The sequence below is a fragment of the Pedobacter kyungheensis genome (assembly GCF_000812965.1).
In the GTDB taxonomy this organism is placed as follows: Bacteria; Bacteroidota; Bacteroidia; order Sphingobacteriales; family Sphingobacteriaceae; genus Pedobacter; species Pedobacter kyungheensis.
The window spans coordinates 1-57,671 of sequence record NZ_JSYN01000024.1 but is presented as its reverse complement, the minus strand read 5'-3'; the positions used below and the strand labels follow the sequence as shown (position 1 = coordinate 57,671).

Below are 57,671 nucleotides of genomic sequence, written 5' to 3'. Positions count from 1 at the left end.
GCCTAGGCCCAGTGCCAGGCGTGAGCTGCCATCATCATTCATCCGGATGCGGTAAGCGTAGTTGCCATAAATACTCAGGTTGGTTTGTGCACCTAACTTATCGCTGGCCACCTGAAGTGCCAAACCTACATTACCGCTGTTGGCAATGGCATCGACCGCAAGCGACATGCTCCTGGGTGCACCGGTAATACCCGTCCACTGGCTCCGGTAAAAGCTGTGCACATTCAGCACTTCTTTATAGCCCGCATAGGCCGGATTAATGTAGATACCGTTGATCATGTACTGGCTGTACTGGGCATCCTGCTGCGCAAATACAAGCTGCGAAAGCAAAAGCAACCAACCTCCTATAAGTACTCTTAATTTCTTCATCATCTTGATATCTTAAAGCCCTTATCTTACTTTTTAAATGCCCTGATCAATGTAATGTAGCCTTTGTATACTTCAAACGCATTACTGTTTGCTTTTTTAACGCGAAGTAAGTAATAGTAGGTACCCTCATTCAATCCCTCGCCTGTCCAATTATTCTGGTAGCCTTTGGCGCGGAACACTTCGTTACCCCAACGGTTTACAATGGTAAGTTCGTTAACCTGATACTGGTTAAGCCCAATGATCTCGAAGGTATCGTTATTACCATCGCCATTTGGCGTAAACAGATTAGGAATGGTAAGACCAGCGAAGTTAGCGGTTAAGCTTACGGCAGCTACGTTGGTATAATATCCGTAAGCATCTTTTACGCGGTAGCTAAAGGTGTCATCGCCAGTGTAGCCCGGATCAGGCGTGTAGGTTATGCTACCATCAGCATTTACTGTTACTTTACCATGTTTAGGCTGAAGCATAATTTCTACGGTTAACTGATCGAGGGTAGAATTCCCCGGATCATCGTTAGCCAGTACATTAATGGTTACCGGTTTATTGGCAACTGTTCCGCCTGCATCATCAACGGCCCTTGGCGATTTAGGCACCGTAATCACCGTTGCATCGTTATTGGCGTTAGATGTACCAGAAATATCTGAAACATTTGCACCACCAACCGTTTTGGCATTTACACTTGCCGTGTTGGTTACCGTACCTAAATCCTTATCAGCCTGTGTTAAGGTATAAATTTCAACATCGGTGATAGTTGCATCAGGAGCAAGTCCGCCGCTTACCGCAATTACCTTATTGTTTAAGCCTAGTTTAGCATCGGTTAAAGTAATGGTATTTAAGGTAACTGTACCGGTATTTTTAATGGTAAAGGTATAAGTAACCTTGTTACCACTAAAGGTTGCGGTTTTAACCAATGCGATTGTGCCGGCATTCTGAAGTGCGGTAATGGTTGGTGTATCATTATTTTCGGCTGTACCCGATATGTCACTTACCGGTAGGTTAGCAGGTGTTCTGGCGTTCACATTTGCAGAGTTGGTTACGTTACCTGCATCCTTATCGGCCTGGGTTAACCGATACACAAAGCTATCGGTTACAGTTGCACCCGGAGCCAATGTACCAGGAATCACCCGGTTTAATCCTAATTTGGCATCAGTTAAAGTGATGATATGCAAGGTTACATTTCCGGTGTTTTTTACACTGAAGTTATAGGCAATGCTATTACCATCGCTGCTTAAGGTGCCTGTTTTAACCAAAGTAACGGTTGATGCCGGTGCAATTACCGTTACTGTTGCATCATCAACAGCCGGCGTATTCGGATCATCAGATTTTGGTTTATTTAAAGTACCACCATTTGGCGTCTGTGAACTTGCCGATGCCTGATTAGTAAACGAACCAGCATTTACTTCAGTTAAAGTAACTGTATGTTTAGCGGTTACGGTTACGCTCGAGCCTGGTAATAAGGTTGCAATGCTGGCTGGCGTAATCGAACCTGCATCGGCACCCGCATCACTAACCACAACATTGCTTAGGCTTACATTGCCGGTATTGGTTACCACAATGTTGTAATTGATTACATCACCGGCTTTGTTTACGGTATTGGTGGCTACTTTGGTCAAACTCATGGCTGGTGCAGCCACCAGGGTTACGTTTACCGGAATGGTTACGGTAGTTGTACCACCTTTACCATCGCTAACGGTTAAAGTAAAGGTATCGGCACCGACATAACCTGCAGCTGGCGTATAAGTGTAGGTACCATCAGGATTAACCACTACTGTACCATGTGCCGGTGCTGTACTTACTGTAAAGGTAAGCGGATCGCCATCTACATCGCTCGTGGTAATGGTGCCGTTAACCGGCGTATTCTGTGGCGTAGTAATGGCAGGCGCTGTAGCAACCGGTGCATCATTAACCGGATTTACCGTTACTGAAATACTTACCTTAGTGGTGCCGCCTTTGCCATCACTTACGCTTACCGTAAAACTATCAGTTCCGTTATAATTTGGATCAGGTGTGTAAGTATAGGTACCATCTGCATTAAGCACTACCTTACCATGTACCGGTGCCGTGCCAACCGCAAAGGTAAGCGGATTGCCATCTGCATCGCCCGCGGTAATTGTGCCATTAACGGCAGTATCTTCATTAGTACTAATGACAGGCGAATTAACCTCTGGCGAGTGGTTATCGCTGATGTTAACCGTAGCAGGTGTTGCATTGGCTATGATTAAGGCATTGTTGGTTGCTGCATTCATCGTTAAGATTACCGTTTCATCCCCTTCGTTAAGGTTATCATCAAGTACAGGAACCGCGACTGTTACAGTAGTTTGTCCTGCAGGAATGGTTGCGGTGTTACCTATTGAGGTATAATCGGTTCCACTGGTTGCAGATCCGGACACGGTATAAGTAATTTTGGTATCTGTAATGGATACATGGCTTAACGTAAAGGTAAACTGGCCAGGTGTCGATGGTTCAGCACCATCGGCTGTTGCCACAACGGTTACAATAGCCTGTGTATTATCCGTAATATCCAGGATAGCCGGCGTATTGCTAATACTTACCAATGGATTTCCGGAAGTGATCAATGTAGCTTCAATGGTTTCTGCACCTTCGACAATGGCATCGGCCAATACCGGAATGGTAATGATTGCGGTAGTTTGACCTGCAGGAATGGTAATCGTTTTGCTTACAAGGGTACTGTAATCACTGCCTTCAGTTGCCGTTCCGGTTAAAGTATAAGTCAGTTGTGTATCTGTAGTAGCCGGCTTGCTTAAGGTTACCGTAAATGTTCCGTTTACCGGCCCATTTTCATTTCCGTTTGTTGCCATAGAAATGGTTGCTTCGGAAGCATCATTATCGGTTATGCTTACCGTTGCAGTACCGTTATGGATAGTTACCAACCCACCGGTTACATTACTGATGATCCCATTGAAAGTTTCGGCAGGTTCGGCAATGTCATCGTCGATAATCGGAACGTTAAAAGTTAAAGTGGCACCTGCTGCAGAGCCTGCCGGGAAGGTTAGTGTTCCGCTGGTAGCCACATAATCTGATCCTGCAATGGCTGTACCATTTGATGTATTGTAATCAAAACTGAAGGCATTTTGTACCGATCCGCTCAGCGTTACAGTAAAAGTGGCTGTTCCCGCAGCTTCATCTACATTGGTTTGGAATACCGAGATACTTGCAGATACAGCATTATTATCTAAAATATTAAGGCTTGCAGGTGCATTATTCACCGTTACCATTGGATTACTGGTGCCCGTTAAAGCAATCACCACAGTTTCAGTCCCTTCTACAACCGCATCAGCTACCACAGGAATATTGATGGTTCCGGTAGTCTGACCAGCAGGTATGGTAATGGTGCGGGTAATGGCATTGTAATCGCTTCCCTCAGTAGCAGTTCCCCCTACCGAGAAAGTAATCTGGGTATCGGTTGATGACGGATTACTTAAGGTTACTTCGAAAATCCCACTCACCGGACCATTTTCATTTCCATTTGTTGCCATCGAAATGCTTGCTTCGGAAGCATCGTTATCTGTAATTGATACCGTTGCCGAAGAAGTTCCCAGTGTAACTATCCCTCCTGTTACATTACTTAATGCAACGCTGAAGGTTTCTGTTGGTTCAACCAGGTTGTCATCGTTAACCGGAATTGTGAAAGTTAAACTTGTGCCAGCCGCAGCATTTGCAGGGAAAGTTAAGGTTCTGTTGGTTGCGGTAAAATCAGTACCCGAGGCTGCAGTACCATTTGCGGTAGCATAATCTACAGTAAAGCTGTTTTGTACTGCATGATCTAAAGTTACCGTAAAAGTGGCCGTGCCAGCGTTTTCATTAATTACCGGCAAGGTAGATATACTTACTTTGGCTACATTGGCATCGATAACGTTAATGGTAGCTGGTGTATGATCAACTGTTATCTCCGGATTGTTAGCTGCTGTTAAGGCAGCAACAACTGTTTCATTACCTTCTGCCACTTCATCTGCCAAAACCGGAATGGTAATGCTTGCTGTTGTTGTGCCTGCCGGAATTACAATGGTTTTATTTACAGTACTGTAATCGGCTTTTTCTGTTGCAGTACCACTTAGTGCAAAGATTAAAGCAGTTGATGTAGCGGATGGGTTAGTTAAAGTAATATTAAATGTTCCATTGATTAAACCATTTTCATTTGCATTGGTACCTGCAGTAATGCTCACCGCAGCATGATCATTATCAGCGATGTTCACTGTTGCCGGATTGGTACCAATAGCTACATCTGCCCCTGTTACATTACTCAAACCTACAGTAAATGATTCTGAATTTTCGATCAGGTGATCGTCGATAATCGGGATTATTACTTTAAGGGTAGTGCCAGCAGCCGAATTTGCCGGAAAGGTTAATGTTCCGCTGGTTGCAGTATAATCCAATCCGGATAAAGCTGTACCATTTGCTGTTGCATAATCGACAGTAAAGCTATTCTGAACCGCTATATTCAGTACTACCGATAAAGTAACTGTACCTACAGTTTCGCTAACGCTTGCTGCACTGATGGATATGCTTACGTTGGCTGTATTGGCATCTAATAAATTGATGCTGGCCGCAGTGCCGTTAACACTGATGGCCGGATTATCAGAAGTACCTAAGGTAGCAATAATCGTTTCAATGCTCTCGGCCACTGCATCAACAATAACCGGAATGGTAATCGTTCCTGTTGTTTGTCCGGCCGGAATGGTGATCGTTTTGGTTACGATGCTGTTATAATCTGTTCCTTCGGTGGCAGTACCTGCTAAAGTGTAGGTTAGCTGCGTATCGCTTGCCGATGGGTTACTCAGGGTTACCGTGAATGTTCCGTTAACCGGACCGCTTTCGTTACCGTTTACTCCAGGGGTAATACTTGCCACCGCACTATCGTTATCAGCGATACTTACCGTTGCAGCTGAGGTACCGATAGTCACCAGTCCACCAATTACATTACTTAAACTAGCGCTAAAGGTTTCGGTTGGTTCAACAGTATGATCATCAATAACCGGCACGGAGAATGTTAAAGTTGTACCTGCTGATGAATTGGCAGGAAATATTAATGTTCCTGATGTTTCAGTATAATCTACACCTGCGGTAGCCGTGCCGTTTGTGGTATTGTAATCAACACTAAACGAATTTTGCACTGCAGTATTTAAAGTAACGGTAAAGGTTGCCGCTCCGGCTGCTTCGTTTATAACCGGCGGAGCAGTGATACTTACTGATGCAGTATTGTTATCAAAAATATTAATGCTGGCAGACGTATTGTTTATACTCACCAACGGATTGTTTGAAGTCGCAAGAGTTAGTATAACGGTTTCTGTTCCCTCTACAATGGCATCGGTTAACACCGGAATGGCAATGGTTGCAGTGGTTGCACCTGCGGGGATGACCACGGTTTTAACCACCAGCGAATAGTCACTTCCTTCAACAGCTGTTCCACCTGCCGCATAAGTTAGCTGTGTATCGGTAGCGGATGCTTTACTTAAGGTAATGGTAAAGGTTCCATCCACAGGACCATTCTCGTTGCCCGATGCTCCAGGTGTTAAACTGGCAATGGCCGTATCATTATCGGTAATATTAACGATAGCTGGTGTTGTACTTGCTGTAATTGCTGCATTGTTTGTTGCAGCATTCATGGTTAAGATAACGGTTTCCATTCCTTCTACCAGTTCGTCGTTCAATACCGGCACGTTTACTGTTGCTGTGACTTGTCCGGCAGGAATGGTTACCGTTGTAGCCATTGCGGTATAATCTGCTCCACTGGTTGCAGTTCCGCTAACTGCATAGCTAATTTGCGTATCGGTGGTTGATACATTACTCAAGGTGAAGGTAAACTGACCGGAAGTAGCTGGCTCTGCCCCATTCCCTGCTGCAGATACGGTTACTATTGCTTTGGTATCATCAATAATATTAATGCTGGCTGGTGTATTACTTAAACTTACCAAAGGATTGGTCGTACCGGTTAAGGTAACCACAACGGTTTCTGTTCCTTCCACCAGATGATCGGCCAATGTTTGAATACTGATGGTAGCGTTAGACTGTCCGGCTGGAATGGTAATGGTTTTGCTTACCACTGTTGTATAATCACTTCCCTCCGTTGCCGTACCACCGATGGTATAACTAATGGTTGTTGCCTGTGATGAAGGATTGCTTAACGTTAGTACAAAAGTTCCGTTAACAGGACCATTTTCAGCTCCGTTTCTTCCTGCAGCTATGCTTGCTATTGCTGTATCATCGTCGGTAATATCTACTGTAGCTGGTGTTGCAACTGCTGTAATTGCAGCATTATTTGTTGTAGCCTGCATGGTTAAAATAACCGTTTCGGTTCCTTCTGCAATATTGTCATTTATTACCGGCACTATTACTGTTGCGGTGGTTTGGCCGGCAGGAATAATTACCGTTGTACCAATTGCAGTGTAATCGGTTCCGCTTGTTGCCGTTCCACCAACAGCATAAGTAATTTTGGTATCGGTAGTCGACACATCACTTAAGGTAAAGGTAAACAGGCCTGAGGTTGCTGGTTCGGTTCCGTTGTTTGTTGCTGCTACCCTTACTGTTGCTGTACTGTTATCAGCAATAGTAAGGCTGGCCGGAGTACTATTTATACTTACTAATGCATTTGTACTATTGATTAAGGTAGCTATAACAGTTTCCGTTTCTTCTACCACGTTATCAGCCATTACCGGAATATTAATACTGCCTGTAGTTTGTCCGGCAGGAATGGTGATCGTTTTCGTAGCTATAGTGGTGTAATCGCTACCTTCTGTTGCGGTACCTCCTAATGTATAGGTTATGGTAGTTGGCACCGACGACGGATTGCTTAGTGTAACGGTAAAAGTACCTGCTATAGGTCCGTTTTCATTTCCTGGTGTTGCAGCAGTGATTGTGGCTATGGCGGTATCATTATCGGTAATATTTACGGTTGCCGGTATGGTGCTGGCCGTAATAGCAGTGTTATTGGTTGCTGCTACCATCGTTAAAGTTACTGTTTCTGTTTCTTCGGCAATATTATCGTTTAATACAGGTACGGTTACTGTGGCCGTAGTTTGTCCTGCAGGAATGGTTACCGTAGTGCCAATTGTGGTAAAATCTAAACCGCTTACAGCCGTTCCGCTTAAATTATAGGTAATTTGTGTGTCGGTTGTAGCCGGATGATCCATCGTAAATGTGAATAAACCGGGCTTTGTGGGTTCAGCTCCATCGTTGGTTGCCACTACGTTTACTGTAGCTACGGTATTATCGGCAATATTAATCGTGGCCGGTGTATTGCTTACAGTTACCAACTGATTGCCGGAAGCAGTTAAAGTTGCTATGACCGTTTCGGTACCTTCTACCAGATTATCGGATAATACTGGAATAATAATGGTTCCTGTGGTTTCTCCTGCCGGAATGATTATTACTTTGGCTACAGTCGATGTATAATCACTGCCATCAACAGCCGTACCGGCCAAAGTATAGGAAAGCTGCGTATCAATTGATGATGGATGGCTTAAGGTTACCGTAAAGATTCCATTTGCAGGGCCATTTTCGCTTCCTGATGCGCCAGCTGTAATGGTTGCTACCGAAACATCATTATCGATAATGGTGGCTGTTGCAGTGGCATTACTGATTAATACCGCGTCGCCGGTAATATTGCTTAGCGCAGCACTGAAAGTTTCATCCTGCTCGGCAATATTATCGTCGTTAAGCGGAACGGTAAAGCTTAAAACAGTACCGGCTGGAGTATTTGCAGGAAAATTTAACGTTCCGGAGGTTGCGGTATAATCCAATCCGGATGTAGCAGTTCCGCTTGTCGTTGCAAAATCAACACTGAAAGCATTTTGAACAGCATTATTCAGGGTTACAAAGAATGTTGCAGTTCCATCTGCTTCATTTACCGATGATGCGGTAGAGATACTTACACTGCCGCTATTGGCATCCAGGATGTTAAGCCTGGCCGGTGTGGTACTGATGCTCACCGATGGATTGCTTGTTGAGGTTAAAGTAGCAATAACCGTTTCGACATTTTCGGTAATATCGTCGGTTAATACCGGAATGGTAATGGTTCCTTTCGTTTGACCTGCCGGAATGGCGATGGTTTTGGTTACGATGGCTGCGTAATCGATATCTTCTGTAGCAGTGCCCCCCAACGTATAGGTAAGCTGGGTATCTGTTGATGAAGGTTTACTCAAAGTAACCGTGAATGTTCCGTTTACCGGTCCGGTTTCATCACCATTTATACCCAAGCTTATAGTAGCCTCCGAAATATCATTATCGGTAATGGTTACCGTTGCCGAACTATCTGCAATGGTTACCAGTCCACCGGTTACATTAGCAATGGTACCATTAAAGGTTTCATCTGGCTCAACCAGGTTATCGTCGTTTATCGGAACCGAGAAGGTTAATGTTGTACCCGCAGCAGATCCGGCCGGGAAAGTCAATGTTCCGCTGGTAGCGGCATAATCCAAACCTGCAAGTGCCGTTCCATTTGCGGTTGTATAATCAACAGTAAAAGCATTTTGTATGGCATCGCTTAAGATTACGGTAAAAGTTGCTGTTCCGTCGGTCTCGTTTATACTGACCGGTGAAGCCGAAATGCTTACTGTTGCTGTATTATTATCAAGAATATTGATAGTAGCGGAAGTATTATTGATGTCTACCAATTGGTTATCTGATGTAGCCAGACTCGCAATTACGGTTTCTGTACCTTCAACCACAGCATCGGTTAATACAGGAATGGTAATGGTTCCACTGGTTTGACCGGCAGGAATAGTAATGGTTTTGGTTACGATAGTGGCGTAGTCACTTCCTTCAGTTGCCGAACCGCTTATGGTGTAAGTAATGGTGGTAGCTTGCGAAGACGGATTACTTAAAGCTACGGTAAAGCTACCATTTACCTGCCCATTTTCGTTGCCTGTGGTACCAGCTGTAATGGTGGCTACAGCGGTATCGTTATCGGTAATATTAACCGTTGCCGGTGTTGTACCGGCAGTAACCGCTGAATTACTTGTAGCAGCAGTCAGGGTTAAAATTACGGTTTCATTGCCTTCAGCTATATGATCATCCAGTACCGGTACAGTAACGGTTGCTGTTGTTTGTCCGGCTGGTATGATTACTGTTGTGCCAATGCTGGTGTAATCTGCTCCACTGGTTGCCGTTCCGGTAACTGAATAAGTAAGCTGAATATCTGTTGTAGCTACGTTGCTCAAGGTAAAAGTAAAGGTACCCGGAGTAACTGCCTCGGCCCCATTAGCTGTTGCAGCTACGGTTACTGTGGCGGTGGTATTATCGTCAATATTGAGGCTTGCCGGTGTGTTGCTTACCGTTATAGCAGGGTTGTTGGTACCCGTTAATGTGGCCATTACAGTTTCGGTACCTTCAACAATTGCATCGGTTAACACCGGAATAGTAATGGTTGCTGTAGTTTGACCCGCTGGTATGGTAATGGTTTTAGTTACGATTGTAGCGTAATCGCTTCCTTCAGTAGCCGTACCGCCTAAGGTAAAGCTCAGCTGCGTATCCGTTGCCGATGGATGGCTTAAGGTAACCGTGTATGTGCCGCTCACCGGACCATTTTCATTACCTGGTGTACCCGGAGTAATGGTGACGATCGCTGTATCATTATCGGTAATGGTTGCGGTTGCCGTGCTGGTTGCAATGGTTACCAAACCACCCGTTACATTGCTGATGGTGGCGATAAAAGTTTCGGCCGGTTCAACAAGATTATCGTTGATAACCGGAACGGTAAAGGTTAAAGCAGCCCCGGCTAAAGATCCCGCAGGAAAGTTTAATGTTCCATTGGTAACAGTATAATCGTTACCGGAGGTAGCCGTTCCATTGGCCGTTGCATAATCGACACTAAAGCCTGCCTGCACCGCATTGTTTAAGGTTACGGTAAAAGTTGCAGTACCTGCCGCTTCATCAACACTGGTTGGTGTGGCAGAAATACTCACTGCTGACGCATCATTATCATTAATGGTTCCTATTGCTTCGGTCTGGGTGATGGTAAGCGGAGCATCAGCATCACTTAATGTCACGCTGAAACTTTCGGCATTTTCGGTAACGTTATCGTCTGTGATCGGGATCAGAATCGTTTGTGTTGCGCCAGATACCGATCCGGCAGGGAAAGTAACCACACCCGTTTTCGCGGTATAATCGGTACCGGAAATAGCTGTAATATCTGCCGTATTGTAATTAATCGAAACAGCATCCTGAACATTACCGGTTAAGGTAACGGTGAAAACCATATTGCCGGCACTTTCGGTAGCAGAAGTATTGGCAATCGCCACGCTGGCCGCATCATCATCGGTTATGGTTGCGGTTCCGGTTGCACCGGCAGCAGGAATGGTTACAGTTGATCCTCCGCTTATGCTGTTCAACGTTAGCGTAAATGTTTCGGCAAGCTCGGCAATATTATCGTTAATTAACGGGATGTTGATGGTTTGCGTTGCACCACTAAGCGAACCTGCCGGGAATGTTACGCTACCAGTTGTGGTGGTGTAATCGGTACCGGCCAATGCCGATCCGTTTGCAGTAGCGTAATTTATGTTAAATGAATTTTGAACATTACCGGTTAAAGTTACTGTGAAAGTAGCATTGGTACCATTCTCCGTTACCGAAACGTTGCCTACCGCTACTGTTGCACTATCATTATCGCTGATATTTACTGTTGTAGCAGTGGTACTTGCCGTAATGGCGGGATTGCTGGTGGCAGCTACCATGGTTAGAATAACAGTTTCAGCTGGCTCGACAAAAGTATCATCGAGTACAAACACTGGTAGTGTTATACTGGTTTGTCCGGCAGGAATAGTCACCGTGGTACCCAACGCACTGTAATCCGTTCCGCTGGTTGCTGTTCCGGTTAGGGCGTAAGTAATCTGCGTATCGGTTGTAGCTACGTTACTCAAAGTAAAGGTAAATAAGCCTTGCGTACCTGGTTCAGCCCCATCATTTGTAGCCGTAACGGTTATGCTTGCAGTGGTATTATCGATTATAGTAATGGTTGCTGTTTCATCGGCCGGACTTGGTGCAACTGTTACCAGTGCACTGTTTGTGGCCACAATTGTAGCCACTACAGTTTCCGGTCCTTCAACTATTGCATCGGGTTTAACCGGAATGGTAATGCCTGCAGTGGTTTCTCCTGCCGGAATGGTAATGGTTTGAACTGCAATATTATCATAATCGGCACCTTCTGTTGCTGTTCCGCTTAAGGTGTAGGTAATTTGTGTATCTGTTGATGATGGATTACTTAATTTAACGGTAAACGTTCCGTTTACAGGTCCGCTTTCATTTCCGTTAGTACCTGCAATAACCGATACAGTTGCTGCGTCGTTATCGGTAATGGTTGCGGTTGCAGTCGCATTACTGATCACCACTACCCCGCCAGTAATGTCGCTTAATGTAGCTGTAAAATTTTCCGAAATCTCGGCAATGTTATCGTTATTGATCGGCACGGTAAAACTTAATATGGTTCCTGCAGCCGCATTGGCCGGGAAGTTTAATGTTCCGCTGGTTGCAGTATAATCAAGGCCTGCATTTGCAGTTCCATCAGCCGTGCTGTAATTTACGCTAAATTCATTTTGAACCGCATTATTTAAAGTTACGGTAAAGGTTGCTGTACCAGCCGATTCGTTAATGGCGGGTGTTGTGGCAATACTTATACTGGAGGTATTAGCATCAATAATATTGATGCTTGCCGGAGCCGTATTCACCGTTGCTGCACTGTTTGAGGTAAGCAAAGTTGCAATTACAGTTTCGGTACTTTCTGTAAGTGCATCGGACTTAACATTAATGGTAATAGTACCCGAAGTTTCTCCTGCAGGAATGGTAATGGTTTTAGTGGCAATTGTACTATAATCACTTCCCTCAGTTGCCGTACCACTTAAGGTATAGGTAATTTGGGTATCGGTTGACACAGGATTGCTTAAATTAACGGTAAAGGTTCCATTTATCGGCCCGGTTTCGTTACCATTAATACCAGCTGCAATGCTGGCGACAGCAGCATCATTATCTGCAATGGTAACCGTTGCACTTGCCGTTGCAATGGTTACCAGGCCACCGGTAATGCCGGTTAAAGTTCCGTTAAAGGTTTCGGATGGTTCAACAAGGTTATCGTTATTTATAGGCACATTAAAGGTTAAGGTAGTACCTGCAGCGGCATTGGCAGGAAAGTTTAACGTTCCGCTGGTAGCGGTAAAATCGAGGCTTGCCGTTGCTGTTCCGCTTGTGGTAGCATAGGTAACATCGAATGCATTTTGAACTGCATTGTTCAATGTTACTGCAAAAGTAGCTATTCCATCATCCTCATTTACACTGGTTGGTGTAGCCGAAATACTCACTGTAGCCGTATTATTATCTAGAATATTTATGCTGGCCGTTTTATCGGCAGGTACTGTAGTGATGCTAACCAAAGCACTATTGGTAGAGAGCAGGTTCATAACCACAGTTTCTGTTCCTTCAACCAGGGCATCAACATTAACTGGAATGGTAACGTTTGCTGAGGTTTGACCGGCCGGAATGGTAATGGTCTTTGTTGTAATGGCACTGTAATCGGCACCCTCTGTGGCGGTACCACTTAATGAATAGGTAACCTGAGTATCGGTAGCTGAGGGATTACTTAAATTAACCGTAAAGGTTCCATTTACCGGTCCATTTTCGTTGCCGTTATTTCCTGCTGTAATACTTGCAACCGAAACATCGTTATCGGTAATCGTTGCAGTAGCGGTATTGGCAGCAATGGTAACCAAACCACCGGTCGGATTACTTAATGCAACTGTAAAACTTTCAGTTGGTTCTACTATATTATCATTAACAATTGAAACGGTGAAAGTCTGGATAGAACCTGCTGCCGATCCGGCGGGAAAGGTTAAGGTACCGTTTTTGGCTATATAATCCAGCCCGGCTGTTGCTGTACCATTAGCAGTGGCATAATCTACCGTAAAGGCATTTTGAATAGCATTGCTTAAAGTAACCGTAAAAGTGGCTGTTCCCGCAGCTTCATCGTAACTACCTGGTGTGGCCGTAATACTTAAGGTTGCAGGATCGTTATCGGTAATGGTAGCGGTACCTGTTCCCGTAGCAATGGTGGCCAGTCCGGTTATCCCCGAAAGCGTGGCCGTAAATGTTTCGCTGGTTTCGGTTACATTATCATTAATAACCGGTACTGTAAAGGTTTGTGTTGCACCGCTCAGCGATCCCGCCGGAAATGTAACGGTTCCTGAAGTAGCGGTATAATCGCCGGGCTGAACTGCTGTGCCATTGGCTGTAGTATAGTTAACCGTAAAACTGTTTTGTACATTTCCATTTAGGGTTACCGTAAAAGTAGCCAAACCACCTGCTACGTTTTCGGCAACAGTAATATTGCCTATAGCAACCGAGGCATTATCGTTATCTGTAATGGCAGTAACAATACTTGCATTTGCTAAAGATGCAGGACCGGTAATGTTCCCAATAGAAACCGTGTAATCTTCCGTATTTTCGAGCAGATTATCATCCACAATGGTAACCGGAAAAGTAATGGTGCCACTTGGTGCACCAACTACCGATCCTGCCGGAAATGTAAGGGTAGTTGCTGTAAAACTATAATCAGCAGAATTGGTCGTGTTGGGTACAAGGCCTGTTGTTACCGTTACCGGCGCCCCCAGCGTTGTTCCGGGAGTACCACTGAGCGTAACGGTATAATTTACCGTTCCTGCACTTTCATTTACCACTGCCGGCCCCGAAAGCACCACAGTTGGATAGATGGTTAAATTAACGGTAACAGGATCGCTCACAACCCCATCAGCAGTAGTTAAGGTGTAGGTGTAACTATCTGTACCCGTATAATCAGCATTTGGTGTGTAGGTCACTTTTCCTGTAGCATCTACAGCGGTTGTACCATGTGCAGCCGTTCCGGCCAACACCGTTGTATTGGCCGCTGATGCCCCGTCGTTGGCCCTAACATCGGTGGTTACAGGGGTGTTGATGAAGGTATTCACATTATCAGGAAGTCCGGTGGGTTTAACCGTAATCACAAAAGTTTGTGCTGCGCTTTGGGCTATGCCTCCATTTGCAGTACCTCCATTGTCCTGTAACACCACAGTTATGGTAACCTTTCCGGCAAAGTTGGCAACTGGTGTATAATTTAAATCACCAGTAGCACTGATGGCAGGCTGTACGGTAAAGGAGGTATTGCTATTGTTTGTAACTACAAAATTTACACGCTGTGCAGCCATTTCGTCTGCGGGGCCGGCCGCGATAGCCGTAGCCCAGTTGTTAATTGTTTGCGCTCCGGCCCCGGCATTGATAACCTGGTCTGCTCCCTTTGTAAAAGAAGGAGCATCATTTACCGGAATGATGGTGATATTAACATTTTTACCGGAAATGGCATAATCTGTTCCATCATACCCATTCCAGTTAAAGCTTGATGAACCATTAAAATCGGCAACAGGTTCAAAAGTAATCATATCCAGATCAGTGCTGTTAATTTCCTGACCGGCAATAATATTGATACCATTTAATTTAAGCAAACCATTGGCCGGTAGGTTCAGGACCTTGATTTTACTTAATGTACTATTTTCTACATCGGTGAAATGGCTGGTAAAATCATCCTGGGTAAAAGTAATCGCCATATCCTCTATTCCGGATTTGGCGATATCGCTAATTACAGGCGGATCGTTAACCGGACTAACCGAAATATTGACTGTAGCCACTGCCGAATATGAAGTACCATCGCTTCCGGCCCAGTTAAAGTTTACATTTCCATTAAAGTTGGCTGCCGGTGCAAAAACCAGGTTCGGAATATCAGAAGCCAGTATTTCCTGACCTGCTGTAATGACCGAGCCATTGAGGAGTAAAGTTCCCTGTGTATTTGAAGGAAGGTTGGATAGCTGGATTTTTGTCAGTGCATCGCCTTCCAAATCGTTGTAATTGTTGCTAAAGTTAGCTAGTGTAAATGGCAGGTTAACATCTTCGGCAGTGGTTAAACTGATGTTATTAACCGTTGGAATATCGTTAACAGCGGCAATAACAATGTTTACATCATTAGGAGTGGCCGCATAAGCCGTGCCATCACTTCCATTCCATTTAAAGGTAACATTACCATTAAAGTTTGGCGCCGGCACAAAAGTAATGTTAGCCAGATTAGCCGTAGTTATTTCCTGACCTGCAACAATATTAACTCCGTTTAATTTCAATACACCTTGTGCGGCAGGTGGCAAGGTTATCACCTGAATTTTGGCCAATGCATCTCCATCAGCATCGGTAAACTGACTGGTGAAATCGCTGGCCGTAAAGGTTAAGGTTACATCTTCGGTGCCTGATTTGGATACGGAAGTAATAACCGGAATATCGTTAACGGCAGCAATATTGATGTTTACGTTGGCTGGTGAAGCTGCATAAGCTGCGCCATCGCTGCCATTGTAGCTAAACGATACATTGCCATTAAAATCAGGTGCAGGCACAAAAACCAGGTTAGCCAGATCAGCCGCGGCAATTTCCTGTCCAACGGTTACATTAACCCCATTTAATTTAAGCAGGCCCTGTGTTGCAGGTGGTAAACTCAACACCTGTATTTTAGCTAAGGTACCATCAACATCGGTAAACTGATTGCTAAAATCTGTTGTGGTGAAAGCAACATTGGTATCTTCGGTGCCATTCTTCGCCACATTGGCTACCACTGGAATATCGTTAACAGCCTGAATATTTAAAGTTACTGTTTTGGTATCGGTGAGTGCTGGTCCGCCGGTATTGCCCTGGTCGTTTATCGCTACTGTTAAAGTAACATTACCATTTGCATTGGCTGCAGGAGCATAGGTTACTTTACTGCCAGCAATAAAGGCATTAATAGCCGCAGTGCTTCCGGTAATGGTTACACTGTTGCTACCAGTACCTGTAATGACGATACCTGCTTCGCTGTTGGCAGTTAAAGTGCCTTGACCAGCCGGCACGCTTAAAGTAAGCACTACATTCAGGTTACCTGCATCTGCATCGGTTACGCTAATACCAGTTAATGCCTGTGGTGTATCCTCTGTTAAGGTAACGGAAGCGGGTACTGTTGCTACCGGAGCAATGTTATAATCTTCGCGCCAATCGCGCTCAGGAGTGCCTGGCGTATCCAGATTAGGAAATGAACCGGGGTTTTGTGCATTGGTTGGATTATTAGCCGCATCATTGTTATCAAAGGCATCATCCAAACCATCCTTATCGGCATCAGTACCCACCGCTATCACATTGGCCACCCCGTTATTATCTGTATCGTAAGCTTCTATTGTATCGCTATCGCCATCATTATCCGAATCTAAATCCAGGTAATCAGGCTTACCATCGCCATCAGTATCAACAGGCACCAAACCGGTTCCATAAGCATTATCTATACCATCCTGATTGGTATCACTGCCCGAAGGAGGGATATAAGCAATAGTAGTTTGTGCTTCGATGTTATCTGGAATGCCATCGCCATCCGAATCGAGATCGAGGAAATTCGGGATCCCATCGCCATCCGGATCACCTAGCCCTTCAACTGCATCTGTGATCCCGTCTCCATCCGAGTCAAGATCGAGATGGTTAAACAACCCATCGCCATCCTGATCCTTAACTACTATTGGCGTGCCCGATGGCAGTGGTAATGAACTGTCAAGATTATTGTAATTATCAACAATATCAGCAATACCATCACTATCAAAATCGTTCTGTACGCCTGAGCCTACTTTCCCATCGCCATCAGGATCTGGCCCACCATTTTCAATCACATCAGCAATACCGTCGTTATCGGAATCGAGATCCAGAAAATCAGGTATGCCATCGCCATCTTTATCGGGTGGTGTATAACCTCCGTTTGCTGCCAGCGGCACCCCATTTGCATCTACCTTTGTACCCACCTGCCCGGTACCCGGCCATCCGTTATTATCAGGATCGGCACCTCCGGCTTCAATCACGTCGGGAATACCATCATCATCCGAATCCAGATCGTGGTAGTTGGGTAAACCATCCCTACCACCATTATCCACCATTCCATCTACCGTATCTAAAATCCCATCATTATCGTCATCCAGATCTATCCCATCAGGCACCCCGTCTTTATCAAAATCAGAGGTTGCCCGCCAATCGCGTTCGCCACTTGTGGTTTGTGTAGCGGGCATATCCGTTGGTTTTTGCCCACCGTTGGTTGCATAACCTATCGGACTGGTGTTGCCATTATCATTATCATAAATATCGGCTAATCCATCTCCATCAGCATCTGGTAATAAATCCATAATGCCGTCTGAACCTGATGCACCAGTCTGGTTATTCTTCACATCTACTTCCAGCGAACTGTTTACCGCATTTTCCAACCAGTCTCTAAATCCATCGTTATCGGCATCAGTATCTACATAATCGGCTGCACTTCCCCCGTCGATATTCGAGTAGCCGGAAACTGCCCCGCCGTTATTTACATCGTATGCATCGTCTATTCCATCTCCGTCGGTATCTACGCCTTTGGGTGCTACATAAGCAGCGGTAGGCAAACCTTCTATGTTGTCGATAATCCCATCATTATCGTTATCAATATCCAGGTAATTGGAAAGGCCATCGAAATCCCTATCCTGGTTAAACAGTGTACTTATTGTTACAAAATCCGGATCGTTTAAATCTGAAAGCCCATCTTTATCTGCATCGACAATCGGACCAGTGCCAATAATACCATCATTTTCGCCATCTATGATGTAGAAAGCTGCTTCATAGGTATCTGGTATCCCATCGGCATCCGAATCAAGATCCAGGTAATTTGGTTTACCATCCCTGTCCTTATCGCCGATCACCAAAGCGGTACCACCTGCAGCAGGATCTACAGCATCATGTAAGCCGTTTCCATTTACATCTACAAAAGCACCGGTACCATACCTGCCATCTTTATCAGGGTCGTTGGCGGCCACACCGTTCGATTCTATGGCATCTACAATACCATCATTATCTGAATCCACATCCAGGTAATTCGGAATACCATCATGGTCAAAATCTGCTGTTCCTTCAACCGTATCTAAAATACCGTCGTTATCATCGTCAAGATCGGTACTGTCTGGTACACCATCCCGGTCAGAGTCTATGGTCAGGTTCACTACATTTGAAATTACACTGGCACAGGCATTATCGCTTTGGTTAATCAGTACCCTGTATTTGTAACCTTCCATAGTGCCATTAACCCCGGTAATGGTTAAGGTATTAGTTGTTGCTCCGCTATATATAGTGTTGTTGGTAATATTGCTAAAACTGGTTCCGTTGTTGGTGCTTAGCTGCCATTGGTATTGGCTGGTACCTGTACCGCCTGAGGTAGCCACATTTAAAGTAACATTGGATAAGGCCCTTACATTCTGATTAACGGGTTGAGTGATGATGGTACTGGCTGTGCCTACCGTAATGATTATTGGACTTGTAGCTGCCGACTGGCATACTGTTCCATTTAATGTTGATACCGTTGTTCTGCGGTATTGGGTGGTTTGGGTTAATATGCCCGGTGCATAAGTTGCTGTGGTTGCGCCGGATATGGTGTTCCAGGTACTTCCGTTGGTAGAGTTTTCCCAGATATAAGTCATTGTACCTGCGCCTGTTCCAGCAGTAGTGGAGGTAATTGGGGCCGGTGTTGTGTTGGTACAGATGGTTTGATTAGCTGCAATAGCTCCGGCAGTTACCGCACTCTGCATGGTCACATCAAAAGTAAATGCATTGCCAGTACAGTTATCCAATACCGGTGTTACCGTGTAGCGAACCGTTGCACCTGCAGCAGAGCTGTTAACCAGGGTTTGACTAATTGGGGCACTAACAGCTGTTGTAACATTGCTAAAGCCGGTTACATTGCTTCCGCTGATCAGACTTGCTATCCAGGTGTATTTTAAATTGGTAATATTAGTAGTTGGTGTTACAGAAAAAGTACCATTATTACACAAAGTAGCAGGATTTGCAGCAGAGGCTGAAATATTTGGACCAACAACTACGGTGATGGTAAAAGCAGTACCGGCACAACCTGCATTGGTTGGGGTAACGGTATAAACTGCCGTAGCTGTAGTAGATCCGGTGTTGGTTAAGGTTTGCGAAACCGAGCTGGCAGCCGAACCTGAAGTTCCGCCTGTAATTGTGCCTCCTGTAATGGTAGGTGCCGACCAGCTGTAGGTAGTACCTGCAGGTGCAGCTACCGGTGCAAAATTGAAAGAACCGGATACACACAGGTTATAGCTTTGGTTAGCAATAGCCGGCCTGGTTGTTACAGTAATGGTTACAGGCGTTGATGATGCTTCGGTACACCCTCCTCCTGTTACAATTGCCCTGAAAGAAGTTGTTACGTTAAGGTTCGTATAATTTAACGTTGTTGAAGTTGTGTTAGGCAGATAGGTACTCCAGGCTGTTCCGTTATCAGTAGAATATTCCCATCTTACCGGCGTAGCTGTAGTACTACCTAATGTTAGCGTTCCGTTACTGCCGCTGCAAACAGGCGAGGCTCCTGTAATGGTTCCGGTAGCAGTAATGGTTATGGTATGGGTCGCCGTTTTAGGCGTACAACCTGCTGCTGTTGCGGTAATAACTGCTGTACCTGAAAACACCGGCGAAAAGGTAACCTCGCCGGTTGTAGCATTAATAACCGCTTGGGAGTTGGTGGTATTGATGCTATAGGTGATGCTCGTAGCATTAGCTGCCGTTGCGCTATAGGTTTGCGTTCCTGCCCCCTGACATCTTGTAGATGTGCTTCCGGCAGCAAATACCGGTGTGCCTACCAGACCATTTACCTGAATGGTTCCCGATGCCGAAACATTAGGACTTCCACCCGTTGTGGTTACGGTGTAAGCCTGAGCTCCATTAGTTGTTGCGCTTGGCGTTCCTGAAATGGTTAGGACTTTAGTACCCGAATTATAGGTAGATGAAACACCTGCAGGCAAACCTGTTACATTAACCCCGGTTGCAGTACCACCGATAGAATAGGTAATATTGGTAATGGCCGAGCCGATGCAAATATTTTGGGCATCGGTAGAAGCTGCCGAAGTTAAAGAAATAGCTGTAATTGGTGTGGTACTGATAGTAACCGCATCATTAGCTGTGTTAGGGTCGGTTTGTGTTCCGGTAATTGTAGCTGTGTTGCTGTAATCGCCAGAGGCATTTACCTTAGCGGTAATTACCAGCGTAGCTGATGCGTTTGGACCTAAAGAACCTACATTCCACACTCCGGTAGTATTGCTGTAGGATGTGCCCGTAGATGCAGTATGACTTACATAAGTATAACCCGATTTTAGTAAATCGGTTACAGATACCCCTAGCGCTGTACCTATACCATTATTACTTGCAGTTAAAGTAAACTTTACTGATCCGTTTACTGCCGGATTTGCATTATCAACGGTTTTGGTAATTGCCCTGTCTACATTACATAAAGCTACAGTTACCGGTAAAGATTGTGCACTTATTCCACAATCTAATTTAGAAGTTATGGTATAAGTTCCAGACTCTGTCGGGGTATAGCTATTTCCTGTTGCCCCTGTAATTGCAATACCATTAAAGTACCATTGAAAAGGTGCTACCCCTGTAGAATCGGCGGTTAATGTTGCACTATTACAGACTGTTTGCGTGAGTATTGGCTTAAGTGCCTGCTCTGGCAAGGGGGTAACGAAGTTAGACATGGAATAGCCGGCACCTGTTTGTACCATTGCAATGTTCATCCTGGTAGCGCTTGTAAGCGTTATCGCTGCAGGTGTACCAATGTTGGTATTGGTAAAATCGATAATATAGTTTCCGGTACTACCCAACTGCCTTCTTACCCCAACCCCTGCAATAGATTCCAAATCGGTATTGTTATAATTGATGGTACCACCCGTGGTAGTTAAAAACACCTTATCGGTTGCGCTTTTGGTGGTAATATAGCTAAAATAGGGTAAATCTCCCTCGCTATTATTTCTGAATTTATATGTTTTGGCTACTATACTCCCTCCGCAGGTAGTTACAGGCGCCAGTGTAAGCATATCTACCTCACAGCTGGTTGCGGTTCCGGAATAACCTACAACATTTTTTGTTGCTACAATTCTTGATGTACTATACTGGCTGCCTGAAACGCCATTAGGAATAGTTACAAAACTCCCTGCGGCAACTAAACTATAGGTGTTTGTTGAAGCCAGTGAACCATTAGCATTATAATTAGTTACCGTTAAAGTAGTGTTAGCCTGTGTAGCTACAATAGTGGTTTGCTCTGCAGTGGAGTTACCAGCACTTCTGATTACTAAATACTCACTTCCTAAAGAAGTAACCGGAGGTACTGGATTGAAAACACCATCACCACAACCCGCAGGGGCATCTAAATTAGAACCCGAATTCATCACTACTGGTGCCGAACTCTCTACTAATCCGCCTATTGCGGTTTGAAAAATATAACTTTGTCCGCTATTTAAAGTGGTTATGGCAGTACCGTTTAGTTTAACGGTAGTATTGTTTTCAATAGCCATGACACTGTATACCACATTGCTTAAGCCATTCCTATAATAACCCACCCTGAAAGAAGTACCTATGCCTGCATCGCCAAAACTGAATAGTGCAGAGTTTCCTTTAATATTGGCATCGGTATAAGCATCAGAAGCCACATTTCGGATATTTACCGCTATTGGATTATTCCCTTCTACAATAATCCCCCGATCGTTTAATATCGTATTTAGCGCATTAGCGGCTATATTGTTCGGGTTCCCAACGAAACGGTAAACCGCCGGTGCAGTTGGTGTTGGTGTAAGCGTAGTAATCAGGGTTCCATCACTTTTTTTTACAGTAACAGATGTTGCAGTGGTATTGGTGGTAACTACCAGCTCATTGGCCTGGCTCCAGTATTGCCAGGGTGCAGGAGCAATATAATGCGTTTTGTAAGTTTGTGCATTTACCAAAATGGTATTTGAAAACATCAATAGCAATAAAAAAAATATAATACGTATCAGCAAATCCGCTTTTTTTTTCGCCAGATGATTATTGATACCTAAACAAAAACAGTAAAAAATGGGTAGATTTTTATTCATATATAATTGTTTAGCGTAGCAAATACCATTTGGTTAGCGCCCGATGGCTTTTTAAACTAATTCGGATGAATGAAATATCTTTTTACCACACCATATTGATGGGTTAAAGCACACCTCGTGACTATCTTCTTCAGGGGCAAGAACAATTAACTTTTAAACCGGTGCATCACGATTGATCCAGCAGGAAAAACCATTTAAAACCTGGGGAGCATTAAAAAACATTTGGCAGCTTTAATGCTATTACTTATACCGTGGACAGACACCATCAATTTGCAGTCAATTTGTAAATCTCCTATACTTGAGTTCAAAATTTCGGGCAAAAAAAAACAAAAAAAAATCCCGGAAGCCTTTGTAAACAAAGACTTGCGGGATAATTACCACAAAGTTAAAACAATAAAAAATAGGATCAAAATTTTAGCCTGCTTGATGCCATTTACTGGTTTAAGACATTTATATAGAAACTAGAGCTGAATGATTACAAAAAGTGGTTAGCAAGATAGATTATGAAACCAGAATAGCGTAAAAAAAAGAAGCCCCCGCTTTTGGCGGAGACTTCTACAAAATTCGAATATATTGTTAATCTTAAAAGCTTATTGCTTTACAATTTTAAACTCGGTTCTTCTGTTTAACTGATGTTCTTCTTCGGTACAGTTTACCCCGTTGGCACATTTATTTAACAGCTGTGTTTCGCCGTATCCTTTTGCGCTTATCCGGTTTTTGCTGATCCCTCTTGAGATGATGTACTGTACAGCCGATTCGGCACGTTTTTGCGATAAATCGAGGTTATATTTGTCTTTACCCCTGCTGTCGGTATGCGAGCCTAATTCGATCCAGATGGTTGGGTTATCAGTCATGATTTTCACCAGCTTATCCAGCTCTACTGCAGCATCGGCACGGATGTTCCATTTATCAAAATCATAGTAAATGTTTTCGATGCGGATGGCTTTGTCAATTACCACAGTTTCTAAATGCAAATCTTCTTTTAGCACGGCCGAAGTGGTTAAGCCAATGGTAGCTAAGTTTTCTACATCTGCCCGGTAACCGGTTTTTTCGGCCGACACATTGTATTCTGATTCTTTGGCGAGATCAAAACGGTAGGTTCCGTTTTCATCAGATTCTGTTTTTAAAATACCACCATTTACTTTGGCTAAAGTAACCAAAGCACCGGCAATTGGCTGGCCACTTTCTTTATCTAAAACCCGACCTTCGAGTTTGAAAGCCAAAATCATTTTCTGGTCGATGGTGTAAATATCATCACTACCTAAACCACCTTCGCGGTTAGATGAAAGGTAAACAATACCACCCTTTTCGTTTAAACTGAATCCAAAATCATCCTGAGGGGAGTTGAAAGGATAACCCAGGTTTTCTACTTTCCCAATACCAGAACTGGTTCTTAAAGCCTGGTACACGTCAAGTCCACCCATGCCGGTACGGCCATCGCTGGAGAAATAAAAATTATCTTTTTCGTCGAAAACCGGACTGCGTTCATTGCCTTCGGTATTAATTTCTTTCAGGTTAACCGGTTTTCCCCATGCGCCGGCGTCGGTTTTTAAGCAAACATAAATATCGGTTCCGCCCACACCACCTGGCATATTGGAAGCAAAATAAAGGCTGTTTCCATCAGTGGTAATAAAAGGATCGCCTACCGAATACTGGTTTACGTTATTATAGGCAAAAGAAACCGGTTCGCCCCAGGTGCCATCGGCAGCTTTGGTGCTGCTAAAAATCTCGACGTTAACCGTTGTGGGTTGTTTTTTCAGGCGCTCAAGCTCATTGGTAATGCGGGTTAGGGTAAAATACATGGTTTTACCATCGGCCGTAAAACTTGCTGAGCCTACGTGGTAGCGTGTTCCGGCTTTAATGGGGAACAACTGCAAACTATCGGCCGGCGAGGTTTTGATATACAGTTTTAAATATCCGTTGCCTGTCCAGCCATAAATCTTTTTATCTGGTTCTTTGCTTCCATCGAACCTTAAAAAAGGTTTACCTTCCTGTGTTTCAAAGCGGGCATCAGATCTATCGGAAGTAAATACCACACCACCCTGGTAGTTAACGGCACCCCAATCTGATTGCGCACTGTTGAGGGCTTTCTGATTAATTAGTTCAACCTTCTTAGGATTTTTGATCCATTTTAAAGCCGAATCGCAGGAAGAAATCCAAACGGCCTGCTGCTTTTCGGATACATCTTTCTTTTTTTCGATATAATTCAGGTATTGCACCTTGGCTTCGCTGTATTTGGAGTTTTGCTGTAAAGCTTTGGCGTAGCCCAGGATATTTTCTGCTTTGCTGCCAGGCATTTTAGCGGCAATGGCATACCAGCTTTCGGCCTGTTTATAATTAAACACAAGCGCATAGGCACTGGCCAAACGTTCTGCCGTGTGCAGGGTAGGTTTCTTTTTATAGGCCTGTTCGTATAAATCTATTGCTTTGCTGTAATTGAATAGTTCGTACTGTTTATCAGCATCTTTTAAAACATACTGTGCATTTGCTGAAAAGTTGAGGGCAAATAAACAATATGCAGAAAAACAGGTTCCTATTAAAATTTTCTTCATTATAATGTTTAGCTAATTTGATCAAAAATATTAAAATATTGTTTATTTAAAACACCCTCGGAGTAGACACCCTGATGTTCTGTCTGATAAATGAGTAGGCGATTGAAATCTCGTGCGTACCGCTGCTATAGCCCTGTAGCGGCCCAATGGAGAAATCGTAGCCATAACCAATCCTTATTTTCTCGGAAGGGAAAATCTGGATCGCAGCAACTGCCGAGTTGCGTGGCGTTAAATCTTTTTGCAAGTAGCTTTTATCATACAATTTTACCCCCGTACGATAAGATCCGCCGATCCAGATAAAATCTTTGATCATTAAAAAGGCATTTACATCCAGACTGGTCGGACCACCGCGATCGTCTTTCAGCAGGAAGGAAGGTTTAAGCTGAAAGTTTTCGGAAAGCGGAAACAAAGCGCCTGCAGTTAAATAGTAGTGCGGCTTGGGTTGCGGAATAAAGGCATAACGGTCGATATTGATATAAGTAGCAATGAGATTATCGACCGAGAAACCCGCATAGTATTTATCGTTGGCAAAATACACACCTGCCCTGGCATCGGGTACAATGGTACTCTGCACGCCTACCGGTTGATTGGGCTCTGGATTATTGGGGTTAAGCATCGAACCATCGATCCCCAGCTGTACCATCCCCACCCCCAAGCCCAGTGCCAGGCGTGAGCTGCCATCATCGTTCATCCTGATGCGGTAAGCGTAGTTGCCATAAATACTCAGGTTGGTTTGTGCGCCTAACTTATCGCTGGCCACCTGAAGTGCCAAACCTACATTACCGCTGTTGGCAATGGCATCGACCGCGAGCGACATACTTCTTGGTGCACCGGTAATACCCGTCCACTGGCTCCGGTAAAAGCTGTGCACATTCAGCACCTCTTTATAGCCCGCATAGGCCGGATTGATATAGATGCCGTTGAACATGTACTGGCTATACTGGGCATCCTGCTGCGCAAATACGCCCTGCGAAAGCAATATGAACGAACCTGCTATGAATCCTATTAATTTCTTCATCATCTTAATATCTTAAAGCCGGGACTGATTTAAAAACCATTCCCGGCTAAGCCTCTTATCTTATTTTTTAAACGCTCTGATTAATGTAATGTAACCTTTATATACTTCAACATCGTTACTGTTTGCTTTTTTAACACGCAATAAGTAGTAGTAAGTACCTTCGTTCAATCCCTCGCCTGTCCAGTTGTTCTGGTAACCTTTAGCGTGGAATACTTCATTACCCCATCTGTTCACGATCTGCAGTTCGCTGGTCTGGTATTGGTTAAGCCCAATGATCTCGAAGGTATCGTTAATACCATCGCCGTTTGGTGTAAACAGGTTCGGTATAGTAATGCCGGTGAAGTTAGCGGTTAAGTTTACAGCAGCCACGTTGGTATAATATCCGTAAGCATCTTTAACACGGTAGGTAAATACATCTTCGCCGGTATAGCCTGCATCTGGTGTATAGGTTACCGTACCATCGGCATTTACTTTTACAGTACCATGTTTAGGCTGACTTACAATTTCGACAGTTAATTTATCGAATGTAGAGTTACCCGGATCGTCGTTATCGAGAACGCTGATTACAACAGGTTTGTTGGCTACAGTACCACCTGCATCGTCAACCGCACGAGGTGATTTAGGGAAGCTGGTTACTGTTGCCGTATTGTTGCTCTCTGCCGTTCCTGAAATGTCGCTTACATTGGCTCCAGCAGTTGTTTTGGCATTTACTGTTGCTGTATTGGTTACTGTACCCAAATCTTTATCGACCTGGGTCAAAGTATATACTTCAACATCGGTAGTGCTTGCACCAGGGGCAAGTCCGCCTGTTACGGTAATTACCTTATTGTTTAAACCAAGTTTGGCATCGGTTAAGGTAATGGTATTTAAGGTCACCGATCCAGTATTTTTAATGGTAAAGGTGTAAGTAACCTTATTACCGTTAAACGATGCTGTTTTAACCAGCGCTATTGCTCCTGCATCTGGAATTGCCGTAACGGTTGGTGTATCGTTATTTTCGGCTGTACCCGATACATCACTTACCGGTAGGTTAGCAGGTGTTCTGGCGTTCACATTTGCAGAGTTGGTTACGCTGCCTGCATCTTTATCGGCCTGGGTTAACTGGTAAACATAAGTATCAGTAATAATACCACCCGGGGCAACATTTCCAGAATAGGTTTTGTTCAGTCCGAGTTTGGCATCTACCAGGTTCACCACATGCAGGGTTACATTTCCTGTATTCATAATGCTGAAGTTATAAGTGATACTGTTTCCGTCAGCGCTTAATGCACCTGTTTTAACCAGGGTAATGGTTGATGCCGGAGCAATCGCAGTTACAGTTGCATCGCCAACTGCTGGTGTACCTGGATCATCAGATAGTTTATTGATGGTTCCACCACCCTGTACCTGCGCTGTTGCCGATGCCTGGTTAGTGAACGAACCATTATTCACTTCTGTTAAGGTAACCGTATGTTTAGCCGTTACCGTTACGCTCGAGCCTGGCAGTAAGGTTGCAATGCTGGCTGGCGTAATCGAACCTGCATCTGCGCCGGCATCAGTTATGGTAACATTATTTAAGGCTGTATTACCAGTATTGGTTACAATGATGTTGTAATTGATCACATCACCTACTTTGCTTACACTGTTTGTTGCTGCTTTGGTTAAGCTCATGGCTGGTGCGGCTACCAATGTTACTGTTACCGGAATGGTTACTGTAGTGGTACCGCCTTTACCATCGCTTACGGTTACGGTGAAAGTATCGCTACCAACATAACCCGCGGCTGGCGTATAAGTGTAGGTACCATCAGGATTAACCACTACTGTACCGTGTGCAGGAGCTGTAGTTACCGTGAAAGTAAGCGGATCGCCATCTACATCACTTGCGGTAATGGTTCCGTTAACCGGCGTATTTTGCGGCGTGGTAATGGCAGGTGCTGTGGCAACCGGCGCATCGTTAACCGCATTAATAGTTACCGAAATGGTTACCGTAGTAGTACCTCCTTTGCCATCGCTTACGGTTACCGTAAAGGTATCGATACCATTATAGTTTGGCGCAGGTGTGTAAGTGTAGGTTCCATCAGGATTAACCACTACTGTACCATGTGCTGGTGGTGTAGTTACCGTAAAGGTAAGTGGATCGCCATCTGCATCAGTAGCGGTAATGGTGCCATTGGCCGGAGTATCCTCATTGGTACTAAGCGCAGGTGCAGTTACCACCGGTGCTGCATTGGTTGGATTAACCGTAACGTTAATGGTTACCGTAGTGGTACCACCTTTACCATCGCTTACGGTTACTGTAAATACATCTGCACCACTGTAATTGTTGGCTGGAGTGTAAGTATAGGTTCCGTCAGGATTAACTACCACCGTACCATGTGCCGGTGGCGTAGTTACCGTAAAGGTAAGCGGATCGCCGTCTGCATCAGTTGCGGTAATGGTGCCATTAACCGGTGTATTCTTATTGGTACTGATAGCCGGAGCTGTTGCAACCGGTGCTACATTGGTTGGATTAACCGTTACGTTAATGGTCACCGTTGTGGTACCACCTTTGCCATCACTTACGGTTACTGTAAATACATCTGCCCCGCTGTAGTTGTTCGCAGGAGTGTAAGTATAGGTTCCATCAGGATTAACCACTACGGTACCGTGTGCCGGTGGCGTGGTTACCGTAAAGATAAGCGGATCGCCGTCTACATCACTTGCGGTAATGGTGCCGTTAACCGGTGTATTTTTATTGGTTGTAATGGCTGGTGCTGTTGCAACCGGTGCATCATTTACAGGATTAATGGTTACCGGAATGGTTACCGTAACTGTACCGCCTTTGCCATCACTTACGGTTACCGTAAAGGTATCGGTACCGTTGTAATCTGGCGCAGGTGTATAAGTATAAGTACCATCAGGATTTACAGTTACTGTTCCGTGTGCCGGTGGTGTAGTTACCGTGTAAGTAAGCGGGTTACCATCCGGATCGGTGGCTGTGATGGTTCCGTTTACCGGGGTATCCTCATTAACCGTTATCGCCGGTGCAGTAGCAACTGGCGCACGGTTATCTCTGATGTTAACCGTAGCCGGACTTGTACTCGCAGTGATTAATGGATTGCTGGTAGTTGCATTCATGGTTATAATCACTGTTTCGTTTCCTTCGCTGATGTTATCATCCAATACCGGAACCGAAAGTGTTACTGAAGTTTGTCCGGCCGGAATGGTAATTGTTGTACCAATTGAGGTATAATCTGTACCGCTGGTTGCAGTTCCGTTTACGGTATAAGTAATCTGTGTAGCTGTGGCAGATGGATAACTTAACGTAAAGGTAAACTGACCAGGAGTTGATGGCTCAGCACCATCAGCAGTAGCAGTTACCGTAACTATAGCCGTTGTACCATCGATTATATTGATGGTTGCAGGAACATTACTTACGGTTACACCAGGGTTGGCCGAAGTGCCCAGGGTGGCGATTAGGGTTTCGGTACCTTCTACAACATCATCGTTCAATACCGGAATGGTAATTGTTGCCGAGGTTTGACCAGCCGGGATGGTAATGGTTTTGGTTACAATCGCAGTATAGTCGCTACCCTCAGTTGCTGTTCCGCCTAAAGTATAGGTTATCTGGGTATCGGTAGCTGATGGTTTGCTTAAGGTTACTGTAAATGTTCCGTTAACAGGTCCATTTTCGTTACCATCAACACCAGCGGTAATGGTAGCTACTGTTGCATCGTTATCAACGATGGTAGTAGTTGCCGTATTGATATCGATGGTTACCAGACCACCAGTTACATTGCTGATTACACCATTAAAGGTTTCGTTAGTTTCAACAATGTTATCATCGATAACCGGAACGGTAAAAGTTAAAGTGGTACCTGCAGGCGAATTCGCAGGGAACGTTAAGGTTCCACTGGTTGCAGTATAATCTAAACCTGCTGTAGCTGTTCCATCGGTTGTTTTATAATCCAAACTAAATTCCTGCTGTACTGCTGCATTTAAGGTTACCGTAAAGGTAGCCGTTCCAGCTGCTTCGTTAATACTTGGCGCGGTAGAGATGCTTACAGTTGCTGCATTATTATCGGCGATATTTATGGTTGCCGGTACATTACCTGGGGTAATAGCCGGATTACCAGAAGCGGTTAAGGTAGCTGTTACGGTTTCAACACCTTCCAGAACAGCATCGCTCAATACCGGAATGGTAATGGTTGCAGTGGTTTGGCCAGCAGGAATGGTAATTGTTTTGGTTACAATTGTACTGTAGTCGCTGCCCTCAGTTGCCGTTCCGCCTAAAGCATAGCTAAGCTGGGTATCGGTAGCCGATGGTTTACTTAAGGTTACAATAAATGTTCCGTTTGTCGGACCATTTTCGTTACCATCAACACCAGCTGCAATGGTGGCCACAGCCGAATCGTTATCGATAATGGTCGTAGTTGCTGTACCAGTAGCAATGGTTACCAGTCCTCCGCTTACGTTACTGATTACACCATTAAATGTATGATCACCTTCAATAATGTTATCGTCGAGGATCGGAACAGTAAACGTTAAGGTTGCGCCAGCTGCCGAACCAGCAGGGAAAGTTAACGTTCCGCTGGTAGTTGTATAATCTAAGCCTGCAGTAGCTGTTCCGTCGCTTGTAGTATAAGCAACTGTAAATGCTTGCTGAACTGCCGCGCTTAGGGTTACGGTAAATGTAGCGGTACCAGCTGCCTCGTTAACTGTTGGAGCTGTTGAAATGCTAACCGTAGCCGTATTGTTATCGGCAATGGTAATAGTTGCCGGTACATTGCTAGTTGTAATCTGTGGATTGTTTGAAGAAACCAGGGTAGCAATAACCGATTCTGTACCTTCTAAGATCGCATCAGTCAATACCGGAATAGTAATGGTTGCAGTGGTTTGACCAGCCAAGATAGTAATGGTTTTGGTTACAATTGTGCTGTAATCACTACCCTCTGTTGCTGTTCCGGCTAAAGTATAAGTTAGCTGTGTATCGGTAGCCGACGGGTTATTTAAGGTAACTGTAAATGTTCCGTTAACCGGACCATTCTCGTTACCGTTTGCACCCGCAATTATCGAAGCAATTGAAGAACCGCTATCGGTAATGTTAACTGTTGCAGGCGTAGTGCTGGCAACGATCGAAGCATTATTGGTTGCAGCGTTCATGGTCAGAATTACGGTTTCTGTTCCTTCAACAATGTTATCGTTCAATACCGGTACCGATACTGTTGCCGTTGTTTGTCCGGCCGGGATGGTTACGGTATTGCCAATTGAGGTATAATCTGTTCCACTCGTCGCTGTACCATTTACCGTATAGGTAATCTGGGTATCGGTAGTAGATACCTGGCTTAACGTAAAGGTAAACTGACCCGGTGTAGATGGTTCAGCCCCGTCGGCAGTTGCCGCTACTGTAACTATAGCCTCAGTGTTGTCGGTAATATTAATGCTTGCAGGTGTATTGCTTACAGTCACTAACGGATTGCCAGAATTTGTTAAGGTAGCCACAACCGTTTCAGTTCCTTCTACAATATTATCGGTTAATACCGGAATAGTGATGGTTCCGGTGGTTTGACCTGCAGGAATGGTGATGGTTTTGGTTACGATATTGCTGTAATCGCTACCCTCGGTTGCTGTTCCGGCCAGGGTGTAAGTTAGCTGGGTATCGGTAGCAACCGGATTATTTAAAGTTACGGTGAAAGTTCCGTTAACCGGACCGTTCTCATTACCGTTAGTACCAGCAGTGATTGTAGCAACAGCCGAATCGTTATCTACAATGGTTACTACTGCAGTACCATTTCCGATGGTTACCAAACCACCGCTTACGTTAGTGATAACACCACTAAAGGTTTCGTCACCTTCAACCAGATTATCGTCGATAATCGGAACGGTGAACGTCAGACTTGCGCCTGCAGTAGAACCTGCAGGGAAAACTAAGGTACCGCTGGTTGCCACATAATCCAATCCTGCTTTTGCAGTACCATCAGCAGTAGTGTAATCAACTGTAAAGGCATCTTGTACCGAACCACTTAAAGTTACAGTAAAGGTTGCTGTTCCGGCAGCTTCGTTTACACTTGCAAGGGCCACAGAAATACTTGCAGTTACCGAGTTGTTATCGATAATATTGATGGTTGCAGGCGTATTGTTAACTGTAACTGCTGAATTATTGCTTCCTGTTAAGGTAACGATAACCGTTTCGTTACCCTCTACAATGTTATCGCTGATTACCGGGATAGTAATGGTTCCGGTAGTCTGGCCTGCAGGAATAATTATCGTTTTTGTGATGGTATTGTAATCGCTGCCTTCAGTTGCAGTACCACCTACCGTGAAGGTAAGCTGGGTATCGGTTGATGACGGATTACTTAATGTTACGGTGTAAGTTCCATTTACCGGACCATTTTCGTTACCGTTGGTACCTGCAGTAATGCTGGCCACCGAATTATCATTATCGGTAATGGTTACAGTTGCTGATGGAGTTGCAATAGTAACCACATCACCGGTAATACCACTTAATGAAGCACTAAATGTTTCTGATGGTTCGACCAGGTTATCATCAGTAACCGGAACCGTGAAAGTTAAGCTTGTTCCGGCTGCAGCATTTGCAGGGAAAGTTAAGGTTCCATTGGTTGCGGTATAATCAAGTCCTCCTGTTGCTGTTCCATCAGTAGTACCATAGTTTACACTGAAACTATTTTGTACGGCATTACTTAGCGTAACCACAAAGGTTGCTGTGCCGGCATCTTCGTTAATCACCGGAGTAGTAGCAATACTAACCGTTGCCACGTCAGCATCAAGGATATTGATTGAGGCAGGTGTGTTGCTTACTGTAATTGCCGCATTACTTGAGGCCGTTAATGTTGCAACTACAGTTTCAGTACCTTCTGCTACACCATCTGCCATTACCGGAATAGTGATGGTTCCTGAGGTTGCACCTGCAGGGATAATGATGGTTTTGGTAACGGCACCGTAATCGGCACTTTCTGTTGCTGTGCCGGCCAGGGTAAAGGTTAATGTGGTTGGCGTAGATGACGGGTTGCTTAATGTTATATTAAACGAACCGTTTACCAAACCAGTTTCATTCGCATTGGTTCCAGCCACAATGGTTGCAACAGCACTGTCGTTATCGGCAATATTTACTGTTGCCGGACTTGTACCGATAGCCACATCAGCTCCCTGAACATTGCTTAAACCAACTGTAAACGATTCTGTATTTTCGATCAGGTTATCGTCAATAATCGGAATCACCACGTTAAGTACGGTACCAGCAGGCGAATTTGCCGGGAAAGTTAAAGTTCCGCTGGTTGCCGCATAATCTAGTCCAGCTTTTGCAGTACCATCAGCAGTAGCATAATCTACAGTGAAGCTGTTCTGAACGGCCACATTTAAGGTAACAGATAAAGTAACCGTGCCTACAGCTTCAGTTACACTTGCCGCATTGATTGAGATACTTACGTTGGCCGTGTTGGCATCGAGGATATTGATGCTGGCCGGAGTGGTATTAACACTTACCGCAGCATTGTTTGATGTACCCAAAGTTGCAATTACGGTTTCGATGCTTTCTGCTACTGCATCGGCAATTACCGGGATGGTAATTGTTCCGGTGGTTTCGCCGGCAGGAATGGTAATTACTTTAGTTGTAATTGCCGTGTAATCGCTTCCCTCTGTTGCCGTGCCACCTAAAGTATAGGTAAGCTGCGTATCGGTAGCAGATGGGTTACTTAAAGTTACAATGAACGTTCCGTTAACCGGACCGGTTTCGTTACCATTTGTACCCGGTGCAATGCTTGCCACTGCTGTATCATTATCTGTAATGGTAACTGTAGCTGTACCTGTTGCTATGCTTACCAATGTATTGCTTATATTGCTTAAAGCAGCGCTAAAGGTTTCTGATGGTTCAACCAGGTTATCGTCGGTAACCGGAACCGTAAAGGTTAATGTTGTACCTGCCGGAGAATTTGCAGGGAATGTTAGAGTTCCTGTTGTAGCCATATAATCTAACCCTGCGGTAGCTGTTCCATCAGTTGTTTTATAATCAACACTAAATGCATTCTGTACTGCCGCATTTAAAGTTACTGTAAACGTTGCGGTACCAGCGTTTTCATTAATTACCGGTGTGGTACTAATGCTTACGGTAGCCGTATTGTTATCCAGAATATTAATACTTGCAGGGGTACTGTTTACATTAACTAAAGGATTATTGGTTCCGGTAAGGCTAATTACAACCGTTTCAGTTCCTTCTACTATTGCATCGGTCAATACCGGAATGGTAATGGTGCCGGTAGTCTGCCCCGCAGGGATAGTAATGGTTTTCACAATCGTGCTGTAATCACTTCCCTCGGTAGCAGTTCCGCCAACGGTATAGGTAATCTGCGTATCGGTAGATGATGGATTACTTAAGGTTACGATAAATGTGCCACTAACCGGACCGTTTTCGTTACCATTTACACCCGGAGTAATGGTTGCAATTGCGGTATCGTTATCGGTAATGTTAACCGTTGCCGGAGTTGTACTCGCTGTAATTGAAGGGTTGCTGGTAGTAGCAGACATGGTTAATACCACCGTTTCTATTCCTTCCACAAGGTTATCGTTCAATACCGGTACACTAACCGTTGCAGTAGTTTGCCCTGCAGGAATGGTTACCGTTGTACCAATCGAAGTATAATCTAATCCGCTTGTTGCTGATCCACCAACCGTATAGGTAATCTGTGTTGGTGTAGTAGACACATTACTTAAGGTAAAGGTAAACTGGCCCGGAGTTGCAGGTTCTGCCCCGTTAGCTGTTGCCGTTACGGTTACCGTTGCACTGGTATTATCAATGATGTCGATACTCGCCGGCGTATTGCTTACACTTACCAATGCATTATTCGAAGTACCCAGCGTTACTACAACTGTTTCAACACCTTCTACCAGATTATCGGTTAATACCGGAATGGTAATGGTTGCTGTGGTTTGACCTGCAGGAATGGTAACTGTTTTGGTTACGATATTGCTGTAATCGCTGCCCTCAGCAGCTGTACCCCCAATGGTATAGGTAATGATAGTTGGCTGCGAAGATGGGTTACTTAAGGTTACCACAAAGGTTCCGTTTGCTGGTCCGTTCTCACTACCATTTGTTCCGGCAGCAATTGATGCCACCGAAGTATCGTTATCGGTAATGCTTACAATAGCAGGTGTTGTATTGGCCGTAATTGAAGGATTGCTTGTTGCCGCCGTCATGGTCAGGATCACTGTTTCTGTTCCTTCAGCAATATTATCGTCAATTACCGGCACACTTACTGTTGCAGTGGTTTGTCCGGCAGGAATGGTTACCGTGGTACCAATTGCGGTATAATCTACACCGCTGGTTGCGCTTCCGGTTACGGTATAAGTAATCTGCGTATCGGTTGTAGATACATTACTTAAGGTGAAGGTAAATAAACCTGGTGTTGCAGGTTCTGCACCATTTGTGGTTGCTGCAACGGTTACCGTTGCCGTGGTATTGTCATCAATATTAATGGTAGCAGGTGTATTGCTGATACTCACCAATGGATTAGCAGAATTGGTCAAAGTAGCAGTTACTGTTTCTATACCCTCTATAATATTATCGGTTAATACCGGAATGGTGATGGTTCCTGTGGTTTGACCCGCAGGGATAGTAATGGTTTTGGTAACGATCGCCGAATAATCGCTTCCTTCTGTAGCTGTACCACCTAAGCTATAGGTTAAGGTAGTAGGCTGCGATGATGGATTGCTCAGGGTTACCGTGAAAGTACCATTTAATGGTCCGTTTTCGTTACCCGAGGTACCTGCGGTAATTGTTGCTACAGCAGTATCATCATCAATAATATTAACTGTGGCCGGCGTGGTGCTGGCTGTAATTGATGGATTGCTTGTTGCTGCATTCATGGTTAAGATAACCGTTTCTGTTCCTTCAGCAATGTTATCGTTCAATACCGGTACATTTACTGTTGCCGTAGTTTGTCCGGCCGGAATGGTTACCGTTGTACCAATCGAAGTATAATCTAATCCGCTTGTTGCTGTTCCACTTACAGTATACGTAATCTGTGTATCAGTTGTTGAGACATTACTTAACGTGAAAGTAAACAAACCAGGGGTAGTTGGTTCGGCCCCGTCATTTGTGGCCGCCACTGTTACTGTTGCCGTAGTGTTATCCGTAATGTTAATACTTGCAGGTGTATTGCTTACTGTTACCAACGGACTACCCGAAGTAGTTAAAGTAGCGGTAACGGTTTCAGTACCCTCTACAACATTGTCGGTTAACACCGGAATGGTAATGGTTCCGGTAGTTTGACCTGCTGGAATGGTAATGGTTTTGGTTACGATGGTTAAATAATCGCTGCCTTCTGTTGCTGTACCTCCTAAGGTATAGGTAAGCTGTGTATCAGTTGATGACGGTTTGCTTAAGGTTACGATAAACGTTCCGTTAACAGGGCCGTTTTCGTTTCCTGGCGTACCCGCCGTAATTGTAGCCACAACTGCATCGTTATCTACAATGGTAGCCGTAGCGGTTGCATTACTGATCACCACTACTCCACCGGTAATACCACTCAGTGTTGCTGTAAAGGTTTCGTTTGCCTCAGCAATGTTATCATCCGTAATCGGAACAGTGAAAGTTAAGGTTGTTCCGGCTGCAGCATTTGCAGGGAAATTTAACGTTCCTGTTGTTGCGGTATAATCTGATCCTGCCGTAGCTGTTCCGTTTGCAGTAGCATAGTTAACACTAAATGCATCCTGAACCGCATTATTTAGCGTTACCGTAAAGGTAGCTGTTCCGGCGCCCTCATCAACTGTTGGCGTAGTAGAAATACTTACGCTGGCGGTATTGGCATCTAAAATATTAATTGTTGCTGGTGTGGCATCAACAGTTATTGCCGGGTTGCCAGATGTAGCCAATGTAGCAATTACTGTTTCAACACCTTCGGTAATTGCATCTGTTAATACCGGAATAGTGATGGTTCCGGTGGTCTGACCTGCCGGAATGGTAATGGTTTTGGTAACGATGGTTGAGTAATCACTGCCTTCAGTTGCCGTTCCACCCAAAGTATAGGTAATTTGGGTATCGGTTGATGAAGGGTTACTTAAGGTTACCGTGAACGTTCCATTTACAGGTCCGGTTTCGTTGCCGTTTACACCTGCGGTAATGGTAGCTACAGCACTATCGTTATCGGTAATGGTTGCGGTTGCCGAACTGGTTGCAATGGTTACCAATCCACCGGTTACATTACTGATGGTGGCGTTAAAGGTTTCATTAGGCTCAACCAGGTTATCGTCGTTTATTGGAACTGTGAAAGTTAAAGTTGCTCCCGCAGCAGATCCGGCCGGAAAAGTCAGCGTGCCGCTGGCAGCGGTATAATCGCTACCGGCAATTGCCGTTCCGTTGGCTGTTGCATAATCAACACTAAAGGCATTTTGAACCGCCGTACTTAAAGTTACGGTAAAGGTTGCCGTACCTGCCGCCTCATTTACGCTGGTTGGTGTAGCCGAAATGCTTACCGTAGCGGTATTGTTATCGAGGATATTGATCGAAGCAGGTGTACTGCTTACGCTTACCAACGGATTGCCTGAGCTAACCAGTGTGGCAATTACGGTTTCTACACCTTCAACCACGTTATCAGTTAATACCGGAATAGTAATCGTTCCGGTAGTTTGACCAGCAGGTATAGTAATTGTATGGGTAGCAAGGGTACTGTAATCGCTGCCTTCAGTTGCTGTACCACCTAACGTATAAGTAAGCTGTGTATCAGTTGATGATGGTTTGCTCAAGGTTACTGTAAAGGTTCCGTTAACCGGGCCATTTTCGTTGCCTGTTATGCCCGGAGCGATACTCGCTATCGAAGCATCGTTATCAACAATGGTAGCTGTTGCTGTGGCATTACTGATTAATACCACGCCACCGGTGATATTGCTTAATGCAGCGGTAAAGGTTTCGCTAGGTTCGGCGATATTATCATCGTTAATCGGAACAGTGAAAGTTAAGCTGGTTCCGGCTGCAGCATTTGCAGGGAAATTTAACGTTCCGTTTGTTGCGGTATAGTCTAAGCCTGCTGTTGCTGTTCCGTTTGCGGTTGCATAATCAACACTGAATGCATTTTGAACTGCATTATTTAGCGTTACGGTAAAGGTTGCTGTTCCGGCTGCTTCATCTACCGTTGGGGTAGTAGAAATACTTACGCTGGCCGTATTGGCATCTAAAATATTAATGGTAGCCGGAGTATTATTAACCGTTACCGACGGGTTATTCGATGTGGTTAAGGTAGCAATAACCGTTTCAATGCTTTCGGTAATTGCATCGGTTAACACCTGAATAGTAATGGTACCGGTAGTCTGGCCTGCCGGAATGGTAATGGTTTTGATTACAATGCCTGAGTAATCGCTGCCTTCAGTCGCCGTTCCGCCTAAAGTATAGGTAAACTGGGTATCGGTTGATGAAGGGTTACTCAAGGTTATAATGAACGTGCCATTTACAGGACCGGTTTCATTACCGTTTATGCCTGGGGTAATGGTAGCAACCGAAGTATCATTATCGGTAATGGTTACGGTTGCCGAGCTGGTTGCAATGGTTACCAGGCCGCCGGTTATATTACTAATGGTACCGTTAAAGGTTTCACTTGGCTCAACCAGGTTATCGTTGTTAACCGGAACAGTGAAGGTTAAGGTTGTACCCGCGGCAGATCCGGCTGGGAAAGTTAAAGTTCCGCTTGTGGCGGTATAATCTAATCCCGCACCCGCTGTTGCTGTTCCATTAGCTGTTGCATAATCAATGCTAAAGGCATTTTGTACTGCTGCACTTAAAGTTACGGTAAAGGTTGCTGTTCCGTCGGCTTCATTTATACCGGCAGGCGTAGCCGAAATGCTTACGGTTGCTGTATTGTTATCGAGGATATTAATGGTTGCCGGTGTATTGCTTACGCTTACCAGCGGATTGCCCGAGGTAGCCAATGTGGCAATTACGGTTTCTACACCTTCTACCACGTTATCGGTTAATACCGGAATGGTAATCGTTCCGGTGGTTTGACCAGCAGGGATAGTAATTGTATGAGTAGTAAGGGTACTGTAATCACTGCCTTCGGTTGCTGTACCGCCTAAAGTATAAGTAAGCTGCGTATCAGTTGATGATGGCTTGCTCAGGGTTACCGTAAATGTTCCGTTAACCGGGCCATTTTCGTTTCCTGTTATACCTGGAGCAATGCTGGCTACCGAAGTATCATTATCAACAATGGTAGTTGTTGCAGTGGCGGTGCTGATGGCCACTACCCCACCGGTAATGTTACTTAATGTAGCACTGAAAGTCTCGCTTGGTTCGGCAATATTATCATCAATAATCGGAACAGTAAAGGTTAAAATAGTTCCGGCTGCCGCATTTGCAGGGAAATTTAACGTTCCGCTTGTTGTGGTATAATCTAAGCCTGCTGTTGCCGTTCCGTTTGCGGTTGCATAATCAACACTGAATGCATTTTGAACCGCATTATTTAGCGTTACCGTAAAGGTAGCTGTTCCGGCAGCTTCATCAACCGTTGGTGCGGTAGAAATACTTACACTGGCGTTATTGGCATCTAAAATTGTAATTGTTGCAGGTGTTGTACCGATGCTTATTGCCGGGTTATTTGTTGTGGTTAAGGTAGCAATAACCGTTTCGGCACCTTCTGCAAGGTTATCGGTTAATACCGGAATAGTAATGGTTCCGGTAGTCTGGCCTGCCGGAATAGTAATGGTTTTAGTTACGATGGTTGAGTAATCGCTGCCTTCAGTTGCTGTGCCACCTAAAGTATAGGTAATCTGGGTATCAGTTGATGAAGGGTTACTCAAGGTTACCGTGAACGTTCCGTTTACCGGTCCGGTTTCGTTGCCGTTTATACCCGGGGTAATAGTTGCAACAGAAGTATCGTTATCGGTAATGGTTACGGTTGCAGAACTGGTTGCAATGGTTACCAATCCGCCGGTTACATTACTGATTGTTGCATTAAACGTTTCGCCAGGTTCTACCACATTATCATTGATGATCGGAACGGTGAAAGTTAAGGTTGCACCTGCTGCCGATCCTGCCGGGAAGTTTAACGTACCACTTGTAGCAGTGTAATCGCTACCTGCTGTAGCTGTTCCGTTTGCGGTAGCATAATCAACGCTAAAGGCATTTTGTACTGCTGCACTTAAAGTTACGGTAAAGGTTGCCGTACCTGCCGCCTCATCTACGCTGGTTGGCGTGGCCGAAATGCTTACGCTTGCTGTATTGTTATCGAGGATATTAATCGTAGCCGGTGTATTGCTTACGCTTACCAGCGGATTGCCCGAGGTAGCCAATGTGGCAATTACAGTTTCCACACCTTCTACCAGGTTATCAGCCAGTACCGGAATCGTAATGGTACCGGTGGTTTGACCAGCCGGGATAGTGATGGTTTTGGTAACAATGGTACTGTAATCGCTGCCTTCGGTTGCCGTACCACCTAAAGTATAGGTAATGGTAGTTGGCTGAGCAGAAGGATTGCTTAAGGTTACTGTAAATGTTCCGTTAACAGGGCCATTTTCATTTCCTGGCGTACCCGCAGTTATGGTAGCTACAGCAGTATCGTTATCTGTGATATTGATACTTGCTGGTGTAGTACTTGCAGTAATCGATGGGTTGCTTGTTGTAGCATTCATCGTTAAAATTACGGTCTCGGTACCTTCTGCAATGTTATCATCCAATACCGGAACGGTAACTGTTGCAGTGGTTTGTCCGGCAGGGATGGTTACCGTTGTACCAATAGCGGTATAATCTGCGCCACTGGTAGCAGAACCACTAACGGCATAGGTAATTTGTGTATCGGTTGTAGATACATTACTTAAGGTGAAGGTAAATTTACCCGGGGTATTAGGCTCGGCACCATCAGCAGTACCAGCTACAGTTACCGTAGCGGTAGTATTGTCGCTAATGTTGATTGTTGCAGGTGTATTGCTTACGGTTACAGCAGGATTATTGGTACTGCCTAAAGTAGCAATAACCGTTTCGGTTCCTTCTACAATATTATCGGTCAATACCGGAATAGTAATGGTTCCGGTAGTTTGTCCGGCCGGAATAGTAATCGTTTTGGTTACAATTGTTGAGTAATCACTTCCTTCAGTTGCTGTTCCGCCCAAAGTATAGGTAATCTGGGTATCGGTTGATGAAGGGTTGCTTAGTGTAACTGTAAATGTTCCGTTAACCGGACCATTTTCATTTCCTGGCGTTCCAGGGGTGATGGTAGCCACAGCCGTATCATTATCGATAATGGTTACGCTTGCTGTCGAAGTACCAATAGTAACCAGGTTACCGCTTACATTGTTAATCGAAGCACTAAACGTTTCGCTAGGTTCAACCACATTATCGTTGATAATCGGAACGGTGAAAGTTAAGGTTGCACCTGCTGCCGATCCTGCCGGGAAGTTTAGCGTTCCGCTGGTGGCGGTGTAATCGCTACCGGCATTGGCTGTTCCGTTGGTTGTTGCATAATCAACGCTAAATCCTGCCTGTATCGCATTGCTTAAGGTTACGGTAAATGTTGCTGTACCTGCTGCTTCATTTACACTGGTTGGTGTAGCTGAAATGCTTACGGTTGCAGGATCGTTATCGATAATGGTTCCGATACCTTCTGGTTGCGTAATGGTAACCGGGGCAGTTGCATTGCTTAAAGTTACCTTGAAGCTTTCAGGACCTTCGGTCACACTATCATCCGTAATAGGAATCAGAATGGTTTGGGTAGCTCCGGAAACAGATCCGGCAGGAAAAGTAATTACACCCGTTTTTGCGGTATAGTCTGATCCTGCAATTGCAGTGTTATCTGTAGTTGCATAGTTAACAGAAACCGCATCCTGGATATTACCGGTTAAGGTTACCGTGAAAGTCATGTTACCTGCGTTTTCTAAAGCAGAAACACTATTGATTGCCACATTTGCAGCATCATCATCAGTAATGGTTGCTGTTCCGGTTGCACCGGCAGCAGGTATAGTTACTACTGAGCCTGCGCTTACACTGTTTAATTTCACCGTGAAGCTTTCAGTCAGTTCGGCGATGTTATCGTTTATAACCGGAATATTGAAAGTGCGCGTAGTACCGCTCACTGAACCTGCAGGGAAAGTTACACTGCCCGATGTAGCGGTGTAATCAGTACCCGAAACTGCAGTTCCGTTTGTTGTAGAATAGTTTACTGTAAATGCATCCTGAACGTTACCGGTTAAAGTTACGGTAAAGGTTGCATTTCCTCCGTTCTCTGCTACGGTAACGTTGTTAACGGCTACGGTTGCATTATCATTATCGGTAATATTTACGGTTGCAGGGCTTGTGCTTGCAGTAATTGCCGGATTATTGGTTGCCGCGGTCATCGTCAGAATCACGCTTTCTGTAGGTTCTGCGAAAGTATCATCCAGCACAATAACTGGTAAGGTTACGCTGGTCTGTCCGGCTGGGATAGTTATACTTGTACCAATTGAGGTATAATCTGTTCCGCTGGTTGCAGATCCTGTTACGGTATAAGCAATCTGCGTATCGCTTGTAGATACATTACTTAGTGTGAAAGTAAATAAGCCTTGTGTATTTGGCTCTGCCCCGTTGGTTGTAGCGGCTACAGTTATCGTTGCAGTAGTATTGTCGGTAATGTTAATGGTTGCCGTTTTATTTGCCGGAGTTGGTGTTACTGTAACCAATGGGCTATTGGTAGAAACCAGTGTGGCTACTACTGTTTCGGTACCTTCGACAATGTTATCGGTTAATACCGGAATGGTAATTGTTCCGGTAGTCTGGCCTGCCGGAATGGTAATGGTTTTAGTAGTAATTGTTGAGTAATCGCTTCCTTCAGTTGCTGTGCCACCCAAAGTATAGGTAATCTGTGTATCAGTTGATGATGGATTACTTAAGGTTACCGTGAATGTACCGTTTACAGGACCATTTTCGCTGCCCGGTGTTCCTGCCGCGATAGATACCGTTGCTGCATCATTATCTACAATGGTAGCTGTGGCGGTGGCATTGCTGATGACCACTACCCCACCTGTAATGCCGCTAAGCGTGGCCGTAAAGGTTTCGTTTGGTTCAGCGATATTATCATTGATAATCGGAACAGTAAAGGTTAATGCTGTACCCGCCGGAGAATTTGCAGGGAAATTTAATGTTCCACTGGTAGCAGTATAATCTGCTCCCGCTGTTGCAGTCCCGTTAGCAGTTGCATAATTTACACTAAATCCGTTTTGAACTGCATTATTTAAAGTTACCGTAAAGGTAGCCGTACCTGCGGCCTCATTAACTGTTGGCGTAGTAGAAATACTTACACTCGAAGTATTGGCATCAAGGATATCAATTGATGCCGGGGTAGTATTTACAGTTACTGCGTTGTTTGATGTTCCTAATGTAGCAATTACGGTTTCAGTACTTTCGGTAATGGCATCCTGCAATACATTAATCACAATAGTTCCGGTGGTTTGTCCGGCTGGAATAGTAATGGTTTTGGTTGCAATGGTGCTGTAATCACTTCCTTCGGTTGCGGTTCCACCTAATGTATAGGTAATTTGTGTATCTGTTGAAGCTGGTTTGCTCAAGGTTACAATGAAGGTTCCCTGAACCGGACCGGTTTCGTTACCGTTAACACCCGGGGCAATGCTGGCCACAGAGCTGTCGTTATCGATAATGGTTACCGCAGCGCTACCTGTTCCAATGGTTACCAGTCCACCGGTAACGCCGGTTAATGTTCCATTGAAAGTTTCACTTGGTTCAACGATGTTATCGTCGGTAATCGGAACGGTAAAGGTTAATGTAGATCCCGCTGCAGAATTTGCCGGGAAGTTTAATGTTCCGCTGGTTGCTGTATAATCCTGGCCTGCAATAGCTGTTCCGTTGGTTGTAGTGTAATTAACACTAAATGCATTTTGAACCGCAGTACTTAAGGTTACGGTGAAGGTGGCTGTACCCGCTCCTTCGTTAACACTTGTTGGCGTTGCCGAAATGCTAACCGTGGCGGTATTGTTATCAAGGATATTGATCGTAGCTGTTTTATCTGCAGGTGTTGTGGTAATGTTTACCAGCGGACTGCCTGAAGAAACAAGTGTTGCAATAACCGTTTCATTACCTTCCACTATATTATCAGTCAATACCGGAATGGTAATGGTTCCCGTAGTCTGACCCGCAGGAATAGTAATGGTTTTGGTTGTAATGGTGCTGTAATCACTTCCTTCGGTGGCTGTACCGCTTAAACTATAAGTAATCTGTGTATTTGTTGAAGATGCATTACTCAAAGTAACCGTAAATGTTCCGTTAACCGGGCCATTTTCATTTCCGTTAACTCCCGCAGTAATACTTGCAATAGAAGCATCGTCATCGTTAATTGTACCGGTTCCTGTAGCCGTAGCAATAGTAGTAGGGCCTGCACTGATATTCGAAAGCACAACCGTAAAGGCCTCGGTTGGTTCACTAATGGCATCGTTCAGGATAGGAACGGTAATGGTACGTGTGGTACCGGTTGGCGAATTTGCAGGGAAAGTTAATGTTCCGCTGGTTGCAGTATAATCTGAGCCCGCAATGGCAGTAGCGTTGGCTGTAGCGAAATCAACCGTTACAGCGTTCTGGATCGCGCCTGTTAAGGTTACCGTAAATACGGCATTACCTCCCACTACGTTCTCAGCAACACTTACGTTATTAATTGCCAAACTCGAAGCATCATCATCAGTAATGGTACCTGTTCCGGTAGCCGTAGCAATGGTTGTTGGACCTGCACTGATACCAGACAGTACAACAGTAAAAGCTTCGGTAGGCTCACTTATCGCGTCGTTCAGGATAGGAACGGTAATGGTACGTGTGGTACCTGTTGGTGAATTTGCAGGGAAAGTTAAAGTTCCTGTAGTATTGGTATAATCAGATCCGGCAATAGCTGTACCATTGGCAGTAGCGTAATTAACGGTTACTGCATTCTGGATTCCCCCTGTTAAGGTTACCGTAAATACGGCATTACCTCCTGCCACGTTCTCTGCAACGCTTACATTGTTGATCGCAATGCTCGAAGCATCATCATCAGTAATAGTACCCGTTCCGGTTGCAGTTGCAATGGTGGTTGGACCTGCACTTATATTCGAAAGTACAACCGTGAAAGCCTCGGTAGGCTCACTGATGGCATCATTCAAAATAGGAACGGTGATGGTACGCGTGGTACTAGTAGCTGAATTTGCAGGGAAAGTTAAAGTTCCACTGGTTGAGGTATAATCTGAACCTGCAATGGCAGTACCATTGGCCGTAGCGAAATCAACCGTTACCGCGTTCTGGATCGCGCCTGTTAAGGTTACCGTAAACACGGCATTACCTCCTGCTACATTTTCCACAACACTTACGTTGTTGATCGCCAAACTCGAAGCATCATCATCAGTAATGGTACCCGTTCCGGTTGCAGTAGCAATGGTGGTTGGGCCTGCACTGATATTCGAAAGCACAACCGTGAAAGCCTCAGTAGGCTCACTAATGGCATCGTTCAGAATAGGAACGGTAATGGTACGCGTGGTACCTGTAGCTGAATTTGCAGGGAAAGTTAAAGTTCCGCTGGTTGAGGTATAATCTGAGCCCGCAATGGCAGTACCATTGGCAGTGGCGAAATCAACCGTTACTGCGTTCTGAATCGCGCCTGTTAAAGTAACTGTAAATACAGCATTACCTCCTGCCACGTTCTCCACAACACTTACGTTATTGATCGCCAAACTCGAAGCATCATCGTCAGTGATGGTACCGGTTCCGGTAGCAGTTGCAATGGTGGTTGGACCTGCACTGATATTCGAAAGTACAACCGTGAAAGCCTCTGTAGGCTCACTGATCGCATCGTTCAAGATAGGAACCGTAATGGTACGCGTGGTACCTGTTGGCGAATTTGCAGGGAAAGTTAATGTGCCGCTGGTTGAGGTATAATCTGAACCTGCAATGGCTGTACCATTGGCAGTTGCATAATCAACGGTTACTGCGTTCTGAATCGCACCGGTTAAAGTAACTGTAAACACAGCATTACCTCCCGCTACGTTCTCTACAACACTTACGTTATTGATTGCCAAACTCGAAGCATCATCATCGGTAATGGTACCTGTTCCGGTAGCCGTAGCAATGGTCGTTGGACCCGCACTGATACCAGACAGCACAACCGTGAAGGCTTCGGTAGGTTCACTGATCGCATCATTCAGGATAGGAACCGTAATGGTACGTGTGGTACCGGTTGGCGAATTTGCAGGGAAGGTTAAAGTTCCTGTAGTGTTGGTATAATCAGATCCGGCAATGGCAGTACCATTGGCAGTAGCATAATTAACGGTTACAGCATTCTGGATTCCTCCTGTTAAAGTTACCGTAAACACGGCATTACCTCCTGCCACGTTCTCAGCAACACTTACATTGTTGATCGCAATGCTCGAAGCGTCATCATCGGTAATTGTACCGGTTCCGGTAGCAGTTGCAATGGTGGTTGGACCTGCACTGATATTCGAAAGTACAACCGTGAAGGCTTCAGTAGGCTCACTGATTGCATCGTTCAGAATAGGAACAGTAATGGTACGTGTGGTACCTGTTGCTGAGTTTGCCGGAAAAGTTAATGTTCCGGTAGTACTGGTATAATCCGATCCGGCAATGGCAGTACCATTAGCAGTGGCGAAATCAACCGTTAGTGCATTTTGGATCGCGCCTGTTAAAGTTACCGTAAATACAGCATTACCTCCTGCCACATTCTCTGCAACACTCACATTATTGATCGCCAAACTTGAAGCGTCATCATCAGTAATGGTACCCGTTCCGGTTGCAGTAGCAATGGTGGTTGGGCCTGCACTGATACCTGACAATACAACAGTGAAAGCTTCAGTTGGCTCACTGATCGCATCGTTCAAAATAGGAACGGTAATGGTACGTGTGGTACCTGTTGCTGAATTTGCAGGGAAAGTTAATGTGCCGCTGGTTGCAGTATAATCAGAACCCGCAATGGCTGTACCATTAGCGGTGGCATAGTTTACCGTAAAAGCATTCTGAATAGCTCCGGTCAGGGTTACCGTAAACACGGCATTACCTCCTGCCACATTCTCAGCAACACTTACGTTGTTAATTGCTATACTCGATGCGTCGTTATCTGTAATATTAACTGTTGCAGAAGCTGGTGTAACGGTAATTTTCGCATTATCTGTACTGAAACCACTTAAAATAACATTCTCTGTAGGTTCACTAATCAAATCATCAATAACTGTTACCGGTACCGTTACCGTTGTTTGACCTGCCAAAACGGTTGCTGTACCCGCAATGGTATTGTAGTCGGTACCGTTACCTGCCGAGCCACTCACAGTATAACTGATTGTGGTGTTTGTACTGCTCGGTTTACTCATGGTAAATACGAACGATCCGTTGGTACCAGGCTCTGCCCCATCTGTTGTAGCCACAGCAATCGTGGCCACATCATCATCGGCAATATTTACCGTAGCCGTTAAGTCAGATGCATTAAGCGCCGTTGTAGTTGACGGGGTTACCGTATTACTAACGCTGTTGATGGTTAGCACAACCGATTCTGTAGGTTCTACAATATTATCGTCGAATACAGTAATTGGAATTGTTGCCGAAGTTTGACCAGCCAGGATGGTTACCGATCCTGATAACGGTGTAACCGTATTATAATCGACACCATTAGTGGCATTTCCACTGATGGTATAATTAACCACCGTATTTCCTAAAACTGCACTGGTTAAATTTACAGTAAACAGTCCGTTTGTAGAAGGCTCTGAAGCATTAGGAGTTGTAGCTACAATACTTACCGAAGCAGGTACAGTAACTGCATTTGCGGTAAGGATGTTATTACAACCTGTACCCGATGGCAAACCATTACACTCTGTATCTGCATTACCGGAGAAAGTTGTTGTACTTTCATCTGTTGCATCCGGATCAGAAACATCTGCCGACCTTAATATGGTGGCCCTTGCCGCAACGGTTGTATTACTCAATGCATTTCCTACAGTTCCGGTAATGGTATAAGTAACCCTCGAACCAGAGGTCATATTAAGCGTTGAAGCAAATTTAGTTGCCGTTATACTTTTTGATGTTTCTGTTACAGTGCCTGCATTAACAGTTGGAGGAGATACTGAACTCACTACAAAACCTGAAGGATACTCTAAATTAAAAACAGCACCACTAATATCACTTACGCTCGAGGCATTGTTCAGGTTTTCTAAAACTACGGTATAGGTTATGGTACTGCCCACTTTTGCAGTAGTAACCGATGGAGATACACTTGTTACCCTTAAATCTGCCTGTGATATTACCACATTAACCGATTCGGTAGACTCGGCACCTGGAACAAAAGAATAAGTATCCAAACCAACATTATTACCATATTCAGCATTACCTGTAGCCACGGTGGCCGTATTTGCACCCCATTTATGTCCGTTCGTACTGCTTGATACCCCCGAACTGCTAAGTGGATAACCTTCGGGCGGAGTAGATGGATTTGCTGAAGCACTGGTAATATTGCTATCATCCCAATATACTACGTCAGCACCGCTGATAGTATTATAGCTTCCATCAAGTTGCTGGATTAAAACACCATTCGGATTGATCTCTGTATCAATAAAAGGAAAGTGAACTTCTGCCCCAAATAACTGTATTTTTATGGAGTTAACCGTGGTTCCTGGAGGTACTTTGTTTCCTGGAAGTGAGGTCGAGGTATTCGAAAGTCCGGCACGTCCGTCCCAGTACACAGTCATTTGTCCGGCAGTAGCTATACCAACCAGTGTTCTGTCGATAAAATTACCATTACCCGGAATTGTGATTTTATATTTACCGTTTACATTAGAAGTAAAAGTAATATTTGCACCCTTAGAACTCACACTAGAAGACGAGCCCTCCACTCCTTTAAAGGTTAATCCGGACGCCTGAGGGGCAGTAATTACCGGTTTTAACCAGGTTGTTGCGTTTTTATTGAGTGCGGTTGCCGGTAAATCTGCTGCTGGCTTAGCGAAAAACAACTTGTGGGTTATATTCGCATCATCTGCCTCGGTCGGGTTTTTTACCGGCGGACTGGTTGAGGTATTAGAACTTTTATAGGTAGGGTTGCCGGTTCCGTTAGCTCCTGTGGTAAATCCCCGGTTATTTGCAAAAAATGTAAAACCTACACCAACCTGCCCGTTACCACTAACCTGGTATACATAGCCATCTTTAGTATAGGTAAAAAATTTACCGTAAAAACCACCTGCTGTAGTAAAATCATTCATGATTAAACCATTAAAAACATTTGTATATGCCCTTCCGGTGATAAATGGGAAAGTAGTTAAATTGGTTGAAGCTGTTGTTGTTCTTACACTTACATCCCACGATAAAATCCAGTACACATTGCTAGGCTGATCGCCTGTAGCAAAATTAGCTGTAGCAGCGAAATCTGGAATGGAAGTAGTTGCAGCTTCGTCTGGTGCTACAAAATCAATTTCATAAATCCCGGCATCTGTAGCAGTAGTAACGTTTACAGTAAAAGGTGTATAACCATTCGTTGCCGGCGAAGGACCAGCAAGTTCCTGTGTTCTGGTATCTATTCGGCCAACGGTTGTACTTGTTCCCGAGTTAAAATCAAAATTACTCCTTGCTGCATTCGGGATGGTTCCGGGCTTGAACACACGGATGGTACCATTTCCCTTTCCTTGTGCACTGGAACCCAGGTAAATCGTTTCACCGCTTTTAGCATAAACTTTTATAGTTCCCCTGTTTATAAATGGCCAGCTGGATGCACTAACTCCATTTGTTGTATATCCATTTGCACTAACCAAAACAGCCCGCTTTCCGGAAGTTCCTGCAGGATACAAATCCTTACTTCCATCGGCAAATGCCTGATTGAGGTTAAAAAAAAGAAGCGCAAGAGCTAAAAAGAATACAGGCCTAAAATATTTGCCGAAATGCTTCGTTAAATAATTGTTAGTCGTCAGGAAGTACCGTGTCGGGGCACACGGAGAGAGTAAATTTTTATTCATACACGGGATAATGAATGGTATTATACTATCTGGAATAATCCAGTTTATATAGCTTATTTATTCGGTTTTAGGCATACATACGTAAGTTTAAAACCTATGGTTTTAAAAAAATAAAAAAACGCCCCGACTTTTTTCAGGCCGGTTCATTTCATTCATTTTACGGGCAAAGATATATTTTTGGGTTTTCAATTTTCTATTCAGAACTTGAATGACGTACAACAAATAATACAAAAATTATATTTTTTGATATTTGTCAGCGAAAATATTTGTTTAGAGGGAGTTAGAAAGCTTTTTAAAATGCATTTAAACGCATAGATATTGATCTGCGTCAATATCTTCGATACAACTTACAGCTATACGTTTTTTCGGTCATTTTAGCTGCAGGCGGCCGACAGAAGCTAGTCAATCGTTTGACTTCAGCCATTTGATCAGATTTCACCTGATATCTGTGTAATATTGAGATTGTGTAAATGTGCACTTCAAATTGAGTACTAACTACACATATATTGCATGTAAATTGTACACCCAAATCTACATGCTAAACGTTTGTTTTTTTACTATCGCAAAACTGATACCTGTTTACAGATCTGTTTTTTGGCAAAACCTTTCCTGTTCAAGGCCTGTTATTGAATAAGCAATAAGGAAGACTATGAAAACGACCACGCAGGAAAACGCAAAGAAAAGCAAGGAAAAAGTAAAAGGAACGGCAAAGGAAAAAGCATCTTTTGATCAAAATGGAGCTGGCTCGTCAGATAAATTTGGACAGGCTGGCTCCACTCACAACGAATCGGGAGAAAGCGGGCTCGGTACTAAAAATAAGAACAGGGAAAGATAAAAAGAGTAAAATACTCTTTTTATCTTTCGTAAATGCTCATTTTTTCGGCAAGTTCGATGATACTCTTTATTTTCAGTTTTTGGAAAAGTCTCAGTTTATATGTACTTACCGTACCCATTTGAAGGTTTAACTGATTAGAAATCTCCAATACACCAATACCTTTAGTTAAAAGCTCAGCTACTTCAAGCTCTCTGCCAGATAGTTTGGTAAACGGATTATCAGCATCGTTACCCAATATGCTATTGAACATGTTTTCTTTCACATTTCTGCTCGAATAACGGCTACCAGCCAGGATTGTGGTAATTGCAATTACAATTTCCGACTCTTCGGCATTTTTGGTTAAGTAACCAGACGCACCCGATTTTAAATAAGGAACCGCGTAAATATTCTCGTTCAATGAAGAAAACACCAGGATTTTCGCATTTGGCTGAACCAATTTAAGTTGATCGATAACCTTTAAGTTGTTACCACCCGGTAAGTTTACATCAATGATAATTAAACTTGGCGATTTCTCTGCCTCAACCAGTGCTTGCTCTAGCGTTGATGCATGGATAATTTCGACACCAGGCCAAAAGTCTGATATTAAACCTTTTAATCCACGACGGATAATCTCATGATCATCGGCAATAAGCACTGTAAAGCCACTAACAGCATTTTTTGTTTTCATTGTTTTTATAATATTCTGCAAGTTAATAAAAAGTTATTTTTTTGTACGCTAATGTAAGTTATTTTTTGTCTAAAAGTGTAAATATTATTATACACATTTTAATTGTTTTGTTTAGAACACCCTTGGTGTTGCTAATCTGATGTTTTGCCTGATAAAAGAATAGGCTATAGAAATCTCATGAGTGCCGCTGCTATAGCCTTGTAGCGGACCAATAGAGAAATCGTAGCCATAACCAATCCGGATTTTCTCGGAAGGAAAAATCTGGATCGCGGCAACAGCCGAGTTCCGTGGCGTTAAATCTTTCTGCAGGTAACTTTTATCATACAATTTTACCCCCGTACGATAAGACCCGCCAATCCATATAAAATCTTTGATCATTAAAAAAGCATTTACATCCAGACTTGTTGGTCCACCGCGATCATCTTTCAGCAGGAAAGATGGTTTAAGCTGAAAGTTTTCGGAAAGCGGAAACAAGGCCCCAGCCGTTAAATAGTAATGCGGTTTGGGTTGCGGAATAAAAGCATAACGGTCTATATCGATGTAAGTAGCAATCAGGTTGTCAACCGAGAAACCCGCATAATATTTATCGTTTGCAAAATAAACCCCTGCCCTGGCATCGGGTACAATAGTGCTCTGCATCCCTACCGGCTGGTTAGGCTCAGGATTATTGGGGTTAAGCATCGAACCATCGATCCCCAGCTGTACCATACCCACACCTAAGCCCAGTGCCAGGCGCGAGCTGCCATCATCATTCATCCTGATGCGGTAAGCGTAGTTACCGTAAATGCTGAGGTTATTCTGCGCACCCAGCTTATCGCTGGCCACCTGCAGGGCCAAACCTACATTACCACTGTTGGCAATGGCATCTACTGCCAGCGACATGCTCCTTGGCGCCCCTGTTATTCCTGTCCACTGGCTGCGATAAAAAGTATGCACATTCAGCACTTCTTTATAACCTGCGTAGGCCGGATTGATGTAGATACCGTTAAACATATACTGGCTATACTGGGCATCCTGCTGGGCAGATACGCCCTGCGAAAGTAACATGAAAGCACCTGCTATTATCCAAATTAATTTCTTCATCCTTTTAGTTCTTAAATGCCCTGATTAATGTGATATAACCTTTAAATACTTTTAGTTCGCTGCTACCAGCTTTACGCACCCTTAATAAATAGTAGTAAGTACCTTCGTTCAGCCCCTCGCCCGTCCAGTTGTTTTGGTAACCTTTTGCACGGAACACTTCATTACCCCAACGGTTTACAATGGTGAGTTCACTTTCGGCGAAATTGGCCAATCCGTTTATTTCGAAGGTATCGTTAATACCATCGCCGTTTGGTGTAAACAGGTTCGGAATAAGCAATTCATCACCGGAAATGGTAGCCGCATTAGCCGATACCGAGTTATTATTTGGCACAGGATCAGGCTGGTCGGCTTTTACGGTTGCCGAATTATTCAATGCACCTGTTGCCAGCGTACGCGATTTGAATGTTAAGGTTGCCGATTGGTTTAAATCAAGACTTCCAACCAACCATACGAAATCGCGCGTTGTGGTGCTGTAAGTTGTAGTACCTGTGGTTACTGTAATTTCTTTAGGTGCATCGATGAGCGTACTTAACCTATCGGTAACAGTTACGCCTGTTGCCCTGTTTGCACCTTTATTAGTTACCGTAATTTTATAGGTTACATCTGATCCGGTTCTGATTTCGCCAGTGGTCATCAGTTCTTTGGTAACCACTAAATCAGCCGATTGATCAACATCCATAATTACCTCTGGCTTAATTACAGTTCCTGTCGGAGCAGTCATTGTGGCCACATTTTTAATGGTGTTGTAGCTGTTTACATCAGCGGCAACCTTCGCATCAAAAGTGAGCACGGTGCTCGAGTTTGGCTGCATGTTAATGGTCCATTTCAGGCTGTTGCCGGTTACTGTTCCATATCCTGAAACTGAACCAGGCACATAGGTTAAACCTGCCGGAAGCTCATCGGTAATGGTTACGCCATTTAAGGCCGAACCACCGGTATTGCGAACCTGCAAGGCATAGGTTAATATTTCGTTTGCCTGTGCCTTACCATCTTTGTTACCCTTCGTATCGCTTACTGATTTGCTTCCTTCCAATTTGCCTTCAGTAGGGATAGCAGCAGCCGGATTTAATGGCGAGGTAATATTGGCCGGATCAACTACCGTTGCAATATTGTTGATATTTAAAACACCCGAAGGAAGCGTAGCATTAACAGTTACCTTGAAAGCAACCATGACCTGACCGTTAGCCGGTATGGTTAAGTTAGTCCAGGTTAACACATTGCCCGCAAGTATACCACCGTTATCGGCACTCGCATTTACATAAGTAGTATTGGCCGGTATCTGGTCGGTAATTTTAACACCTGTACGGGTGGTATTGCCGTTATTACGGACCAAAATGTTGTAAGTTAATACCTCATTAGGTTCGGCCTTACCATTGTTATTGGCATCGGTAACGGTTTTAGCACTAACAATTCGCGGCAATTCTAAAATTGTCGGACTGTCGTTATCTTCTGCCGTACCCGAAACATCTGTTACTTTATTTCCTGCCGGCGTGCTTGCCGTAAGTGTAGCGGTGTTGCTCACTGAACTTGCATTTTTCTCAGACTGGGTAATGGTGTACACCACGTTTGCCACAGCAGTTTCGCCTGGTGCAATACTTGCCGGCGCGAAAGTAACCGCTGCAGGGATTTTGGCATCTGCCAGGTTGAAATTATTTAAGGTAACATTACCCGTATTTTTGGCAGTGAAGGTATAAGTTACCGTATTACCATCTGCACTCAAGGCACCTGTTTTCACCAAAGTTAAACCCGGAGCTTCAGGGATAATATAAACCGTTGGATCGTCTGGTGCAATCGTTTTAGGGTTATCAGACAATTTAGACAACTTATTATTACCTACACCATAGTTAGCGGTTAAACTGGCCTGGTTTACAAACTTACCATAATCGATTTCAGGTTGCGTTAACGTATGGCGCGCCAAAATCATTGCGGTTTCAGCGGGTTCAAGTTTGGCAATAACCGCAGGTGTAATGCTACCCGCATCGGCACCCGGATCGGTTACCACGATATTGGTTAACGTAATATTTCCGGTATTGGTTACCTGAATGCTGTATTCGATCACTTTGATCACTCCCGCCCCACTGGCCACCAACTTGGTAAACCTCACCGAAGGATCAGGAACAATTGGAGAGAAAGTAGCGTCATCTGCAGCAGGTGTAGCCGGATTATCAGACACTTTGGTTATTATATTTCCTTGTGGGTCTTTTGCGGTTGCATTTACCTGGTTACTGAAACCACCGGCATTTACTTCACTTTGTTTTACAGTGTGTTTAGCGGTAATATTAACTGTTTCGCCTGGTAATACTGTTGCAATGCTGGCAGGTGTTAAGCTTCCTGCATCGGCATTGGCATCTGTTAAAGCAATATCGGTTAAGCTTACATTACCGGTGTTTTTAAAGATAATGTTGTAATTAATTACATCACCGGCTTTAGTTGCGGTATTGGTCGCCGATTTGGTTAAAGTATAAGCTGGTGAAGCAACCAGTTTAGTTACGGTCGGATCGTTTGGCGTGCTAGTACCCGGATCATCTGATAACTGATTGATGATATTTCCTTTACTATCGGTAACTTTTACTGTAGCTTGATTGGTAAAGCTGCCCGCATTAACCTCGCTTTGTGTTAAAGTGTGTTTGGCTACAGCAGTAACGCTTGCACCCGGCGCTAAAGTAGCAATACTTGCCGGCTGGATGCTTCCTGCATTTGCGGCTGCATCACTCAATATCAGATTGCTCAATGTAGTAGTTCCGGTATTGGTAATCGTGAATGTATAATCAATCGATTCGCCCGCTTTAGTACCCACCGAAGTGGCCACTTTGGTAAAGTTAAATGAAGGACTGCCCGGTACTGGTGTTTCGGTTGGGGTATCGTTACCTCTGCCACTGCCCGAAACATCGGTTACAGTATTACCCGCAGGTGTTTTCGCAGTTACCGAAGCGGTATTACTTACTTTTCCGGCATCTTTATCACTTTGTGTAAGGATATAAACCTCATTATAAGTTAAACTTGCACCAACAGCCAAAGTTCCCGGCAAGGTTTTGGTCATGGCCAGTTTGCTATCTACCAGTACGATATCGGTAAGGGCTACATCGCCGGTATTGGTAACAGTAAAGGTGTAGGTAATCTGATTACCATCGGTACTTAACAGGCCTGTTTTAACCAGTGCAATACCACCTTTTAATATAGGTGTACTTACCGAAGATTGGTTGTTGGTATTTTCAGGATCGTTTGTTCCGGCTGGTGCAGTTAAAGACACCTGGTTAACGAGCGCCGATCCTGCATAGTTTGCAGCAACCTTTCCGTTTACCACTAAACTTACTTCATCGCCAGACAATAAATCGGCCGATAAGGTAAAGGTATTTGCAGTAGCATTATAAACGCCACCTGTAGTGGTATAAGTAATATTTTCTAATCCTGCCGGAAGGTTTTCTGTTATACCGATAGCTTTACCGTTTAAAACCGTAGCCGGACCATTGTTTTTAATTTTAATGGTATAGCTGATGTTTCCATTGGTCTCCACTCCGCTTACATTGGCGGTTTTGCTGATTTGCAAATCGCTGCTCCAATCCGGAATAGTAACCACGACTTTAGCTGTTGCAGCCTTGGTTGCATCCAGTTTATCGGTAATGGTATAGGTTAAGTTATAAACACCCGGTAGTGTTTTAGCTGCAACATTTACTTTGCCGCTGGTAACATCGATGTTGATATTTGGATTATCAGTTGAATTTTGGGTGATGGCAACTGTTCCTGTTGTGGCGGTCGAGGTACCATTATAGTTATCGTTCACTAAAATATCGGCAACTGCAGTACCTCCGGTAAAGCCATTGGCAGTACCGGCATCATCTTTTGCTAAAATTGTTCCTGTACCAACTGTAATGGTTACAGTCGCTGTTTTAGTCTGACCAGGGTTCAGTTTATCTTCAATCTGATAAACCAAAGTATAAGTTCCTGCAGGCGTGTTTGGTGCTACATTTACTTTTCCGGTAGTTACATCTAAACTTACGTTAGGGTTGCTGCTCGAAACCTGGCTTAATTTAACATCGGCTAAAGTTGCAGGGTTACCATTGTAGGTATCGTTTACCAATACATTTTCCACTGCGGTACCTCCGGTAAGGCCATTTGCATTTCCTGAATCGTTTGTGGCAACCATAGCTGGTGCTGTTACTGTGATGGTTACTGTAGCTTGCTTGGTTTGACCTAGATCTAATTTATCTGCAATTTCATAAACAATTGTGTAAACTCCGGCAGGCGTATTCTGACCTACTTTCACCGCTCCTGTGGTCACGTCTAACGTAACATTTGGATGAGTGGTTGAAACCTGGGTAAGTGTTACATCGTTTAAGGTTGGAGCCGCTGTAGTGCCATTATAGGTATCATTAACCAATACATTGTTAACCGGTGTTCCTCCTACTAAACCGTTAACACTTCCTGCATCATCATTTGCAGTTAAAGTTCCTGAAGCTACTGTTACTTTAACTGTTGCAGTTGAAGTTTTTGAAGCATCCAGTTTATCGGTGATGGTATAAGTTAAAGTATACACACCAGCTGGGGTATTCGCTGCTACGCTCACAGCACCTGTTGCCGGATCCAAGGTTACTTTGCCATTGCTGTCGTTGGTACCGTTGGTGATGGTTACATCTGCCAATGTTGGAGCTGTGGTAGTACCGTTGTAGTTATCGTTCGCCAATACATTTGCCACTGCGGTGCCACCTGTTACCGAGTTGGCCGAACCAGTATCGTCTTTAGCTAAGATCGCGCCTGAAGCTACTGTTACTTTAACCGTTGCGGTTGAAGTTTTAGAAGCATCCAGTTTATCGGTGATGGTATACGTTAAAGTATAAACACCAGCCGGGGTATTGGTAGCTACGCTCACTGCACCTGTTGCCGGATCCAAGGTTACTTTGCCATTGCTATCATTGGTGCCATTGGTGATGGTTACATCTGCCAATGTTGGAGCTGTAGTCGTACCATTATAGTTATCGTTCGCCAATACATTCGCAACAGCGGTTCCACCAGTTACCGAGTTCGCCGAACCTGCATCGTCTTTAGCTAAGATCGCGCCTGAAGCTACTGTTACTTTTACTGTAGCAGTAGAAGTTTTACTGTTGTCCAGTTTATCGGTGATGGTATAAGTCAAGGTGTAAACACCAGCCGGGGTATTTGTAGCTACGCTCACAGCACCTGTTGACGGATCCAAGGTTACTTTGCCATTGCTATCATTAGTACCATTGGTGATGGTCACATCTGCCAATGTTGGAGCCGTAGTCGTACCGTTGTAGTTATCGTTCGCCAATACATT

9 protein-coding genes (1 of these 9 running past the window's edge) are annotated in these 57,671 nt (G+C 44.4%); 1 reads left to right on the top strand and 8 read right to left on the bottom strand.

Features of this window, described 5'->3' with window-relative positions:
- The 5 genes from OC25_RS18835 to OC25_RS27980 form a co-directional block, all read right to left on the bottom strand.
- Positions 1-372, bottom strand: the start of a protein-coding gene (locus tag OC25_RS18835) for a PorP/SprF family type IX secretion system membrane protein (protein WP_245222080.1). Its footprint begins 603 nt before the window's first position; only the first 372 of its 975 coding nucleotides appear in the window; it begins with the start codon at positions 370-372; the stop codon falls past the left edge of the window.
- 23 nt (positions 373-395) lie between these two features.
- The gene (locus OC25_RS27985; RefSeq protein WP_167335410.1) at positions 396-22,211 is read right to left on the bottom strand and encodes a Calx-beta domain-containing protein; all 21,816 of its coding nucleotides are present in this window, start codon (positions 22,209-22,211) and stop codon (positions 396-398) included.
- A gap of 701 nt (positions 22,212-22,912) precedes the next feature.
- A complete protein-coding gene (locus tag OC25_RS18820) occupies positions 22,913-24,874 on the bottom strand; it encodes an OmpA family protein (RefSeq protein WP_039479285.1) in 1,962 nt (653 codons plus the stop codon).
- Positions 24,875-24,920: 46 nt separating this feature from the next.
- Positions 24,921-25,895 (bottom strand): PorP/SprF family type IX secretion system membrane protein, encoded by a 975-nt coding sequence (locus OC25_RS18815; protein ID WP_245222078.1) that lies wholly within the window; start codon positions 25,893-25,895, stop codon positions 24,921-24,923.
- 57 nt (positions 25,896-25,952) lie between these two features.
- Positions 25,953-49,793: a Calx-beta domain-containing protein gene (locus tag OC25_RS27980; protein ID WP_039479282.1), complete on the bottom strand. Its 23,841-nt coding sequence runs from the start codon at positions 49,791-49,793 to the stop codon at positions 25,953-25,955.
- Positions 49,794-50,442: 649 nt separating this feature from the next.
- On the opposite strand from OC25_RS27980, the gene OC25_RS18805 reads away from it, so the two are divergent.
- Positions 50,443-50,628 (top strand): hypothetical protein, encoded by a 186-nt coding sequence (locus tag OC25_RS18805; RefSeq protein ID WP_039479281.1) that lies wholly within the window; start codon positions 50,443-50,445, stop codon positions 50,626-50,628.
- 19 nt (positions 50,629-50,647) lie between these two features.
- Here the strand turns inward: OC25_RS18805 and OC25_RS18800 are convergent, their stop codons facing one another.
- From OC25_RS18800 to OC25_RS18790, 3 genes are all read right to left on the bottom strand, one after another.
- Complete coding sequence (locus OC25_RS18800) at positions 50,648-51,295, bottom strand: response regulator (protein WP_039479279.1); 648 nt, start codon at positions 51,293-51,295, stop codon at positions 50,648-50,650.
- A gap of 111 nt (positions 51,296-51,406) precedes the next feature.
- Positions 51,407-52,378, bottom strand: a complete 972-nt coding sequence (locus OC25_RS18795) for a PorP/SprF family type IX secretion system membrane protein (RefSeq protein WP_039479275.1) — start codon at positions 52,376-52,378, stop codon at positions 51,407-51,409.
- Positions 52,379-52,382: 4 nt separating this feature from the next.
- Positions 52,383-57,671, bottom strand: a 5,289-nt coding sequence (locus tag OC25_RS18790) for a T9SS C-terminal target domain-containing protein (RefSeq protein WP_039479271.1), incomplete at its 5' end; no start/stop codon positions are given.

Excerpts from the sequence above, each read along its gene's own strand:
- OC25_RS27985 (WP_167335410.1), bottom strand. The coding sequence starts at position 22,211 with ATGTTTTCAAATACCATTTTGGTAAATGCACAAACTTACAAAACGCAT.
- OC25_RS18820 (WP_039479285.1), bottom strand. The coding sequence starts at position 24,874 with ATGAAGAAAATTTTAATAGGAACCTGTTTTTCTGCATATTGTTTATTT.
- OC25_RS18815 (WP_245222078.1), bottom strand. The coding sequence starts at position 25,895 with ATGATGAAGAAATTAATAGGATTCATAGCAGGTTCGTTCATATTGCTT.
- OC25_RS27980 (WP_039479282.1), bottom strand. The coding sequence starts at position 49,793 with ATGAATAAAAATTTACTCTCTCCGTGTGCCCCGACACGGTACTTCCTG.
- OC25_RS18805 (WP_039479281.1), top strand. The coding sequence starts at position 50,443 with ATGAAAACGACCACGCAGGAAAACGCAAAGAAAAGCAAGGAAAAAGTA.
- OC25_RS18800 (WP_039479279.1), bottom strand. The coding sequence starts at position 51,295 with ATGAAAACAAAAAATGCTGTTAGTGGCTTTACAGTGCTTATTGCCGAT.
- OC25_RS18795 (WP_039479275.1), bottom strand. The coding sequence starts at position 52,378 with ATGAAGAAATTAATTTGGATAATAGCAGGTGCTTTCATGTTACTTTCG.